The 53,861-nt window shown below is 72.4% G+C and carries 68 protein-coding genes (2 of these 68 running past the window's edge); 11 read left to right on the forward strand and 57 right to left on the reverse strand.

Annotated features, from left to right (window positions below):
• The 6 genes from CLV34_RS03475 to CLV34_RS03500 form a co-directional block, all read right to left on the reverse strand.
• On the reverse strand, positions 1-1,279 hold the 5' portion of the coding sequence (locus CLV34_RS03475; protein ID WP_100348805.1) for a PTS fructose transporter subunit IIC. 287 nt of this gene lie to the left of the window's left edge; only the first 1,279 of its 1,566 coding nucleotides appear in the window; its start codon is at positions 1,277-1,279; the stop codon falls past the left edge of the window.
• Positions 1,276-1,734, reverse strand: a complete 459-nt coding sequence (locus CLV34_RS03480; protein ID WP_100348806.1) for a PTS sugar transporter subunit IIA — start codon at positions 1,732-1,734, stop codon at positions 1,276-1,278. Before CLV34_RS03480 ends, CLV34_RS03475 begins: the two co-directional genes overlap by 4 nt.
• Before the next feature lies 1 nt (position 1,735).
• Positions 1,736-2,713, reverse strand: a complete 978-nt coding sequence (locus tag CLV34_RS03485; RefSeq protein WP_100348807.1) for a 1-phosphofructokinase family hexose kinase — start codon at positions 2,711-2,713, stop codon at positions 1,736-1,738.
• Entirely contained in the window at positions 2,710-3,471 is a 762-nt protein-coding gene (locus tag CLV34_RS03490) for a DeoR/GlpR family DNA-binding transcription regulator (RefSeq protein WP_100349203.1), read from the reverse strand. The genes CLV34_RS03485 and CLV34_RS03490 overlap by 4 nt, the downstream gene beginning before the upstream one ends.
• A gap of 240 nt (positions 3,472-3,711) precedes the next feature.
• On the reverse strand, positions 3,712-5,328 hold the full coding sequence (locus tag CLV34_RS03495; RefSeq protein WP_100348808.1) for a succinic semialdehyde dehydrogenase: 1,617 nt from the start codon (positions 5,326-5,328) through the stop codon (positions 3,712-3,714).
• Positions 5,329-5,408: 80 nt separating this feature from the next.
• Entirely contained in the window at positions 5,409-6,533 is a 1,125-nt protein-coding gene (locus CLV34_RS03500) for a GuaB3 family IMP dehydrogenase-related protein (RefSeq protein ID WP_100348809.1), read from the reverse strand.
• A 77-nt stretch (positions 6,534-6,610) separates the two neighbouring features.
• Here CLV34_RS03500 and CLV34_RS03505 point away from each other — a divergent pair, with 77 nt between their 5' ends.
• On the forward strand, positions 6,611-7,366 hold the full coding sequence (locus CLV34_RS03505; protein WP_100348810.1) for an exonuclease domain-containing protein: 756 nt from the start codon (positions 6,611-6,613) through the stop codon (positions 7,364-7,366).
• Positions 7,367-7,403: 37 nt separating this feature from the next.
• On the opposite strand, the gene guaB is transcribed toward CLV34_RS03505, so the two are convergent.
• Together guaB and CLV34_RS03515 are read right to left on the reverse strand one after the other, a co-directional pair.
• Positions 7,404-8,873: an IMP dehydrogenase gene (gene guaB / locus CLV34_RS03510; RefSeq protein WP_245859003.1), complete on the reverse strand. Its 1,470-nt coding sequence runs from the start codon at positions 8,871-8,873 to the stop codon at positions 7,404-7,406.
• A 109-nt stretch (positions 8,874-8,982) separates the two neighbouring features.
• Positions 8,983-10,140, reverse strand: coding sequence for a MerR family transcriptional regulator (locus tag CLV34_RS03515; protein WP_100348811.1), 1,158 nt, complete (start codon positions 10,138-10,140; stop codon positions 8,983-8,985).
• A gap of 301 nt (positions 10,141-10,441) precedes the next feature.
• Here CLV34_RS03515 and CLV34_RS03520 point away from each other — a divergent pair, with 301 nt between their 5' ends.
• Complete coding sequence (locus CLV34_RS03520) at positions 10,442-10,744, forward strand: WhiB family transcriptional regulator (protein ID WP_100348812.1); 303 nt, start codon at positions 10,442-10,444, stop codon at positions 10,742-10,744.
• A gap of 96 nt (positions 10,745-10,840) precedes the next feature.
• On the opposite strand, the gene groES is transcribed toward CLV34_RS03520, so the two are convergent.
• Complete coding sequence (gene groES, locus CLV34_RS03525) at positions 10,841-11,137, reverse strand: co-chaperone GroES (protein ID WP_100348813.1); 297 nt, start codon at positions 11,135-11,137, stop codon at positions 10,841-10,843.
• Between the two features lie 188 nt (positions 11,138-11,325).
• Here groES and CLV34_RS03530 point away from each other — a divergent pair, with 188 nt between their 5' ends.
• The 3 genes from CLV34_RS03530 (at position 11,326) to CLV34_RS03540 (ending at position 14,298) form a co-directional block, all read left to right on the forward strand.
• A complete protein-coding gene (locus tag CLV34_RS03530) occupies positions 11,326-12,591 on the forward strand; it encodes a class I SAM-dependent methyltransferase (RefSeq protein ID WP_100348814.1) in 1,266 nt (421 codons plus the stop codon).
• Positions 12,592-12,663: 72 nt separating this feature from the next.
• Positions 12,664-13,800 (forward strand): glutamate--cysteine ligase, encoded by a 1,137-nt coding sequence (locus CLV34_RS03535; protein WP_245858950.1) that lies wholly within the window; start codon positions 12,664-12,666, stop codon positions 13,798-13,800.
• 60 nt (positions 13,801-13,860) lie between these two features.
• Positions 13,861-14,298, forward strand: a complete 438-nt coding sequence (locus CLV34_RS03540) for a YdeI/OmpD-associated family protein (RefSeq protein WP_100348816.1) — start codon at positions 13,861-13,863, stop codon at positions 14,296-14,298.
• Between the two features lie 25 nt (positions 14,299-14,323).
• Here CLV34_RS03540 and tsaD read toward each other — a convergent pair whose 3' ends face one another.
• Both tsaD and CLV34_RS03550 read right to left on the reverse strand, forming a co-directional pair.
• Positions 14,324-15,379 (reverse strand): tRNA (adenosine(37)-N6)-threonylcarbamoyltransferase complex transferase subunit TsaD, encoded by a 1,056-nt coding sequence (gene tsaD / locus CLV34_RS03545; RefSeq protein WP_100348817.1) that lies wholly within the window; start codon positions 15,377-15,379, stop codon positions 14,324-14,326.
• Positions 15,380-15,409: 30 nt separating this feature from the next.
• Positions 15,410-16,276: a nucleotidyltransferase domain-containing protein gene (locus CLV34_RS03550; protein ID WP_100348818.1), complete on the reverse strand. Its 867-nt coding sequence runs from the start codon at positions 16,274-16,276 to the stop codon at positions 15,410-15,412.
• 90 nt (positions 16,277-16,366) lie between these two features.
• On the opposite strand from CLV34_RS03550, the gene CLV34_RS03555 reads away from it, so the two are divergent.
• A complete protein-coding gene (locus CLV34_RS03555) occupies positions 16,367-17,017 on the forward strand; it encodes a malonic semialdehyde reductase (RefSeq protein WP_100348819.1) in 651 nt (216 codons plus the stop codon).
• A gap of 99 nt (positions 17,018-17,116) precedes the next feature.
• Here CLV34_RS03555 and rimI read toward each other — a convergent pair whose 3' ends face one another.
• From rimI to CLV34_RS03590, 7 genes are all read right to left on the reverse strand, one after another.
• Positions 17,117-17,623 carry a ribosomal protein S18-alanine N-acetyltransferase gene (rimI, locus tag CLV34_RS03560; RefSeq protein ID WP_245858951.1) on the reverse strand — a complete coding sequence of 169 codons (507 nt, stop codon included), beginning with the start codon at positions 17,621-17,623 and terminating at the stop codon, positions 17,117-17,119.
• Between the two features lie 12 nt (positions 17,624-17,635).
• Complete coding sequence (gene tsaB / locus CLV34_RS03565) at positions 17,636-18,364, reverse strand: tRNA (adenosine(37)-N6)-threonylcarbamoyltransferase complex dimerization subunit type 1 TsaB (protein WP_100349205.1); 729 nt, start codon at positions 18,362-18,364, stop codon at positions 17,636-17,638.
• A 2-nt stretch (positions 18,365-18,366) separates the two neighbouring features.
• Entirely contained in the window at positions 18,367-18,915 is a 549-nt protein-coding gene (tsaE, locus tag CLV34_RS03570; RefSeq protein WP_100348821.1) for a tRNA (adenosine(37)-N6)-threonylcarbamoyltransferase complex ATPase subunit type 1 TsaE, read from the reverse strand.
• A complete protein-coding gene (alr, locus tag CLV34_RS03575) occupies positions 18,912-20,075 on the reverse strand; it encodes an alanine racemase (RefSeq protein ID WP_245859004.1) in 1,164 nt (387 codons plus the stop codon). Before alr ends, tsaE begins: the two co-directional genes overlap by 4 nt.
• An 80-nt stretch (positions 20,076-20,155) precedes the next feature.
• The gene (locus CLV34_RS03580) at positions 20,156-21,220 is read right to left on the reverse strand and encodes a pseudouridine synthase (RefSeq protein WP_100348823.1); all 1,065 of its coding nucleotides are present in this window, start codon (positions 21,218-21,220) and stop codon (positions 20,156-20,158) included.
• A 29-nt stretch (positions 21,221-21,249) separates the two neighbouring features.
• Entirely contained in the window at positions 21,250-22,851 is a 1,602-nt protein-coding gene (locus tag CLV34_RS03585; protein WP_100348824.1) for an NAD(P)H-hydrate epimerase, read from the reverse strand.
• A gap of 35 nt (positions 22,852-22,886) precedes the next feature.
• The gene (locus CLV34_RS03590) at positions 22,887-23,762 is read right to left on the reverse strand and encodes a hypothetical protein (RefSeq protein WP_157803680.1); all 876 of its coding nucleotides are present in this window, start codon (positions 23,760-23,762) and stop codon (positions 22,887-22,889) included.
• A gap of 125 nt (positions 23,763-23,887) precedes the next feature.
• Between CLV34_RS03590 and CLV34_RS03595 the strand changes: the two genes are divergently transcribed.
• Positions 23,888-24,928 carry a TIGR03560 family F420-dependent LLM class oxidoreductase gene (locus CLV34_RS03595; RefSeq protein WP_100349206.1) on the forward strand — a complete coding sequence of 347 codons (1,041 nt, stop codon included), beginning with the start codon at positions 23,888-23,890 and terminating at the stop codon, positions 24,926-24,928.
• A 94-nt stretch (positions 24,929-25,022) separates the two neighbouring features.
• Here the strand turns inward: CLV34_RS03595 and CLV34_RS03600 are convergent, their stop codons facing one another.
• A complete protein-coding gene (locus CLV34_RS03600) occupies positions 25,023-25,373 on the reverse strand; it encodes a holo-ACP synthase (protein WP_100348826.1) in 351 nt (116 codons plus the stop codon).
• Positions 25,374-25,429: 56 nt separating this feature from the next.
• Positions 25,430-27,298 carry a glutamine--fructose-6-phosphate transaminase (isomerizing) gene (gene glmS / locus CLV34_RS03605; RefSeq protein ID WP_100348827.1) on the reverse strand — a complete coding sequence of 623 codons (1,869 nt, stop codon included), beginning with the start codon at positions 27,296-27,298 and terminating at the stop codon, positions 25,430-25,432.
• Positions 27,299-27,450: 152 nt separating this feature from the next.
• Between glmS and coaA the strand changes: the two genes are divergently transcribed.
• Positions 27,451-28,452, forward strand: a complete 1,002-nt coding sequence (gene coaA, locus CLV34_RS03610; RefSeq protein WP_100348828.1) for a type I pantothenate kinase — start codon at positions 27,451-27,453, stop codon at positions 28,450-28,452.
• A 34-nt stretch (positions 28,453-28,486) separates the two neighbouring features.
• On the opposite strand, the gene CLV34_RS03615 is transcribed toward coaA, so the two are convergent.
• The 7 genes from CLV34_RS03615 to trhO form a co-directional block, all read right to left on the reverse strand.
• Positions 28,487-29,350 carry a siderophore-interacting protein gene (locus tag CLV34_RS03615; RefSeq protein ID WP_100348829.1) on the reverse strand — a complete coding sequence of 288 codons (864 nt, stop codon included), beginning with the start codon at positions 29,348-29,350 and terminating at the stop codon, positions 28,487-28,489.
• On the reverse strand, positions 29,347-30,024 hold the full coding sequence (locus CLV34_RS03620) for a DedA family protein (protein WP_170044557.1): 678 nt from the start codon (positions 30,022-30,024) through the stop codon (positions 29,347-29,349). The genes CLV34_RS03615 and CLV34_RS03620 overlap by 4 nt, the downstream gene beginning before the upstream one ends.
• Positions 30,025-30,200: 176 nt before the next feature.
• Entirely contained in the window at positions 30,201-30,899 is a 699-nt protein-coding gene (locus CLV34_RS03625; RefSeq protein WP_100348831.1) for a peptide deformylase, read from the reverse strand.
• Between the two features lie 35 nt (positions 30,900-30,934).
• Positions 30,935-32,284, reverse strand: a complete 1,350-nt coding sequence (glmM, locus tag CLV34_RS03630) for a phosphoglucosamine mutase (protein WP_100348832.1) — start codon at positions 32,282-32,284, stop codon at positions 30,935-30,937.
• A gap of 143 nt (positions 32,285-32,427) precedes the next feature.
• A complete protein-coding gene (gene rpsI / locus CLV34_RS03635) occupies positions 32,428-32,916 on the reverse strand; it encodes a 30S ribosomal protein S9 (protein WP_100348833.1) in 489 nt (162 codons plus the stop codon).
• Between the two features lie 46 nt (positions 32,917-32,962).
• Complete coding sequence (gene rplM, locus CLV34_RS03640) at positions 32,963-33,406, reverse strand: 50S ribosomal protein L13 (RefSeq protein ID WP_100348834.1); 444 nt, start codon at positions 33,404-33,406, stop codon at positions 32,963-32,965.
• Between the two features lie 210 nt (positions 33,407-33,616).
• Positions 33,617-34,537, reverse strand: coding sequence for an oxygen-dependent tRNA uridine(34) hydroxylase TrhO (trhO, locus tag CLV34_RS03645; protein ID WP_100348835.1), 921 nt, complete (start codon positions 34,535-34,537; stop codon positions 33,617-33,619).
• A 55-nt stretch (positions 34,538-34,592) separates the two neighbouring features.
• On the opposite strand from trhO, the gene CLV34_RS03650 reads away from it, so the two are divergent.
• Positions 34,593-35,009: a DUF5709 domain-containing protein gene (locus tag CLV34_RS03650; RefSeq protein ID WP_100348836.1), complete on the forward strand. Its 417-nt coding sequence runs from the start codon at positions 34,593-34,595 to the stop codon at positions 35,007-35,009.
• Between the two features lie 21 nt (positions 35,010-35,030).
• Here CLV34_RS03650 and truA read toward each other — a convergent pair whose 3' ends face one another.
• On the reverse strand, positions 35,031-35,963 hold the full coding sequence (gene truA / locus CLV34_RS03655) for a tRNA pseudouridine(38-40) synthase TruA (protein WP_245858953.1): 933 nt from the start codon (positions 35,961-35,963) through the stop codon (positions 35,031-35,033).
• Between the two features lie 49 nt (positions 35,964-36,012).
• Here truA and CLV34_RS03660 point away from each other — a divergent pair, with 49 nt between their 5' ends.
• Both CLV34_RS03660 and lhgO read left to right on the forward strand, forming a co-directional pair.
• The gene (locus tag CLV34_RS03660) at positions 36,013-36,780 is read left to right on the forward strand and encodes an ROK family protein (protein ID WP_100348838.1); all 768 of its coding nucleotides are present in this window, start codon (positions 36,013-36,015) and stop codon (positions 36,778-36,780) included.
• Between the two features lie 67 nt (positions 36,781-36,847).
• Entirely contained in the window at positions 36,848-38,041 is a 1,194-nt protein-coding gene (gene lhgO, locus CLV34_RS03665) for an L-2-hydroxyglutarate oxidase (protein ID WP_100348839.1), read from the forward strand.
• A gap of 57 nt (positions 38,042-38,098) precedes the next feature.
• On the opposite strand, the gene rplQ is transcribed toward lhgO, so the two are convergent.
• The 29 genes from rplQ to rplC all read right to left on the reverse strand — a co-directional run.
• Positions 38,099-38,635 (reverse strand): 50S ribosomal protein L17, encoded by a 537-nt coding sequence (gene rplQ, locus CLV34_RS03670; RefSeq protein ID WP_100348840.1) that lies wholly within the window; start codon positions 38,633-38,635, stop codon positions 38,099-38,101.
• Between the two features lie 105 nt (positions 38,636-38,740).
• Positions 38,741-39,742, reverse strand: a complete 1,002-nt coding sequence (locus CLV34_RS03675; RefSeq protein WP_100348841.1) for a DNA-directed RNA polymerase subunit alpha — start codon at positions 39,740-39,742, stop codon at positions 38,741-38,743.
• A gap of 131 nt (positions 39,743-39,873) precedes the next feature.
• Positions 39,874-40,278, reverse strand: a complete 405-nt coding sequence (gene rpsK, locus CLV34_RS03680) for a 30S ribosomal protein S11 (RefSeq protein ID WP_100348842.1) — start codon at positions 40,276-40,278, stop codon at positions 39,874-39,876.
• 129 nt (positions 40,279-40,407) lie between these two features.
• A complete protein-coding gene (rpsM, locus tag CLV34_RS03685) occupies positions 40,408-40,782 on the reverse strand; it encodes a 30S ribosomal protein S13 (protein ID WP_100348843.1) in 375 nt (124 codons plus the stop codon).
• Between the two features lie 151 nt (positions 40,783-40,933).
• The gene (gene rpmJ / locus CLV34_RS03690) at positions 40,934-41,047 is read right to left on the reverse strand and encodes a 50S ribosomal protein L36 (protein ID WP_100348844.1); all 114 of its coding nucleotides are present in this window, start codon (positions 41,045-41,047) and stop codon (positions 40,934-40,936) included.
• Positions 41,048-41,121: 74 nt separating this feature from the next.
• Entirely contained in the window at positions 41,122-41,343 is a 222-nt protein-coding gene (gene infA, locus CLV34_RS03695) for a translation initiation factor IF-1 (RefSeq protein ID WP_012867920.1), read from the reverse strand.
• A 255-nt stretch (positions 41,344-41,598) separates the two neighbouring features.
• Positions 41,599-42,429, reverse strand: coding sequence for a type I methionyl aminopeptidase (gene map, locus CLV34_RS03700; protein WP_100348845.1), 831 nt, complete (start codon positions 42,427-42,429; stop codon positions 41,599-41,601).
• A gap of 39 nt (positions 42,430-42,468) precedes the next feature.
• Positions 42,469-43,047: an adenylate kinase gene (locus tag CLV34_RS03705; RefSeq protein ID WP_170044559.1), complete on the reverse strand. Its 579-nt coding sequence runs from the start codon at positions 43,045-43,047 to the stop codon at positions 42,469-42,471.
• Positions 43,044-44,342, reverse strand: coding sequence for a preprotein translocase subunit SecY (secY, locus tag CLV34_RS03710; RefSeq protein WP_100348846.1), 1,299 nt, complete (start codon positions 44,340-44,342; stop codon positions 43,044-43,046). Before secY ends, CLV34_RS03705 begins: the two co-directional genes overlap by 4 nt.
• Before the next feature lie 258 nt (positions 44,343-44,600).
• Positions 44,601-45,296, reverse strand: coding sequence for a 50S ribosomal protein L15 (gene rplO / locus CLV34_RS03715; protein ID WP_100348847.1), 696 nt, complete (start codon positions 45,294-45,296; stop codon positions 44,601-44,603).
• A 2-nt stretch (positions 45,297-45,298) separates the two neighbouring features.
• Positions 45,299-45,481 carry a 50S ribosomal protein L30 gene (gene rpmD, locus CLV34_RS03720; protein ID WP_100348848.1) on the reverse strand — a complete coding sequence of 61 codons (183 nt, stop codon included), beginning with the start codon at positions 45,479-45,481 and terminating at the stop codon, positions 45,299-45,301.
• Positions 45,481-46,152: a 30S ribosomal protein S5 gene (rpsE, locus tag CLV34_RS03725; protein WP_100348849.1), complete on the reverse strand. Its 672-nt coding sequence runs from the start codon at positions 46,150-46,152 to the stop codon at positions 45,481-45,483. Before rpsE ends, rpmD begins: the two co-directional genes overlap by 1 nt.
• A gap of 31 nt (positions 46,153-46,183) precedes the next feature.
• Positions 46,184-46,555 (reverse strand): 50S ribosomal protein L18, encoded by a 372-nt coding sequence (rplR, locus tag CLV34_RS03730; protein WP_100348850.1) that lies wholly within the window; start codon positions 46,553-46,555, stop codon positions 46,184-46,186.
• 2 nt (positions 46,556-46,557) lie between these two features.
• Positions 46,558-47,094: a 50S ribosomal protein L6 gene (gene rplF / locus CLV34_RS03735; protein WP_100348851.1), complete on the reverse strand. Its 537-nt coding sequence runs from the start codon at positions 47,092-47,094 to the stop codon at positions 46,558-46,560.
• A gap of 20 nt (positions 47,095-47,114) precedes the next feature.
• Positions 47,115-47,513: a 30S ribosomal protein S8 gene (gene rpsH, locus CLV34_RS03740; protein ID WP_100348852.1), complete on the reverse strand. Its 399-nt coding sequence runs from the start codon at positions 47,511-47,513 to the stop codon at positions 47,115-47,117.
• Between the two features lie 84 nt (positions 47,514-47,597).
• Complete coding sequence (locus CLV34_RS03745) at positions 47,598-47,783, reverse strand: type Z 30S ribosomal protein S14 (RefSeq protein WP_019146759.1); 186 nt, start codon at positions 47,781-47,783, stop codon at positions 47,598-47,600.
• Between the two features lies 1 nt (position 47,784).
• A complete protein-coding gene (rplE, locus tag CLV34_RS03750) occupies positions 47,785-48,357 on the reverse strand; it encodes a 50S ribosomal protein L5 (RefSeq protein ID WP_100348853.1) in 573 nt (190 codons plus the stop codon).
• A complete protein-coding gene (gene rplX, locus CLV34_RS03755) occupies positions 48,357-48,698 on the reverse strand; it encodes a 50S ribosomal protein L24 (protein ID WP_100348854.1) in 342 nt (113 codons plus the stop codon). The genes rplE and rplX overlap by 1 nt, the downstream gene beginning before the upstream one ends.
• Before the next feature lie 2 nt (positions 48,699-48,700).
• Positions 48,701-49,069, reverse strand: a complete 369-nt coding sequence (gene rplN / locus CLV34_RS03760) for a 50S ribosomal protein L14 (RefSeq protein WP_100348855.1) — start codon at positions 49,067-49,069, stop codon at positions 48,701-48,703.
• Between the two features lie 163 nt (positions 49,070-49,232).
• Complete coding sequence (rpsQ, locus tag CLV34_RS03765) at positions 49,233-49,535, reverse strand: 30S ribosomal protein S17 (protein WP_100348856.1); 303 nt, start codon at positions 49,533-49,535, stop codon at positions 49,233-49,235.
• Positions 49,536-49,542: 7 nt separating this feature from the next.
• A complete protein-coding gene (rpmC, locus tag CLV34_RS03770) occupies positions 49,543-49,782 on the reverse strand; it encodes a 50S ribosomal protein L29 (RefSeq protein ID WP_100348857.1) in 240 nt (79 codons plus the stop codon).
• Positions 49,782-50,201, reverse strand: a complete 420-nt coding sequence (gene rplP / locus CLV34_RS03775) for a 50S ribosomal protein L16 (RefSeq protein ID WP_100348858.1) — start codon at positions 50,199-50,201, stop codon at positions 49,782-49,784. Before rplP ends, rpmC begins: the two co-directional genes overlap by 1 nt.
• Positions 50,202-50,204: 3 nt before the next feature.
• On the reverse strand, positions 50,205-51,050 hold the full coding sequence (gene rpsC, locus CLV34_RS03780) for a 30S ribosomal protein S3 (protein ID WP_100348859.1): 846 nt from the start codon (positions 51,048-51,050) through the stop codon (positions 50,205-50,207).
• Positions 51,050-51,421, reverse strand: coding sequence for a 50S ribosomal protein L22 (gene rplV, locus CLV34_RS03785; protein WP_100348860.1), 372 nt, complete (start codon positions 51,419-51,421; stop codon positions 51,050-51,052). The genes rpsC and rplV overlap by 1 nt, the downstream gene beginning before the upstream one ends.
• Positions 51,422-51,510: 89 nt before the next feature.
• On the reverse strand, positions 51,511-51,792 hold the full coding sequence (rpsS, locus tag CLV34_RS03790) for a 30S ribosomal protein S19 (RefSeq protein WP_100348861.1): 282 nt from the start codon (positions 51,790-51,792) through the stop codon (positions 51,511-51,513).
• 14 nt (positions 51,793-51,806) lie between these two features.
• Complete coding sequence (rplB, locus tag CLV34_RS03795; protein ID WP_100348862.1) at positions 51,807-52,643, reverse strand: 50S ribosomal protein L2; 837 nt, start codon at positions 52,641-52,643, stop codon at positions 51,807-51,809.
• Positions 52,644-52,676: 33 nt separating this feature from the next.
• Positions 52,677-52,979, reverse strand: coding sequence for a 50S ribosomal protein L23 (gene rplW, locus CLV34_RS03800; RefSeq protein ID WP_100348863.1), 303 nt, complete (start codon positions 52,977-52,979; stop codon positions 52,677-52,679).
• Positions 52,976-53,677 (reverse strand): 50S ribosomal protein L4, encoded by a 702-nt coding sequence (rplD, locus tag CLV34_RS03805; RefSeq protein WP_100348864.1) that lies wholly within the window; start codon positions 53,675-53,677, stop codon positions 52,976-52,978. The genes rplW and rplD overlap by 4 nt, the downstream gene beginning before the upstream one ends.
• Before the next feature lie 5 nt (positions 53,678-53,682).
• Positions 53,683-53,861, reverse strand: partial view of a 50S ribosomal protein L3 gene (rplC, locus tag CLV34_RS03810; protein WP_100348865.1) — the end only. 481 nt of this gene lie beyond the right edge of the window; 179 of the gene's 660 nt are visible here — the last part of the coding sequence; its start codon lies off the right edge, out of view; it ends in the stop codon at positions 53,683-53,685.

Consider the following 53,861-nt stretch of genomic DNA (forward strand, 5'->3'; position numbering starts at 1 on the left):
CGAACGGGATGGCGCCCTCCGAGATGAACGACGCACCGAGCAGCCAGCACGACTTGCCGGCGTCGCGCTCCTGCGGCGTCCACAGGTGGCGGCGCATGACGGTCGACAGCGCGATCGCGAGCGGCGGGACCATCCCGGCGACCATCACGGCCGTCATGATCTTCGCCGGTCCGTCGGCGTTGGACGTCGCGTTGACCAGGCCCGTCGTCGCGAACACGTACGCGACCTTGTTGACCGGGCCGCCGAGGTCGAAGCACATCATCAGACCCAGGACGGCGCCCAGGAGGATCGCGCTGCCACCGTTCAGCGAGTTCAGCCAGTCCGTGAGCCCGTCGTTGATCCACCGCATCGGCGGGCCGATGATCAACGTCGTCACGACGCCCACGACGCCCACCGACAACAGCGGGATCACGACCACCGGCATGATGCCTCGGACCCCCTTCGGGACCTTCCACCGCGAGATCCACAGTGCCGTGAAGCCCGCGAGGAAGCCGGTGAGGATGCCGCCGAGGAACCCGGCGCCCACGAGGACGGCCGCGAAACCGCCCACGAAGCCGGGGGCGATGCCGGGGCGGTCCGCGATGCCGTACGCGATGTACCCGGACAGTGCCGGGACGAGGAACGCGAACGCCCACTTGCCGATCCAGAACAGCAGCACCGCCCAGTCCTGGCCGGACACCCACGAGAAGCTGTGCGTGATCCAGTCGAGGAACGCGGTCGGGTCGTTGCCGTCGACGACCTTGGTGACCTCGATGGCGCCGTTGGTCTTCCACGCCACGGTCGAGATGAGGAAGCCGATGGCGATGAGGATGCCGCCCGCGGAGACGAACGGCAGCATGTGCGACACGCCCGTCATGAGGTACTGGCGGATGCGCGCCCCGACACCCACCTGGCGCGGCGCGGGCGTCGCGGGGCCGGTCGTGAGCGGCTGGCCCGGTCCGGCCACGGTACCTGCGCCGCCCGCCACCGGACCCGCCTCGACGGCGGCGACCGCCTGTGCGATGACCGTCGGCGCGTCGTGCACCGCGGCCTTCACTCCGACGTCGACGAACGGCTTGCCCGCGAACCGGGCCTTGTCCTTGACCTCGAGGTCGGCGGCGAAGATCACGCCGTCGGCGTCGGCGATGAGCTGCGGGTCGAGCGGGTCGGTACCGATCGACCCCTGTGTCTCGACGGTGACCTCGTGCCCGGCGTCGGCGCCGGCCTGCTCGAGGGCCTCCGCGGCCATGTACGTGTGGGCGATGCCCGTGGGGCACGAGGTGACAGCGACGAACTTCATGAGACGACCACCTCTCGGGTGACGATGTCGGCGACGGACGCGGCGTCCGGCGCCTCGCGGAGCGATTCGCGGAACGCCGGGCGGATGATGCGACGCGCGAGCGCCGCGAGGATCTTCAGGTGGTCGGCGTCGCCGCCGGCCGGGGCTGCGATGAGGAACACGAGGGTGGCGGGCCCGTCGGGACCGCCCCAGTCGGCACCGTCGCCCGCGATCCGGCCGACGGCCAGGCTCGGGACGGTCACGTGCTCGGACCGGGCGTGCGGCAGGCCCACCTGGCCGGGCATGCCGGTCGCCATCTGGGCCTCGCGCGCCTTGACGTCCGCGAGGAAGCCCTCGGCGTCGGTCACGCGCCCGGCGGCGGCGAGCAGGTCCACGAGCGCTCGCGTGGCGGTCTCGCGGTCGGTCGTGGCCAGGTCGAGCGCCACGAGGTCGGGGGTGATCAGCGGGTCGGACATGTCACAGCTCCTTCAGTGCGAGGGTCCGGTCGGGCTCCTCGACGACACGGACGTCGTCGAGCGAGATCTGGTGGGGTGCGGGGACGGCCGAGCCGGGCAGGCGCACGGCGGCGCGCCCCCACGCGACGGCCGTCGCGACGTCGTCGGCGCCGCGCCGCCCGGCGGGCCGCCCGCCGGAGAGGTACCCGGCGAGCGTCGTGTCGCCCGCGCCGACGGTCGACAGCGGGACGAGGGCAGGGCCGCCGGCCCAGTGCACGGCGTCCGCGGTGACGAGCAGCGCGCCGTGGGCGCCGAGCGAGACGAGCACCTCGTGGGTGCCGGCCCGGACGAGTCCGCGGGCGGCGTCGACGACGTCGCCGACCGTGCGCAGCTCGGCCCCGACGAGCTCGGCGAGCTCGTCGTCGTTCGGCTTGAGGACGGCGGCGCAGCCGGACGCGGCGACCCGGGCGAACGGCTCGCCCGAGGTGTCGACGACCATCTCGGCGCCGTGCCGTCGTGCGACGTCGGCGAGCCGCTGGTAGAAGTCGTCCGCGAGGCCGGCGGGCAGGCTGCCCGCCCCGACGACGACGTGCGGGACCGCGGACGACGCGCGGCTCGCGTCGAGCGTCGCGGCGACGGCGCCGAGCAGGTGCTCGGCGTCCCGGGTGTCGAGGGTCGGGCCGACCGCGTTGATCTTGGTGGTGGTCCCGTCCACCTCGGCGAGGGTGATGTTGCTCCGGGTCTCCCCGAGGACGGGCACCGCCTGCGCGGGGACGCCCAGCTCCGACAGCGCCGTGACGATCCGGCCGCCGTCGGCGCCCCCGGCAGGGAAGACCGCGGTCGAGGCGATGCCACCGGCGACGAGCGCGCGGCTCACGTTGATGCCCTTGCCGCCCGCGTCGACGCGGGTCCCGGTCGCGCGGTTGACCTCGCCGCGCGCGAGGTCCGCGAGCTCGTAGGTGCGGTCGACGCTCGGGTTGGGGGTGACGGTGACGATCATGCGCGCACCACCAGCGGGCCGGCCTCGCCGAGTCGGTCGGCGAGCTCGGGGTCGACGCCCGAGTCCGTGATGACGACGTCGACCTCGTCGAGGCCGACGACGCGAGCGAAGTCGTCGCGCCCGACCTTGGTGTGGTCGGCGAGGACGACGACCTTGCGGCCGGCGTGCACCAGCGCGCGCTTGACGGCGGCCTCGGCGAGGTCGGGCGTGGTCAGGCCGCGCTCGACGCTGAGCCCGTTGGTCCCGACGAACGCGACGTCGACCTGCACGTCGTGCAGCTCGCGCAGCGCCCACGGGCCGACGGCCGCGAGGGTGCGTCCGCGGACGGTGCCGCCGACGAGGTGGACGGTGGTGGCGGGCCGTGCGGCGAGCAGGGACGCGACAGGGAGCGAGTGCGTGACGACCGACAGCGGCCGGTCGGCGGGGAGCATCTCGGCGAGCCGGACGGTGGTCGTGCCCGCGTCGAGGAGGATCGAGCCGTCCTCGGGGACCTCCTCGAGGGCGAGCTTGGCGATGCGCGCCTTCTCGGCCGACAGCAGGCCCTCGCGGACGGCCACCCCGGGCTCGAGGCCGAGCCGCTCGACGGGGATCGCGCCACCGTGGACGCGGCGCACGAGACCCTGACGCTCGAGGACCGAGAGGTCTCGGCGCACGGTCTCGGGGGTGACCTGGAGGTCGGTGGCGAGCCCTGCGACCTCGACGCGTCCGTCGGCGCGGGCGCGGTCGAGGATCTCCTGGTGTCTCTCCGGCGCATACACGGCGGCGGCTCCCTCGTCGTCTTCGGCGTGGGCATCGGGGTCGGTCGACGGTGCGTCTCGACCTCGGTGCATCTTTGCTTCTCTTTGTATAGACCCGTTTGAGTCCGTCCGCAAGGGTTCAGTCGCAGAAAGTGGGCAGTAGAGCAGATATTCAAATCGAAACGGAAGGACAAACACCCCGGAAACGACGAAACCCCCTCGCCCGTCAGGGCGAAGGGGTTCCGTTCTCGAGGCACGGGATCAGGGCAGCCGCAACCGCCGCATCAGCTGGAACGTCCGCGTCATCAGCGCGGTCCACTGCTCCCCCGGACGCTCGTACAGCACGTCCAGGCTCACACCGCGGTCCACACCCCGCTGCACCGCGACCGTCTGGACCTCGGTCACCGCCTCGATGCCCTCGCGGCCGTGCCGGCGCCCCAGCCCTGACGCCTTGAACCCGCCCAGCGGGGCGCCGACCGAGCCCCACGCCGCCGTGTACCCGTCGTTGACGTTCACCGTTCCCGCCCGCACGCGCCGCGCGATCCCGCGCGCCCGCACGAGGTCCGTCGACCACACGCTCGCGTTGAGGCCGAACTCGGTGTCGTTCATGACGTCGACGGCCTCGTCGTCCGACGCGACCCGCCGCACCGACACGACGGGACCGAAGGTCTCCTCGCGGGCGCACAGCGCGTCGTCCGGGACGCCGTCCAGGACCGTCGGCGCGTAGAAGAACGGGCCGAGGTCGGCCCGGTGGACGCCACCCGCCAGCACGACCGCGCCGCGCGCGATCGCGTCGTCGACGTGCGCCTGCACGCGCGCGAGCTGCGCCGCCGAGGTCAGCGTGCCGACCTGGTGCCGGTAGTCCAGTCCCGCCCCGATCGTCAGCTCGCGCACCAGCGGCACGAACTCGTCGAGGAACGCGTCGGCGACGTCCTCGTGCAGGACGAGCCGCTCGATCGACATGCAGAGCTGCCCGGTGTTCGCGAAGCACGCCCGCGCGACGCCCACCGCGGCGGACCGGACGTCCGCGTCCGCCGCCACGTACAGCGGGTTCTTGCCGCCCAGCTCCAGGGTCGCGCCGATGAGCCGCTCCCCTGCCTGCGCCGCGACCTGACGGCCGACCGACGTCGAGCCCGTGAACAGCACGTGGTCGACCGAGCCGGTGAGCGTCCGCCCGATCTCCGGCCCCCCGTACACGACCTCCACGACGCCGGCCGGCAGGCCGGCCTCCTCGAGCGCCTCCGCGACCCACAGCATCGTCAGCGGGGTCTGCAGGTCGGGCTTGACCACGACCGCGTTCCCGGCGAGCAGCGACGGCACGAGGTCGGATGCCGTGAGCGTCAGCGGGTAGTTCCACGGCGCGATGACGCCGACCACGCCGACCGGGTGCCGGACCACGCGCGTGCTCGTCAGGAGCGGCAGCATGCCGGGCACGCGGCGCTCGCGGAGGTAACGCTCCCCGCGGACCGCGTAGTGCCGGGCCGTCTGCGCGACGTCCATGACCTCTTCGAACGCGCTCGCGCGCGCCTTGCCGTTCTCGAGCTGGACGAGGTCGAGGACCTCGCTCTGCCGGGCGAGCACGATGTCGTGGAACCGCAGCAGGACGTCGGCCCGCGCCGCGAGCGGGCGGGCGGCCCACCCCTCCTGGGCGTCGCGCGCACGCGTCACGGCGGCCTGGACGTCGTCCTCGCTGGAGAGCGGTACGGCGACGAGCGGCGCGCCCGTGAAGGGCGCGACCGTCCGGTGCGACCCCACGGCCTGCGAGGTCGCGAGCCGTGCGAGCAGCGGAGCGACCACCTCCGGCTCGAGCGCGTAGGTGGAGTCGGGGCGGTCCGGGTCCAGCAGGTCGATGGTGACGTCGTCGGTGCTGTCTGCCATGCCCGACACCCTACGTGCCCCCGCCCACGGGTTCGGCCGAGCGCCGAGCGGCCTTCGGTCGACCCGTGCGGCGCCGGAGGTCAGCGCGGCTGGTAGGGCGACACGACGACCTCGACGCGCTGGAACTCCTTGAGGTCCGAGTACCCCGTGGTGGCCATCGCGCGGCGCAGGGCGCCCACGAGGTTGAGCGTGCCGTCGGCCTGGCGGCCCGGGCCGAACAGGATCTCCTCGAGCGAGCCCGACGTACCGACGCGCACGCGCTCCCCGCGCGGGAGCTGCCGGTGGTGCGCCTCCGGACCCCAGTGCCAGCCCTGGCCGGGCGCCTCGGACGCCCGCGCGAGCGCGGCACCGATCATCACCGCGTCGGCGCCGCACGCGACGGCCTTCACGAGGTCGCCGGACCGGCCCACGCCGCCGTCGGCGATGACGTGCACGTACCGGCCGCCCGACTCGTCGAGGTAGTCGCGACGCGCCGCCGCGACGTCCGCGACCGCGCTCGCCATGGGCGCGTGGATGCCGAGCGAGACCCGCGTCGTGTGCGCCGCGCCGCCGCCGAACCCGACGAGGACGCCCGCGGCACCCGTGCGCATGAGGTGCAGCGCCGCGGTGTAGGTCGAGGCGCCGCCGACGATGACCGGCACGTCGAGCTCGTAGATGAACCGCTTGAGGTTCAGCGGCTCGGCGTTGGACGACACGTGCTCGGCCGAGACCGTCGTCCCACGGATGACGAACAGGTCGACGCCCGCGTCCACGACCGTCTTGTAGAACTCCTGCGTGCGCTGCGGCGACAGCGCGCCGGCGACGGTGACACCGGCCGCGCGGACCTCCTTGATGCGCTCGGTGATCAGGCCCGGCACGATCGGCGCGTCGTAGATCTCCTGCATGCGGGACGTCGCGCGCTCCGGCTCGAGCGTCGCGATCTCCTCGAGCAGGGGGCGCGGGTCCTCGTAGCGCGTCCACAGGCCCTCGAGGTCGAGCACCCCGAGGCCGCCGTGGCGCCCGAGCTGCACCGCGGTCTCCGGGCTCATCACCGAGTCCATCGGCGCGGCCACGATCGGCAGGTCGAAGTGGTAGGCGTCGATCTGCCAGCCGGTCGACACGTCCTCGGGGTCACGGGTGCGCCGCGAGGGCACGACCGCGATGTCGTCGAAGGAGTACGCGCGCCTGCCCCGCTTGCCGCGGCCGATCTCGATCTCGTTGCTCACGTGCCCAGGGTATCGGTGCCACGCGATGGGTCGCCCGGCACGTCCGTCGTGTGGGAGGCGGCTGCGACGCTTGCCCCATGAGCACGCCGCACGCGCACGTACCCGGTCCGAGCTGGACGACCTCCCCGCTGCTCGGCGTCGACACCGAGACCACGGGCGTCGACCCGCGCACGGACCGCGTCGTCAGCGCGGCGCTCGTGCACCGCGACGGCGTCGTCACCGAGGTACGCACCTGGCTGGTCGACCCGGGCGTCGAGATCCCCGAGGCGGCGACCGCGGTCCACGGCATCACCACGGCGCACGCGCGCGAGCGCGGGCAGGATCCGGTGACCGCTCTCGAGCAGGTCGCCGCCCAGCTCCACGAGGCGTCCGCGGAGGGCGTCCCGGTGGTGGCCTTCAACGCGTCGTACGACCTCGACATCCTCGAGGCGGAGCTCGCGCGGAACGGTCTGAGGACGCTGCGCGAGCGCCTCGGGCACGACGTCGGCCCGGTGATCGACCCGTTCGTGCTCGACCGTGCGCTCGACCCCGAGCGGCCCGGCCCGCGCACCCTCGGCGCGACGTGCGCGGTCTACGGCGTGCTCGACCCGGACGGCGAGCGCGCGGCGTCGCTGCACGCGGCCGACGTCGACGTCATCGCGACGCTCGACCTGCTCGCGGCGATGGCGGCGCGCTTCCCGCACCTGGCCGCACTGGACGTGCCGGCGCTCGAGCGCCTCCAGGACGAGACCCGGCGGGCCTGGGCGCAGCGCCGGGCCGAGGCAGCCGCCGAGCGCGCCCAAGCCGCTCGGACGAGCGGCGGAACGTCCGCGAGCGCCGACCCGACGGTCTGAACCGGCGGGGCGACGCTCGCGGGGCGGAGCGGTCGGGTCAGCGCGACTGGTAGTTCGGCGCCTCGACCGTCATCTGGATGTCGTGCGGGTGCGACTCCTTGAGGCTCGCCTGCGTGATCCGCACGAACTGTCCGCGCCGCTGGAGCTCCGGCACGTTCCGGGCGCCGACGTAGAACATCGACTGCCGCAGGCCGCCGACGAGCTGGTGCGCCACGGCGGACAGCGGACCGCGGTAGGCGACCCGGCCCTCGATGCCCTCGGGGATCAGCTTGTCGTCGCTCGTGACCTCGGCCTGGAAGTAGCGGTCCTTCGAGTACGACTTCTTGCCGCGCGAGCTCATCGCACCGAGCGACCCCATGCCGCGGTACGCCTTGAACTGCTTGCCGTTGACGAAGATCAGGTCGCCGGGCGCCTCGTCGCAGCCCGCGAGCAGCGAGCCGAGCATCACGGTCTCGGCGCCCGCGACGATCGCCTTCGCGATCTCGCCCGAGTACTGCAGGCCGCCGTCCGCGATGACCGGCACGCCGGCGCGGCGGGCGGCCAGCGACGCCTCCCACACGGCCGTGATCTGCGGGGCCCCGACACCCGTGACGATGCGGGTCGTGCAGATCGAGCCCGGGCCGACCCCGACCTTGATCGCGTCCGCGCCCGCGTCGACGAACGCCTGCGCGCCGTCCCGCGTCGCGACGTTGCCGCCGATGACCTGGACGTGGCGGGTCGCCGGGTCGGACTTGAGCCGCGCGACCATGTCGAGCAGGAGGCGCACGTGACCGTGCGCGGTGTCCGCGACCAGCACGTCCACGCCGGCCTCGACGAGCGTCGTGGCGCGCTCCCACGAGTCGCCGAAGTAACCGATCGCGGCGCCCACGCGGAGGCGACCCTCGTCGTCCTTCGTGGCGTTCGGGTACTGCTCGGACTTCACGAAGTCCTTGACCGTGATGAGACCCTGCAGGTGCCCCGCGCCGTCGACGAGCGGCAGCTTCTCGATCTTGTGCTTCGCGAGGAGCGCGGCGGCCTCGTCGCGCTCGATGCCCACGGGCGCGGTGATCAGCGGCATCGGGGTCATGACCTCGCGCACGCGCCGCGTCTCGTAGTCGGCCGACGGGACGAACCGCAGGTCGCGGTTGGTGATGATCCCGACGAGGACGCCCGCAGCGTCGACGACGGGCAGGCCGGAGACGCGGTACTGCCCGCACAGGGCGTCGAGCTCGGCGAGCGTGACGTCGGGGCTCACGGTGACCGGGTCGGTGATCATGCCCGACTCGGAGCGCTTCACGACGTCGACCTGGTGCGCCTGGTCGGCGATCGACAGGTTGCGGTGCAGCACGCCGATGCCGCCCTGGCGGGCCATGGCGATCGCCATGCGCGACTCCGTCACGGTGTCCATCGCGGCGCTCACCAGCGGGATCGACAGGCTGATCTCACGCGTGAGGCGCGAGGTCGTGTCGACCTCGTCCGGCACGACGTCCGTCTCGCCGGGCAGCAGCAGGACGTCGTCGTACGTCAGCCCGACCCGCTGGAACGGGTCCGGGGGGTCGCCGACGAGGTCGGGGGTGGTGTCCGAAACGAGGGGGGAGGGCGCGTCCGTCACCACCCCAGTCTACGGCTCCCGCGCGTCACTCCCCCGCGACCGCGAGCACCTCGTGCAGGAGACCGGTGAAGCTCCGCACGCGGTGCACCTCGCGCGCCACCGGCACCTGGGCGTCGTCCTGGTCGCGCCCCAGGCCGACGAAGACCGACAGCTCCGGGAAGGCGTCGTGGATCGCGTCGACGAGCTGCCACGGCGGCTGCGTGAGCGACGAGACCGTCACGACGGCCACCGGCCGCACCATCGTGACGAGCTCGATGGACCGGTGCGCACCGGCCGGGCCCATGACGACGCGCGCCGTGACCCCGTGCGCGACGAGCGCGGCGGCGAGCACGTGCGCGACCACGGGCACAGGCTCCCCGATCGCGGAGAACACGAGCACGATCCGGCGCAGGCGGCTCGGGTGCGAGACGGGCGGGTTGCCGGCGTGGCCCTCGATGTCGCTCCGCTCCTGGAGGTAGAGCCGGATGGCGTGGAGGGTCGCGTTGTTCAGCACCACCTCGGGCGCCTCACCGGGGCCCGCGAGCACGACGCGCGACTGGAGGCGCTGACGGGCGGGCTCGACGATGCCGGTCCACCACGCCGCCGGGTCCTGCTCCGCGTCGATGCGCAGGAGGTCGTCGCACCGCTGCTCGTCGTAGGCGATGGCCGCGTCCACGACGTCGGTCACGAGCGTCCCCGGGTCGCGCACGGCCGCCGCACGCCGGTCGCGGTCACCGGTCGGGCGCTCGTCGCGACCGCCGTCGATCGCGCGCAGGACGGGACGCTGCGGCGCGTCCGTCCCGGCATCGTCCCGGTCGGCCGCGTCGTCGGTGTCGGGGTCGTCGTCCGTGTCGTCGGCCTCGCGCAGCGCCGCCTCCGTGAACCCGGACTGCCGGGCCCGCTCACGGACGTCCTCGGCGGGCGCCTCGAGCGCCGCGCGCGCCGCGTCGCCGGGAGCCACGCCGTCGAGCGTGAGCTCGCGCATCAGCAGGAGCCGGTCGACGTCCTCGACCGTGTAGCGACGGTGCCGTCCGGCGACGTGCGAGGAGGGTCCGAGGCCGTAGCGGCGGTCCCAGGTGCGCAGCGTGGGGGTGGCGACCCCGAGGCGCCGGGCGACGCTCGCGACCGTGTAGCCGTGGAGGCGACCGTCCTCGCCCAGGAGCGCTGCGCGCTGATCGTCGTCGGCCGTGTCGGGGGGTGTCATGCCCTGCTGGTCTCCCGTCACGTCGTCATGGTCGGTGCCTTGGTGTGCCACCCCTTGATTGTCGCGAGACGCGGACCCCGCCGCCACCGCCGGATCGCGCCAGGACCGATCCAGAACCGATTCAGAACCGATTCAGCGGGGACTTGAACAACTTGTGAAACGGTTGCTAGGTTGTTCACCAGTTGCTCACGACATCGCGGGTCAAACCAGCCGAAGTCACCGACGATCGACGGACCACCCGCAGCACCACCGAGCCCTCCGGGCCACGGAAGAACGTCCCGGCACCGCGAAAGGAACCACGATGACCGAGATCTCTCGCCTCCCCGGCCCCGTGATGGACCTCTGGGAGTGGCAGTACCAGGGCTCCTGCCGCCAGACGGGGGACGAGGTCTTCTTCCACCCCGAGGGCGAGCGCGGCTCCAACCGCCGCCGCCGCGACCAGGCCGCCAAGACGGTCTGCCAGAGCTGCCCCGTCATCCAGCAGTGCCGCGAGCACGCCCTCCGGGTCCGCGAGCCCTACGGCGTCTGGGGCGGCCTCACCGAGGACGAGCGCACCGCGATCCTCACCGCGCAGGAGGCCGGCGGCCTCAGTAACGCGGTCTGAGCACGGCGGACCGGGCACGGCGGTCCGGACGCGGCGCAGAGACGACAAAGGTCCCGCACCCCGAGGGGTGCGGGACCTTCGTCGTACCGGGTGTCGTCAGGCGACGACGACGGCGAGGACGTCGCGCGCCGAGAGCACGAGGTACTCCCCGCCCGCGTACTTGACCTCGGTGCCGCCGTACTTGCTGTAGATGACCTTGTCACCCACGGCCACGTCCAGCGGCACGCGGTTCCCGTTGTCGTCGATGCGGCCCGGGCCCACGGCCAGGACCTCGCCCTCCTGGGGCTTCTCCTTGGCGGTGTCCGGGATGACGAGGCCGGAAGCGGTCGTGGTCTCGGCCTCGATGGCCTTGACGACGATCCGGTCCTCGAGCGGCTTGATGGGGACCGACACGGCGGACCTCCCCTTTCGCTGTGAACTGCTGCGGATGTTCGGGGTGCGCGCTGCGGCCGACCGTCGTCGCGGGTGCCGGAACAGCCTGGCGCGCGTGCCCCCGCCACGAGGACGGGGACACGCCCAAGTTAGCACTCGGCATGATCGAGTGCCAGCCACCCGGTGCGGCGCCGTGCGAGGATCGAGTCATGGACCTCGCGACGGCCGACGCCCTCCTCACCCCGGCCGGAGAGGCGCTCCTCGCGAGCCTCCCCCCGTACGACGAGGACCGTGCCATGGCGCTCGCCCAGCGGCTGCGCGACGACGGCGTCGACCCCGCGCTCGCCGCCGCAGCGCTCACCCAGTCGCGGCTCCGCGCTCGGGCGCGCGGCAAGCTCGGGCCCTTCGCCGACGACCTCTATCTCACCGTCGACGGCCTCGAGCAGGCCACCCGGCTCGTCGTCGCGGTGCGGCACGCCCGCCGCTACCTCGCCGCCGGGGTCGAACGGGTCGCCGACCTCACCTGCGGCATCGGCGCCGACTCCCTCGCGTTCGCCGGCGTCGGGCTGCGCGTGCTCGCCACCGACCTCGACCCCGTCACCGCGCGGCTCGCCACCGCCAACCTGCGGGCCTTCCCCGAGGCGCAGGTGCGGTGCGCCGACGGCCTCTCCCTCGACCTCGTGGCCGAAGGTGTCGACGGCGTCTACGCGGACCCCGCGCGCCGCCGCGGCGGCAGCCGCGTGCTCGACCCCCGCGCCTACGCGCCGCCCCTGGACGCCGTGTGGGACGTCCGCGGGACCGTCCCCGCCGTCGGGATCAAGGTCGGTCCGGGGATCGCGCACGCCGGCCTGCCCGACGACGCCGAGACGCAGTGGGTGTCCGTCGACGGCGACGTCGTGGAGGCCGCGCTCTGGTTCGGGCCGCTCGCGCCCGACGGCCCCGGCCGGACCGCGCTCGTACTCCGGTCGACGGGCGACGGGCGGGTCCTCGCGCGGGACGTCCGCGCCGATCCCGGCGACGACCCCGCGGAGGTCGGGCCGCTCGGCGCATACCTCCACGAGCCGGACGGTGCCGTGATCCGCGCGGGCCTGGTCGCCCCCGTCGCGCACGCCCTGGGCGGGCGCCTGCTCGACCCGACGATCGCGTACGTCACCGCCGACTCCCCCGCGCCGCCCGGCCTCGCGGTGCCACCCGCCTGGACCCCGGCCGGGGAGCTGCCCGCGGGGGCACCCGTCGCGACCTCGTACCGCGTCCTCGACGTGATGCCGTTCGGCCTCAAGCCCCTCAAGGCATACCTCCGCGCCCGCGGGGTCGGCCGGCTCACCATCAAGAAGCGCGGCACCGCCGTCGTCCCCGAGGAGCTGCGGCGCCGCCTCGACCTGCGCGGCGACGCCGAGGCCACCGTCGTGCTCACCCGGGTCGCCGGGAGGCAGAGCGTCGTCGTCGTCGAGCCGGCGACGCCCGACGCCGGCTGAGCCGCGCCCGGCGGGCACCGGGAAGGGCCTTGGCTGCGCGTCAGGGGCCGCGTCCGTGGAAGCATGTGCGCCATGGAACTGCCGTTCGCCCGGTCGGACCGCTCGACGGTCGGCATCGAGTGGGAGCTCGCGCTCGTCGACAAGGACTCCGGCGACCTGCGCCAGGTCGCCCAGACCGTGCTCGACGCCGTGCGCCCCGACGGTGCCGAGAAGCACCCCAGCATCGTCCAGGAGCTGCTGCTCAACACGGTCGAGGTGGTCTCCGGCGTCGGGCGGACCGTCGGCGAGGCGGCGGACGACCTCGAGCGAGCCGTCGCCGAGATCCGCGAGGTCACCGACCCGCTGCGCGTCGAGCTGATGTGCGCCGGCACGCACCCCTTCGCACGCTGGGACCACCAGAAGGTCACCGACAAGGAGCGGTACAACACCCTCATCGACCGCACGCAGTGGTGGGGACGCCAGATGCTCATCTACGGCGTGCACGTGCACGTCGGGATCGAGGACCGCGCCAAGGTGCTGCCGATCCAGCGCGCCATGCTCACGCGGTTCGCGCACCTGCAGTCGCTGTCTGCGTCGTCGCCGTTCTGGGGCGGCAAGGACACCGCGTACGCGTCCAACCGCGCGCTGATGTTCCAGCAGCTCCCCACGGCCGGCCTGCCCTACCAGTTCGACGAGTGGTCCCAGCTCGAGCAGTACGTCGCCGACATGATCCACACCGGCGTGATCGACGCCTTCGACGAGGTCCGGTGGGACCTGCGCCCGTCACCGCGCTTCGGCACCCTCGAGTCGCGCATCTGCGACGGCATCACGAACATCACCGAGCTGCGCTCGATCGCCGCGCTCACCCACTGCCTCGTCGAGCACTTCTCGACGATGCTCGACGAGGGCCGCGACCTGCCCGTCCTGCCCACCTGGTTCGTCCAGGAGAACAAGTGGCGGTCGGCCCGCTACGGCATGGACGCGATCATCATCCTCGACGAGCAGGGCAACGAGGAGCTCGTGACCGACTCGGTCGCGAGGCTGCTGCGCGACCTCGAGCCCACGGCCGAGCGTCTCGGCTGCTCCGACGACCTCGACGGCGTCCGGACGATCCTGCGCAAGGGCGCGTCCTACCAGCGGCAGCGGGCCGTGGCGCGGCGGGCGGGCGGCGAGCTCGACGCCGTCGTCGCGTCGCTCGTCGCCGAGATGCGGGAGGGTCGCCCGCTCTGAGGCGCCGCCGGACGCCCGCGAGGCCGCGCGCGAGCCTCCGGTCGTGGTTACCGTGACGGCATGCCGACGTTCCGCACCACCCTGCTGCTCGACGGTCGCAACGTCGGCATCGAGGTACCCGACGAGGTAGTCCAGGCGCTCGGCGCCGGCGGACGGCCACCGGTCTCCGTCACCCTCAACGGGTTCACGTACCGCTCCACGGTCGCCCGGATGAAGGGCCGCTACCTGGTGCCGGTCTCGGCGGCGATCCGTGCCGAGGCGCACGTCGAGGGCGGCGAGGAGCACGACGTCACGGTCGAGCTCGACGCGCAGCCCCGCACGGTCGAGGTGCCGGACGACCTCGCGGCGGCGCTCGCGACCGGGGGCGTGCGCGACGCCTTCGACGCCCTCTCCTTCTCCGCCCGCAAGGAGCACGTCCGGTCCGTCACCGAGGCGAAGGCCGCCGCGACCCGGGAGCGGCGGATCGGCAAGGTCGTCGGGTCGCTCGGCGACTCGTGACCGCAGCGTCGAGGAGTCCGTCCGGTCAGACCGTGACGGTCGTGAGCGGCATCGACGAGTCGACGCCGATGTCGAGGCGCGACGGTGCGACACCGGCCGCCACGACCGCCGACCCGAGCGCCGCGATCATGGCGCCGTTGTCCGTGCAGTAGCGGATCGGGGGGATGCGGACGGTGATGCCCTCGGCCGCGCAGCGCGCCGCAGCCATCTCGCGCAGCTGGGAGTTCGCGGAGAACCCGCCCCCGACGACGAGGGTGTCCACGCCGTGGCGGTGGCACGCCGCGATCGTCTTGGCGGTCAGGACGTCCGCGACCGCCTCGGCGAACGACGCCGCGACGTCGTTCAGCGGGATCTCCTCGCCGGCGTCACGACGCGTCTCGACCCACCGCGCGACCGCCGTCTTGAGGCCCGAGAACGAGAAGTCGTACGCGTGCTTCTCCTGGTCCTTCGCGGCCGTCAGTCCGCGGGGGAAGCGGATGGCTCTCGGGTCGCCCTCGCGGGCGAGCCGGTCGATGTGCGGACCGCCCGGGTACGGCAGGCCGAGCAGCCGGCCGACCTTGTCGAACGCCTCGCCCGCCGCGTCGTCGAGCGTCGAGCCCAGCTCGGTGACGTCGGTCGCGATGTCGTCGACGAGCAGGAGCGAGCTGTGCCCGCCCGAGACCACGAGCGCCATGAAGCGCTCCGGGAAGGGACCGTCGACGAGAGCGTCGACGGCCGCGTGGCCCACCACGTGGTTCACCCCGTACAGCGGCTTGTTCAGCGCGAGGGCGAGCGACTTGGCTGCGGACGCGCCGATGGTCAGCGGACCGACCAGGCCGGGACCCGCCGTGACGGCGATCGCGTCGACCTCGGACAGGTCCACGTCGGCCGTGCCGAGCGCCCGCTCGATCGTGGGGACCATGGCCTCCAGGTGGGCGCGGCTCGCGACCTCGGGGATGATGCCGCCGAAGCGTGCGTGCTCGTCCATCGAGCTCGCGACCGCGTCGACGAGGAGCTGGTCGCCGCGCACCAGCGCGACGCCCGTCTCGTCGCAGGACGTCTCGATGCCGAGGACAAGGGGGGCGGTGGACGCGTCAGGCATGGTGTCCAGGGTAGCGGCGGCGGGCGCCCGTCAACCCCGACCGACGGCCTCGCGCGCGGCGTCGACGAGCGCACGCGCTCGTGTGAGCGTGGCGGCCAGGTCGTCCGGCGTCGACCCGGGCCGTGCGAGGAGCGTGTGGACCTCGGCGGCCCAGCCGTCGGGCGCGGTCGCGGCCGAGCCCGCGCGGGCGACCAGGCCCTTGTCGTTCGTCGCCCACTGGCCGGCACGGCCGAGCAGCGCGTGCGCGCAGACGCCGAAGGCGCGGAAGAGGCAGCCTGCGACGTACGCGCTGTCGCCACGTCGCGCCCCCTTGAGCGCTCCCTCGACGAGGAAGGACGCCTCCCACGTCCCGTCGGCGAGCGTCTCCGCCAGCGCCGCGGGGAAGGGGTCGAGTGCGGATCGCAGGGCGCCGAGCACCCCGGACGGGTCCGCGAGCACCCCCCCGGACGCCAGCTCGCCCGCGTAGGCGACGTCGAGGAACCCCAGCGGGTGCCCGGGCTGCACGTGCCAGGCCGCGCGGCCGTCGACGGCGTCCGACACGGCCTGCCGCACGCGTCCGACGTCCCGGTAGATCCAGTCGACGGCGACACCGTCCACGGACAGCCAGGCACCGCCGTCGACCCACGGCCCCCAGCCGCCGCGCGCGCCGACCACCGCGTCGGGACCGGCGACGTCGCGAGCCAGGTCTTCGAGCCGCCGCAGGTCCAGGGACTCGTCGACGTACAGACCCAGGTCGACGTCCGACGACGGCAGGGCGTCGCCCCGGGCGCGGCTGCCGCCCAGCACCACCCCGACGACTCCGGGGATGACGGTCAGCCGGGCGGACAGCGCGCGCCACGTGTCGTCGGCCTCACCGGGAAGGGGCGCCGGGGCGTGGGGCGGGGCGTCGGGCGGCATGGCCGGACCCTACGCGACCGCTCGCGCCGTGTGGTGGACGTCACGGTCGCGCCGGGAAGGATGATTGACGATGTGACTGTTGACCGAGGTATGAGCCTTGAGACCCCCGACATCGACGCCACCCTCGACGAGATCGAGCTGGAGAGCGCGCTCGCGATCGACCCTGCCGCCGCGGACCTCCTGTTCCGCGAGGCGCACACCACCAACGCCTTCGCCGACCAGCCCGTCAGCGACGAGCAGCTCCGTGCCGTCTGGGACCTCGTCCGCTGGGCCCCCACCGCGATGAACTCGCTGCCGCTGCGCCTGCTGGTGGTGCGCACGCCCGAGGCCAAGCAGCGCCTCGCCGCGCACATGGCCGAGGGCAACCGCGACCGCGTGCTCGCGGCACCCGTCACGATCGTCGCGGCGGCCGACCCCGGCTTCCACCGCCACCTCGGCACGCTCGCACCGTTCGTCGCCGACGCGGAGGCCAACTTCGAGCCGCTCACCGAGATGCGTGACGGCATGGCCCGCACCTCGGGCCTCATCCAGATCGGCTACCTCCTCGTCGGTCTGCGCGCCGCCGGGCTCGGTGTCGGCCCGATGACCGGCTTCGACGCCGCAGGTGTCGACGGCGAGTTCTTCGACGAGAGCGGCTGGAAGTCGCTCGTCGTCGTCAACGTCGGCGTCCCCGCCGCCGAGGGTGCGCACCGCCCCCGCCAGGCGCGCCTCGGCTACGACGTCGTGAGCGCCACGGTCTGATCCCGACCAGCAGCGCTCCCGGGTCACACACCCGGACCTCGGAGGGCCCCGCCCCGACGTCAACCGTCGGGACGGGGCCCTCCGCCGTGGCTCAGCGGCTCATGGCCTCGCCGTGGTGGTGCCTCCGCCGGCGACCGGGGCCCCGAGGTCGAGGCGCATCGTGTACGCGTCGACGTTCTCGGGCTGGTAGTACCGCTTGCGGATCCCGAGCTGCTCGAAGCCGTACTTCGCGTACAGCCGCAACGCCGGGTCGTTGTCCACGCGCACCTCGAGCAGCACGGCCGACGCCCGCAGCGCCCGCGACCTCTCGACCAGCGCCTCGAGGAGCTGCGAGCCGACACCCTGGTGCTGGACGGCCGGGTCGACCCCGATCGTCATGATCTGCGTGACGTCCCCGTCGAACCAGAGCCCCGCGTAACCCACGAGGGGCTGCGGCCCCGCAGCGCCCAGCACCTTCGGCTCCGCGGCCACGTACCAACGACCGAGCGCACCGAGCTCCTCGGCGACCATGCCGTAGGTCCACGCACCCCGGCCGAACAGCTCGACCTCGAGCTCGACGACCCGCGGGAGGTCGGCCGCCCGCAGCGGTCGGATCCCGGTGCTCACCACGGCCGGTCCTCAGGCCGTCACGCGCTTGGCGCCCGCGGGCACCTGGGCGTCCGGACGGCGCAGGTACAGCGGCTCGCCCGGCTGGTCGACTCCCGCGGCACGGCGCGCGAGCGCGAGGCGGGCGAGGACGACAGCGTCGGGGACGACGGGCGCGTCACCCGACCCGTCGTCACCGACGGGCAGGCCGGCGGCGGCCAGCTCCGGGTACAGCGCCGCGCCCCTGCCGACGACGACCGCTCCGGCCGCGTGGCCCGCCTCGACGACCGCCGCGGCGGCGCCCACCTCCGGCCCGGCGACCGTCTCGAGCACGGGCACCGCGTGCGGGCCCTCGTGCGCGACGACGCGGTAGCGCGCCCAGTACACCTCGCGGCGGCGCGCGTCCGCGGTGACGAGCACCTCGGCGTCGGGTGCGAGACCCAGCGCCGACACCGCCTCCGCGGCGATCGCGTCGAGGCTCGGCACGCCCAGCACCGGGACGCCGAGCGCGAGTGCGAACGTCCGGGCCGTGACGAGCCCGACCCGCAGGCCGGTGAAGGGCGCGGGGCCGGTCCCGGCGACGACCGCGGTGAGGTCCGACCGGTCGGTCCCGGACTCGGCGAGCACCTCCTCGATCATCGGTGCGAGGAGCTCGGCGTGCCGGCGCTGCTCGTCGACGCTGCGCGCCGCGAGCCGCTCACCACCCTCGCCCACCAGGGCGACGGTCACCGCCGCGGACGTGTCGACTGCCAGGACTGCCACGGTCACCAGCCTAGGCCGTCGCCGGGCAGCGCGACGCCGTCCCAGCGTTCGCCGACTGCGACGACCGTCACGTGCCGGACGCCGACCTCCGCGCCCGGCGCGTCCTCGTCCGCCCCTGCGCTGTCACCGTCCACCGCAGGCAGCCCGCCGTGCGGGCGCTCCAGGCGCACCTCGAGGCGGTCGTCCGCGAGCTGTTCGACGAGCCCCTCGCCCCACTCGACCACGGTGACGGCCTCGTCGAGGCTCGTGTCGAGGTCGAGCGCGTCGACCTCGTCGAGCGACCCGAGGCGGTAGGCGTCCACGTGGACGAGGTGCGGGCCGTCCACCTCGGACGGGTGCTCCCGCGCGATGATGAACGTCGGCGACGCCACCTGCCCCCGGACGCCGAGCCCGGCGCCCAGGCCCTGGGTGAGCGTCGTCTTGCCCGCCCCGAGGTCGCCGGTCAGGACGACGAGGTCGCCCGCCCGCAGGACGCCCGCGAGGGCGCGCCCGAACGCCCGGGTGGCGTCGGCGTCGGTCAGGTCGACGGTGAAGCTGCGGGTGGCGGTCATGCCGGGTCGGTCCCTCCGGTCGGTGCGCCCACGTGGACCCGCGGGACGCGGGCGCCGAGGCGCGTGGTGATCTCATAGCTGATGGTTCCGGCGGCGTCGGCCCAGTCCTGCGCGGTCGGGCCAGCGGCGTCGGGCCCGAAGAGCCGCACGACGTCGCCCGCACGCTCGCTCGCGTCCGGGCCGAGGTCGACGACGACCTGGTCCATGCACACCCGTCCCGCGACCCGCAGCAGGCGCGCCCCGTCGCCGGTGCCGACGAGCAACGGCCCGCCCGGGCCCGCCGACCCGCCCGACGCGTGCCGCGGGATCCCGTCGCCGTACCCGAGCGGCACGACGCCGAGCCGGGTGGCGCGCTCCGTCGTGTACAGGTGGCCGTAGGACACGCCCTGGCCCGCCGCGACGGGCTTCACGAGGGCGAGCCGCGCCTCGAGGGTCATCGCGGGGACGAGACCGAGGTCGTGGGCGGACGCGAGCTCGGGCACGGGCGAGAGCCCGTAGACCGCGATGCCCGGACGGACCAGGTCGTAGTGCAGGCCGGGAGCGGTGACCGTGGCGGCCGAGTTCGCGAGGTGCCGGACCTCGAGCACGCACCCGGCGCGCTCCACACGCGCGACGGCCTCGTCGAAGCTGCGGCGCTGCAGGTCGTTCACCGGATCCCCGGGGACGTCCGCCAGCGCGAGGTGCGACCACACGCCGACGACCCGCAGCGCACCCTCGGCCTCCGCGCTCCGCAGCGCCGCCAGGAGCCCGTCCAGGTCCGCGGGCACGACGCCGCCCCGGCCCAGCCCCGTCTCGACCTCGACGTGCACCCGCGCCGTGCGACCCGTCGTCCGCGCGGCCGCGACGACCTCGTCGACAGCCCACGACGCGGCGAGCGACACGTCCACGTCGGCCGCCACGAGGTCCGCGAAGGGGGACCCGGGGACGAGCAGCCAGGCCAGCACCCGGGCGTCGTCCGGGCCGACGCCGGCGGCGCGCAGCGCCAGGGCCTCCGACGCCTGCGCGACCCCGAGCCACGTCGCACCGCCCGCGAGCGCCGCCCGCGCCGACGGGACGAGACCGTGCCCGTACGCGTCAGCCTTGACGACCGCCATGACCTCCGCCGACCCTGCACGGCGCGCGAGCTCGACGACGTTGGCGCGGATCGCGGCGAGGTCCACGACGGCCCGGGACGGGTACCCGTCGCCGGCGGGAGGCCCGGCGAGGGTTCCCGCGGCGGTCGCTGCCCGCTCGAAGTCGCTCACGACGGACCATCCTCCCACCCCGCCCCGGTGCGGCCGCTCCCGGCGGCGGGCTCGTGGAGGACCGCACCGGGTTCGGCGGCGGCGGCCTCGGACGCGTCCCGGTCCCAACCGTCCGGCCAGCGGCCCGGCCACGCCGCGAGGGTGCGCCGCGACACGAAGCGTCGCCGCTCCCCCGACAGCGGGTCCGTGAGCTCGACGGCCCGTGCGAGGAGCTGCAGCGGTGCGGAGTGGTCGTCCGGGTCGACGCCCCGGAGCTCGGGGTAGAAGGGGTCGTCGACGATCGGCACCCCGAGGCGCTGCATGTGGAGCCGGAGCTGGTGCGTCTTGCCCGTCCGCGGCGTGAGGCGGTAGAGCCCGAGCGGGCCGCGCCGGGGGTCGTCCGCGACGTCGAGGAGCTCGACCCGGGACTCCGCGTTGGGCTCCCCGGCGACCTCCTGCGCCCGCACCACGCCGCGCTCCTTGACGATGCGAGAACGGACCGTCGCCGGGAGGTCCAGGTCGTCCCGGACGGACGCGACGGCCGCGTACTCCTTGTGCAGGGCCCGGTCGTCGAGCAGCCGGTGGTACGGGCGGCGGACCTCCGCCCGGGTCGTGAAGATCACGACCCCGGCGGTGACGCGGTCGAGCCGGTGGATCGGGGTGAGCTCGGGCAGGTCGAGCTCACGGCGCAGCTGCACGAGCGCCGACCGCGCGATGTACGACCCCCGCGGGATCGTCGCGAGGAAGTGCGGCTTGTCGACGACGAGCAGGTCGTCGTCGTGGTGCAGCACCTCGCACCGCAGGTCCAGCGCGGGCTCGACCGGCGGGTCGCGGTACAGGTACACGAGCTCCTGGTGCCGGAACGGCGTCTCCGGCGTGACGGCCGACCCGTCGCCGAGGACGACCTCGCCACCGTCGACCTTCTCGCGCAGCCGCGCCGCGTCGTCGGGGAAGCGCCCGATCAGGTAGTCGAGGACGGTCGCCCACGTCGGCGCGCCGGGCACGTTGTCGGGGAGCCGCAGCCGGGTGGGGTTCAGCCCGTCGCGCACGGGCAGCGGGGCGGGGGTCTTGCTGCGGGGCACACCACACCGTAGCGCGGCAGCACCGCGCGTCAGCCGCGCAGCAGCCCCGCGACGACGCCCGGGACGGCGTGCGCGACGTCGAGCGCGGCCACCGGGCCGCCCGGGTTCGCGGCGTGCGCCGCCCGGCCGTGGACGCTCGCCGCGACGGCCGCGAGCCGCGCGGGCAGCGTGTCGTCCGCGAGCGCCTCCGCGGAGCGCGCGGCGAGCAGCGCGCCGAGCACGCCCGTCAGGACGTCCCCGGCACCGGCGGTCGCGAGCCACGCCGGGCCGTCCGCCTGCGACCACACGACGCCTCGCCCCACGACGATCGTCACCGCGCCCTTGAGCAGCACGGTCGCGCCCGTGAGCTCGTGCGCACGCGCCGCGTGGCGCAGCGGCTCCGCCTCGACGGCCGTCCGGTCGACGTCCTCGCCCCGGGCGCGCAGCAGCGCCGCCAGCTCGCCGGCGTGCGGGGTGAGCACCACGGTCGGCGGCACGCGCTCCGGGAGCAGCGTCAGCGCACCGGCGTCGACCACCACCGGCACCCGCCGCCCGCCGACGTCCGCCCCGAGCCGACCGGCCGCGGCGGCGAGGACCGCGCGCACGTGCCGGTGCTGCTCGACGACGTCGTCCGGCAGGTCGTCGTCCCCCGCACCGGGGAGTCCGGGGCCGACGGCCCACGCCTGCACGCGTCCCTCCGCCGGGACCACCTCGGGGCGTGCGGCGAGCACCTCACGGGCCACCGGCTCGGGGCCCACGTACCGGACCATCCCGACGCCCGCACGCACCGCGCCCGACGACGCGAGCACCGCCGCGCCCGGGAACCGCGTCGACCCCGCCACGATCCCCAGGACGCCACGCGAGTACTTCTGGTCGCTCGCCGTCGGAGACGGCCACGACGCGGCGACGTCCTCGCCGTCGAGACGACGGACCGCCCTCCCGTGCCCGCGGACGCGCCCGAGCCCGATGTCGGCGACGTGGACCTCACCCGCCCGCGACGCCGCGGGCGGCAGCAGCAGGCAGTGCTTCGCGACGCCGAACGTCACGGTGACGTCCGCGGCGAGCGACGGGCCGGGGAGCGTGCCGTCGTCGACCCCCACGCCGGACGGCACGTCGACTGCGACCACCACGGGCCGCTCCCGAGCCGACCGAGCGTGCAGCAGGTCGTCGAGCCGGGCCACGAACCCCGCAGCGGGCTCGCGCAGCCCCCCGCGCGCACCGGTCCCGACGAGCGCGTCGACCACCACGTCGTAGGTCACCGCGTGCTCCGCCGCCCGTGCCGCGCCGTCGGTGGCGTCGGTCGGCGCCGTGCCGTCACGGAGGTCCGCACCGGTGGCGCCGTCCAGGCGCCCGCCCGCGCGCTCGAACGCCGTGCGGCCCGGCTCGTGCACCCGTGCGGCGAGCGCGAGCGCGTCGACCGCCACCCCGCGTCGACGCAGCGCGGCGCCCGCGAACAGGGCGTCACCACCGTTGCTCCCGGAGCCGACGAGCAGCAGCACCCGCGCGCCGCCGAGACTCCCGCGTCGCGCGCGCACGAGCGACACGACCCGGAGCGCGAGCGCGAAGGCCGCCCGCTCCATGAGCGGGCGGCCTTCGGCCAGCAGCGGCTCCTCGGCGGCACGGACATCTGCGGCGGCGAACGACTCGGTCATGACGTCAACCTCACCGCAGCCGGCCGCGTCCCGCACTACGGCAGCGAAGGAATCGACCCGTGGTGCACGCTCCGGATGATGTAGTCGGCCGCGTTGCCGTCGGCCGTCCCGTTGTACGCGTCCGACGACGACTCGTACACGACCTGGAGCTGCCCGCCCGCGATGACCATGCCCTCGGCCATGTTCGGGGCGGTCACCCAGTTGCCGATCTTCGACGACCCGTTGTACGTCGTCGAGCGCGGCCACGCGACGAGGTGGCTGTCGTTGTCACGGCCGTACGACGTCGCCCACACGATCCGGCTGCTCGTCACGACGACGCCCTGGACCTGCGACGGCGTGTACTTCTTCTGCACGTACGTCAGGCCGCCCGTGCTGCCGACCCGGTACTCGTACATCCAGTCGCGGTGCTCGGCGTTGAACGTCCCCACCCACACGTACTCGCCCTCCGCGAACGCGTACGACGCCTTGCCGGCGACCGCGATGCGGGCCTGCGTGGTCAGCGTCCTGCCGCTCGTGCCCGACAGGGCCGAACGCAGGTACCGGCGCAGGTGGCCGTCCTCGCTGACCCACAGGTACTTCGACGTCATGGCGAGGCCGCCGACGTGCGCCGTCGTGTCGAGGTGGAACATCTTGACGTACCTGCCGGAGGCCCGGTCGATGATCGAGATGATGCTCTTCTGCGTGTGATAGCGGTCGTAGTAGGCGATGACGAGGTCGTTCTCGCCCCACTTCGTCATCCCTTGCGGCACCCAGCGGGTGTCGTGGTACGGGATCGCAGCCTTCCCCGTGTCCATGTAGTGGTAGTACTCGTCGTACCGGCTCGGTGCGGCCTGGGCCGCTGCCGGGACGACGGCGGCGAGCGCCGAGAAGGCCGCCACTGCGGCGACCGTGCGACGAACGAACCTCTTCATGCTGCTCCCCCCGTGCCGCGGAGGGTCCGCGGCGCCGGCAGTCTATGCACCGACCGTGCCCGGAGGCACCCCCTCGACCAGCACGCGGACGGCACGTGCACGGGGACGGCGGTACCGTCGGGAGCATGCGATTCGGACTCTTCGTACCTCAGGGCTGGCGGCAGGACCTCACCGGGATCGATCCCGCGGACCAGTGGGAGGTGATGCGGTCGATCGCGCGCCATGCCGACACGGCGTTCGCGGGCGAGGGCCTGCCCGGTGCGGCGCACGCGTGGGAGTCGATCTGGGTCTACGACCACTTCCACACCGTGCCGGAGCCCGTCCACGAGGCCACCCACGAGGCGTGGTCGCTCGTCAACGCGTTCGCCGCCTCGACGGACCGGGTCCGTCTCGGCCAGATGTGCACCTGCATGGCCTACCGCAACCCCGCCTACCTCGCGAAGGTCGCCACGACCGCCGACATCGTGTCCGGCGGGCGCGTGGAGATGGGGATCGGCGCCGGCTGGTACGAGCACGAGTGGCGCGCCTACGGCTACGGGTTCCCGTCCGCGGGCGAGCGCCTGAAGGCCCTCGAGGAGGGCGTCGACATCATGGCGCAGATGTGGCGCACGGGCGCCGCGACGCTCGACGGCTCCGTCTATCAGGTCGACGGAGCGCTCTGTTACCCGCAGCCGCTCCAGCACGCGGCCGGGGACGACACCGGGCCGAGCATCCCCCTGTGGATCGCGGGCGGTGGCGAGAAGAAGACCCTGCGGATCGCCGCGCAGTGGGCCCAGTACACGAACTTCGGCGGCGACGCGGAGACCTTCAAGCACAAGTCCGAGGTGCTGGCACGGCACTGCACCGACCTCGGCCGCGACTTCGGCACCATCACCCGGTCCGGGAACTTCAACGTCGTGATCGGCGAGACGCAGGCCGACGTCGAGGACCGGCTGCGGTGGGTCGGCGAGCACTACCGCAAGACGGTCTCCGAGGACGCCGCCGAGCGCGAGGTCGCGGACCTGCGCGGCGCACCTCTGACCGGCACGGTCGAGCAGGTCTCGGAGCGCATCGCCGAGCTCAGGGGCCTGGGGCTCGAGTACCTCATCGCGTACTTCCCCGGCATCGCCTACGACCGCAGCGGCGTGGAGCTCTTCGAGCGCGAGGTCGTCCCGGCGTTCCTCTGACGGCGACGTCGCACCCGCCCCGACTCACCCGCCCTCGGCTCGTCCCGCCCCACCCTGGGGCGGGGCGGGCGGGGCGGGGCGAGGACCGCCGGAGTCAGGACTCCGCGACGCACACCGCCGACGCGATCCCGGCGTCGTGCGAGATCGACAGGTGGAAGGTCGCCACACCCAGCTCCTCGGCGCGTGCGGCGACGGTCCCCCGGATCTCGACCTGGGGCGCACCCCCGGGCACGCGGTGCACGGTCGCGTCCTGCCAGCTCATGCCGCCGGGGGCGCCGAGCGCCTTCGCGATGGCCTCCTTCGCGGCGAACCGTGCCGCGATGGACGCGGGCGGGAGGTCCCGCTCGTCCGGGGTGAAGAGGCGTTCGCGGAGGCCGGGGGTCCGTTCCAGCGTGGCCATGAACCGCGCCACGTCCACCACGTCGATGCCCACGCCGATGATCACGGCACGAGCCTAGGCCCGCCCGGACCTCGCGCCGAACCCGCCGGGCGCGACAGGCCTCACTCCACGGTGACGGACTTCGCGAGGTTGCGCGGCTGGTCGACGTCGAGGCCACGCGCGGTCGCGAGCTCGCACGCGAAGATCTGCAGCGGGACGACGCTGAGCAGCGGCGACAGCAGGGTGGGCGCCTCGGGGACGCGGAACACCTCGTCGGCGTACGGGGTGACGGCGTCGTCCCCGTCCTCGGCGATGACGAGCGTGCGGGCGCCGCGCGCGCGGATCTCCTGGATGTTGGAGATGACCTTGGAGTGCAGGGAGTGGCGTCCGCGCGGCGACGGCACGATGACGAACACCGGCTGCCCTGCCTCGACGAGCGCGATCGGTCCGTGCTTGAGCTCGCCGGCCGCGAAGCCCTCCGCGTGGATGTAGGCGAGCTCCTTGAGCTTGAGGGCACCCTCGAGCGCGACGGGGAACCCGACGTGCCGACCGAGGAACAGCACCGACTTGGAGTCCATCCAGCGCGCGATCATGCGCACCCGGTCACCGCGGTCGATCACGGTCTGGATCTTTGCCGGCATGGCCCGCAGGTCCGTGAGGACCTCGGCGATCTCGTCGGGGAACTTGTTGCCGCGGACCTGCGCGAGGTAGAGCCCGAGCAGGTAGGTCGCCGTGATCTGGGCGAGGAACGCCTTGGTGGACGCGACCGCGATCTCGGGCCCGGCGTGCGTGTAGAGCACGGCGTCGGACTCGCGCGGGATCGTCGACCCGTGCGTGTTGACGATCGACAGGACCTTGGCGCCCTGCTCGCGGGCGTGCCGGACCGCCATGAGGGTGTCCATGGTCTCGCCGGACTGGGTGATGGCGACGACGAGGGTCTTCTCGGTGACGACGGGGTCGCGGTAGCGGAACTCGTGGGCGAGCTCGACCTCGACGGGGATGCGGCACCAGTGCTCGATGGCGTACTTGGCCACGTGCCCGGCGTAGGCGGCAGTGCCGCACGCGATGACCACGATCTTGTCGATGGTGCGCAGCACGGACTCGTCGATGCGCAGCTCGTCGAGCTGCAGGCGTCCCGCGGCGTCGGTCCGTCCGAGGAGGGTGTCCGCGACGGCCTGCGGCTGGTCGTGGATCTCCTTGTCCATGAAGGTCTTGAAGCCGCCCTTCTCGGCGGACGACGCGTCCCAGTCGACGGTGAAGGCGCGCGGCTCGACGACGGTGCCCGCGAAGTCGGTCACGGTGACGGTGTCGGGGGTGATGACGACGACCTCGTCCTGCCCGAGCTCGAGCGCGGACCGGGTGTGCGAGACGAACGCGGCGACGTCGGAGCCGAGGAAGTTCTCGCCGTCGCCCAGGCCGACGACGAGGGGCGAGTCGTGCCGGGCGCCCACGACGACGCCCGGGTGGTCGGCGTGCACGGCGAGCAGCGTGAACGTGCCCTCGAGGCGCTGGGCGGTGGCGCGGACGGCGGCGGCGAGGTCGCCCTCCGCGCGCCGGTACTCCTTCGCGAGGAGCTGGCCCGCGACTTCGGTGTCCGTCTCGGAGAGGAAGGCGACGCCGTCGGCGAGGAGCTCGTCGCGCAGCGCCGCGAAGTTCTCGACGATGCCGTTGTGGATGACGGCGAGGCGTCCCTCGTCGGAGACGTGGGGGTGGGCGTTGACGTCGGTCGGACCGCCGTGCGTGGCCCACCGGGTGTGACCGATGCCGGCGGTCGCGTCGGGGAGCCGGCGCGACTGGGTCTCCTCGACGAGGTTGGCGAGCTTGCCGGCCTTCTTCGCGAGCGCCACGGTGTCGAGACCGGGCGCCACGAGGGCGACGCCGGCCGAGTCGTACCCGCGGTACTCCAGGCGGCGCAGCCCTTCGAGCACCACCTCGAGGGGTCGCTCGGAGGGGGACTGGAGGGGGCCTGCGTAGCCGACGATTCCGCACATGCGATCGAGTGTAAGCGCGAGATTCCGCGGTTCCGGACCTCTCGACGGTGGCGGGAGTTTGTGAGGGACGCGCCCGTTTCCCGGTGGCGCACGCCGGACGGGCGCCGGCGACGGAGCCGCTGAGACCGGCGACACCTGGCACAATCGCCGGGGTGACCGACACCCCGGAGCTCGCGCGCGGCGTCCTCGGCGGCGACCCGCGTGCGGCGTCCCTGTACGTCGACCTGGACCGTGCGTCCTGGGCGCGCCTGTCGGAGTCGACACCGCTCCCCCTGACGGACGCGGACGTGGCCCGGCTGCGCGGTCTGGGCGACCCGATCGACCTCGCGGAGGTCGACGTGGTCTACCGGCCGTTGTCGCGGCTGCTGAACCTGCACATCGCGGCGACGGCGCAGCTGCACGAGGCGTCGAGCACGTTCCTGCGCGAGGACACGGGGTCGACGCCGTTCGTCGTCGGCGTCGCGGGGTCGGTGGCGGTCGGCAAGTCCACGACGGCGCGCGTGCTGCGCGAGATGATGGCCCGCTGGCCCGAGACGCCGCGCGTCGAGCTCGTCACGACGGACGGCTTCCTGTACCCGAACGCCGAGCTGGCACGCCGCGGGCTCATGGAGCGCAAGGGCTTCCCGGAGTCGTACGACCGGCGGGCGCTGATCCGCTTCCTGACGCGCGTGAAGGCGGGCTGGGACGAGGTCTCGGCGCCCGTGTACGACCACCTGACATACGACATCGTGCCCGGGGCCGAGAAGGTCGTGCGGCGCCCCGACGTCCTGATCGTCGAGGGGCTCAACGTGCTGCAGCCGGCGCGCCCGTCACCGACGACGGACGCGACGGAGGCGAGCGGCAGCACGGTCGCGGTGAGCGACTTCTTCGACTTCTCGATCTACGTCGACGCCCGGACGCGCAACATCCGGCAGTGGTACGTCGAACGGTTCCTCAAGCTGCGTCGGACGGCGTTCGCCCAGCCGGAGTCGTACTTCCGCCGGTACGCGGACCTCACGGACGACCAGGCGGTGGAGCGCGCACGGCAGATCTGGGACGCGATCAACGCCCCGAACCTCGAGGAGAACATCCTGCCGACGCGCAGCCGCGCGACGCTGGTGCTGACGAAGGGCTCGGACCACTCCGTCCAGCGCGCACGTCTCCGCAAGCTCTGACGGTCCGCTCCGACCACGACAGGGGCAGTCCGTCTCAGTCCGGGTCGCTCGGGTCGAGCGGCTCGTGGTGGTCGCGGTTGACGACGCCGCGCTTCCAGTAGCCGTCGACGATCGCCTGCTCCGCGGGCAGCCCGAGCTCGCGCCGCAGGTACCGCCGCACGGGGACGAGCGCCGTGGCCTCGCCCGCCGCCCACACGATCTCGTCGTCATCGGGCCGGCCGAGCGAGCGCACCGCCTCGAGGACCTGCCCGGGCCCGTCGACCCGGTAGAGCCGTTCGACGGACGCGCGCGCGAACGCCGACGGTCCGCCGTCGGGCCCGGGGGTGTCGACGTACGCGTCGACGGACTCGTCCTCCAGGTCGAGGATCGCGGTCACGACGACGCCTGCGGGGAGCTGCTCGCACCAGCGCGCCGCAGCGGGCAGCGCCGTCTCGTCGGCGACGAGCACGACCCGCGAGACGCCGGCGGGGACGTCCCGGGATCCGCGCGGTCCGGCGACGACGACCTCCGTCCCCTCGGCGGCGGTCGCGGCGAAGACCGAAGCGGGTCCACCGGTGGCAGGGTCGGTACCGGTCCCGTGCAGGACGACGTCGACGTCGACCTCGGTGGTCGGACCGTCTCCGCGACGCGCCCGGGCCGTGTAGTCCCGCGAGATGCTGACCCCGTCGGGCGACCGCTGCAGGGCACCTCCGACGAGCGTCGGCGCGTGCAGGACGCCGGTGGCGGGGTCGGGAAGGAACAGCTTCACGTGGTCGTCGGGGCCGGGGGCGTCGAACCCGGCGAGGCCGGCGCCACCGAGGGTGAGCCGGACGACGGTCGGGGCGAGACGCACACGGCGCACGACGGCGGCGCGGCGCACGGCGAGCGCGTGCCGCGTCAGCGTGCGGGGAGGGATCATCCGGCGAGTCTGTCACCGACGGGGACGCGGGGCGCGTGGCCCGCGTCGCGCTGGCCGCGCGGGCCCGCCGTGCGGCCCGCGACGCGGTCGACGACGAGACCGAGGAGCAGCCCGACGACGACCCCGGCGGCCACGGCGACGAGCGGCCGGTCGCCGAGCCACGCCGCGCTGAGCACGCCGATCGCGAGCGCGCAGCCGGACCACGCGACGGCTGCCACGCCGGAGAACAGCAGGAACCGGCGGCGCGGGTAGCCGACGGCGCCGGCGCTCATGTTCACGGCGACCCGTCCCACCGGGACGTACCGCGCCGCGACGACGAGCGTGGCGCCGCGGCGGGCCAGGCCGCGCCGTGCGAGGTCGACGGCGCGTCGGCCGGCGGCACTGCGCAGGACGCGGAAGCGCTCCGTCCCGACCACCCCGCCGACCCGGTAGGCGACCTGGTCGCCCGACCACGCGCCGACGGCCGCTGCGGCCCCCAGCGCCGCGAGGCCCGGATCGCCACCGGTCCACGCGGTGACCGCGAGCGCGATGACGACGGACTCCGACGGGAGCGGGGGGAAGAAGCCGTCGACGAGGCACAGGACCCCGACGACCACGTAGACCCAGGGCGAGCCCGCGAGCGCGAGCGTCCATGCTTCGAGGCCGTGCAGCAGCGCGCCGAGCGTGTCGAGCACGTGGTCCCCCGTCCGCGCGACCGACGGGCCGCGGCTCGGACGCCGGCGGTCGGTGCGCGACGTCCTGCTCCCAGCCTGTGGGGCGGCCGGGACGTCCGCCATGGGGTGTTCCCCCCACCCGACCCCGGTCGCCGAAGGTTCACCCGCGGGACACCCGGACGGTGCGCGCCCGTCCGTCAGGCGACGTCGAAGCCGAGGACGCGCCCGACGTCGGCCGTGGCGACGCCGCCCCAGAGGCTCGCGAACGTGCTGTTCGACGCGAGCGACCGCAGCTCGGCCCGGTCGACGTACAGCGTCCCGTCGAGGTGGTCGGTCTCGTGCTGCACGATCCGTGCGGTCCAGCCCGTGAGCACCTCGTCGACGGGCCGGCCGTGCTCGTCCTGCGCGACGAGCCGCACGGACCGGTGGCGCGCGGTGACGGCCTGGTACCCGGCGACGGACAGGCAGCCCTCGTAGAAGGAGCGCCGTTCGACGTCCGGTCCCTCGCCCGGGGTGGGGACGGCCTCGTAGCGCGGGTTGACGATCGTGCGGTGCGCCAGCGGCAGCCGCTCACGCTCCGCGGCGGCGTCCTCGTACCCGGGCGGGAACCCGGGGTCGTGGAGGACGGCGATCCGCAGACCGATCCCGACCTGCGGCGCGGCGAGCCCGACCCCGGGGGCCGCGAGCATCGTCGCCCGCATCACGTCGAGCAGCTCGGGCAGGAGGTCGCCGAGCTGGCCGGTGTACGGCTGGGCGGGCCGGCGCAGGACGGGGTGGCCCGCCTGGACGACGGGCAGGACGCCGTCCTGCGCCGTCGCGAGCAGCGCCGCGACGTGGTCGCGCACGCGGGGGTCGACGGTCTCCCAGGCGGTCGGGCGGGGGGCTGGCTCGCTCATCGGGCCAGCCTAGCGACGGCCGCCGGGACCGCGGGTCACAGGGCCGTGCGTTCCAGGACGACACCGGCGAGCCGCTCGGCGACCCCGTCGGCCTCCCCCTGGGTGGCGGCCTCCACCATGACGCGCACGACGGGCTCGGTACCGGACGGCCGCAGCAGCACGCGACCGGTCTCCCCCAGCAGCTCCTCGGCCTCGGCCACCGCCGCCTGGACGGCGGGGTCGTGGTCCACGGCCGACTTGTCGACGCCGCGCACGTTCACGAGGGCCTGGGGCAGGCGCGGCACCTGCGCGGCGAGCTCGGCGAGGGTCTTGCCGCTGCGCCGCACGAGCGCCGCGAGGTGCAGCGCCGTGAGCACCCCGTCGCCCGTCGTGGCGTGCTCGGCGATGATGATGTGGCCGGACTGCTCGCCGCCCAGGTCGTAGGCGTGCTCGCGCATCGCCTCGAGGACGTACCGGTCGCCCACCCCGGTCTGCACCGTCCGGATGCCCGCCGCCTGCATCGCGAGGACCAGGCCCAGGTTGCTCATGACGGTGACGACGAGCGTGTGGTCCGCGAGCCGTCCGTCGGCGTCGCGCGCGAGCGCGAGCATCCCGAGGATCTGGTCCCCGTCCACGACGTTCCCGTCCGCGTCCACGGCGAGGCACCGGTCTGCGTCGCCGTCGAACGCCACCCCGAAGTCCGCCCCGGACGCCACGACGACGGCCTGGAGCTGCTCCGGGTGGGTCGAGCCGCACTTCTCGTTGATGTTCCGGCCGTCGGGGCTGGCGTTGATCGCCACGACGTCGGCGCCGGCCTCCCGCAGCGCGGCGGGTCCGATCTCGCTCGCCGCGCCGTTGGCGCAGTCCACCGCGACGCGCAGCCCGTCGAGGGGCACGTCGATCGACGTCACGAGGTGCTCGACGTAGAGCTTGCCGGCGCTGCCCCGGTCGGCGGAGATCCGGCCGACGCCCGCCCCGGTGGGGCGGTCCCACACCTCCTCGAGACGCTCCTCGATGGCGTCCTCGACGGAGTCGTCGAGCTTGTGGCCACCCCGGGTGAAGAACTTGATGCCGTTGTCCGGCATGGGGTTGTGCGACGCGGAGATCATGACGCCGATGTCGGTGCCGAGGGCGGCCGTCAGGTGTGCCAGCCCGGGGGTGGTCAGCACGCCGACGTCGAGGACGTCCACGCCCGCGGACGCGAGCCCGGCCGACACGGCCGCACCGAGGAACTCGCCGGAGGCGCGCGGGTCACGGGCCACGACGGCGCGCGGGCGGTGCCCCGCGAACTCGCCGGCGGAGCCGAGCACGTGCGCGGCCGCTACCCCCAGGTCGAGCGCGAGCTCGGCCGTCACGTCCCTGTTGGCGAGACCTCGCACACCGTCCGTGCCGAACAACCGCGTCATGTCTCTCCTCGTCAAGGTCAGTGAGGTGTCACTGAGGTGCTGGGGTCGTACCCGCGGCGCTGGAAGTGGTGCTCACAAACCCCCGGGTACGCCGAAGGCCCCGACGGAAGCATCCGTCGGGGCCTTCGAACGTGCGCGCTGGATCAGCGCTTGGAGTACTGCGGAGCCTTGCGGGCCTTCTTGAGACCGGCCTTCTTGCGCTCCACGACGCGGGCGTCGCGGGTGAGGAAGCCGGCCTTCTTGAGCGCCGGGCGGTTGCTCTCCTCGTCGATCTCGTTGAGCGCGCGGGCGATGCCGAGACGCAGCGCGCCGGCCTGGCCCGTGATGCCGCCACCCGTGATGCGGGCGATGACGTCGAAGCGGCCCTCGAGGTCGAGGAGGGTGAACGGCGAGCCCACGAGCTGCTGGTTCACCTTGTTCGGGAAGTAGTCCTCGAGCGTGCGGCCGTTGATCTTCCACTGGCCGGTGCCGGGGACGAGGCGAACGCGAGCGATCGCCTCCTTGCGGCGACCCAGGGCCTGCCCGGGTGCCGTGACGGACTGGCCGCGACCCTGCTGGGGGGCGGCAGTCTCGGTGGTGTAAGTGCTGGGGGTCTCGTCCAGCTGGTCGTTCTCGACGGTGGTCTCAGCCACTGGGATGTCCTCGCGTCCTTCGGTTCGTCAGCTCAGGAGCCGGAGCTCACTGGGCGACCTGAGTGATCTCGAACGGCTTCGGCTGCTGAGCGGTGTGCGGGTGCGTGGCACCCGCGTACACCTTCAGCTTGCCGAACTGAGCGCGGCCGAGGCTGGTCTTGGGGAGCATGCCCTTGACGGCCTTCTCGACGGCCCGCTCGGGGTGCTTGTCGAGGAGGTCGGCGTAGCTGGTCGCCCGCAGGCCACCCGGGTAACCCGAGTGGCTGTAGGCCATCTTCTGCTCGCGCTTGTTGCCGCTGAGGGCGACCTTGTCAGCGTTGATCACGATGACGAAGTCGCCGCCGTCGACGTGCGGCGCGAAGGTGGCCTTGTGCTTGCCACGCAGCAGCGTGGCGACGTGGCTCGCGAGACGGCCCAGGACGACGTCGGTCGCGTCGATGACGTACCAGTCGCGCTGGACGTCGCCGGGCTTCGGGGTGTACGTACGCACTGTCGTAGCCTTCGTTTCGGTTCGGTCTTCTTCGGCGCAGAGAACTGCGTCCGACGAGTGTTCGTCTGAGCGCTCCAGAAGCCTGCCTCCGACCGTTTCCCGGACGTGACGGGCCAGCGAGTGGGCGCACGGTTCCGTCAGCGGTTCGAGCAGGGGGTCGGGCAAGGAAGCACAACGACTATCCAGGGTAGCCCGGGACACCGAGCGAGGTCAAAGCCGGGCCCCGTGACGTGCCTCATGCCCGGGTCGCTCCGCGACGCACGCGGCGCACCGGCCCACACGGGCGAGCGGCTCGCAGCCCGCGCAGAACAGCCGCAGCGTGCGGCACGACGGGTCCGCACAGTTCTCGTAGCGGGCCGCCTCGCCGCCGCACACGGTGCACCGGCCGAGCGACCGGGCCGCGTGCGAGAACTCCACGTGCCGGCGCTCGTCGAAGACGTACAGCGAGCCGTCCCACAGGCCGTCGTCGCCGAACTGCTCGCCGTAGCGCACCACCCCGCCGTCCAGCTGGTACACCTCGGTGAAGCCGCGGTCCACCAGCAGCGCCGACAGGACCTCGCAGCGCACACCACCCGTGCAGTAGGTCACGACGGGCCGGTCGCGCAGGCCGTCCAGACCCCCGCTGTCCAACAGGTCCACGAAGTCCCGGGTCGTCGCCACCGGCGGGACGACGGCGCCGCGGAACCGGCCGATCTCGGCCTCCATCGCGTTGCGGCCGTCGAGCATCACGACGTCGTCGCCGCGCGCCGCCACGAGGTCGTGCAGCGCCTGGGGTGTCAGCCGCGCGCCGCCGCCGACCACCCCGTCCGCGTCGACCCGCACCCGCTCGGGCACACCGAACGCGACGAGCTCCGGCCGCACCTTGACCGAGAGGCGGGGGAAGTCGGCGCCCGTGCCCGCCGACCACTTGACGTCGAGGTCGCGCAGACCCGGGTGCTCGCGCGTCGACTTGAGGTACTGCTTGAGGTCCTCGACCGTCCCACCGAGCGTGACGTTCATGCCGTGGGGCGCCACGATCACCCGACCCGTCAGCGACCACCGCTCGCCCAGGGCACGCTGCCACAGCCGGACCGCCTCGGGGTCGGGCAGCGGCGTGAAGGCGTAGAAGAGCACGATCTTGTGGACGGCCATGCCTCCAGGATACGAAGCGCGTGCATGCGCCCCGAGCCGGTGCGAGTGTGGAGGGATGAGCCAGGACACCACCGGCACCAGCCCGGAGCCCGAGTACACCGCCGAGGGCGACAACGACCAGCTCGACGCGCAGGACACGCTCGTCGACCGAGGGGTCGACGACCCGCTCGACGAGGGCTACGTCGTGCCCGAGCGCGACCGGAAGAACCACTGGGGCGAGACCGCCTACGAGGAGGCGAGCGGCGAGCCGCTCGACCTGCGCCTCTCCGAGGAGGAGCCGGACACCACCCTCGAGGACGACGACGAGGAGGACGAGGAGGAGGGTGTCGACACCACCCGCGCCGGCCGCCTGGCGGAGGACCCCGACGCCATCGGACGCGGCAACGACGTCTTCGCGACGGACGAAGGCATCTCCGGTGCCGCCGCGAGCGCCGAGGAGGCCGCCGTCCACGTCGTCGACGACGAGACCTGATCCCCTCGGGCGCCGAGGGGATCAGCCCCGGGCGACGGCACCGCCCCCGGGGGCGTCCTCCCACACGTCCTCGTCCATGCGGACCGCCCGCACCCGCTCGGCCCGCGCCGCGAGCTCGGCGTCGGGCGGGTACACGACCTCCTCCAGGGTGAGGCCGTGCGGGGGCACCACGCCGCCCGCGGCGCTGCGCTCGCGAGACGCCAGCACCTGAGCCGGCCAGGCCGTGCTCCGTCGCCCCTCGCCGACCGCGAGGCTCGTCCCGACGAGGGCCCGCACCATGTTGTGGCAGAACGCGTCGGCACGGACCGTCGCCACGACGAGACCCGCGTCCGGGCCACCCGTCGGGCGCGCCCACGTGAGCTCGACGAGCTCACGGATCGTCGTCGCCCCCGGGCGGGGCTTGCAGAACGCCGCGAAGTCCCGCACGCCGAGCAGCGGCAGCGCCGCCTCGTGCATCGCGTCGACGTCCAGCGGCCGGCGCGTCCACAGCACCTCGGCCCGCCGCAGCGGGTCGCGGAGGTCCGGTCGGTCCGCGACGCGGTACGCGTAGCGACGCTGCAACGCCGAGAACCGCGCGTCGAAACCCGCGGGTGCGACGGACGCCGCCCGGACGACCACGTCACGCGGCAGGACGCCGCCCAGCCGCGTCACGAGGCACTCCCCCGCCGGCCGACCCGCACGGTCCGGCAGCGCGGCCCACTGCCGCGGCGTGAGGTCGACGTGGGCCACCTGACCCCGGGCGTGCACCCCCGAGTCCGTGCGACCGGCCACCTGGACCCGGGGCGTCGGCTCGTCGCGCTGCGCGGACCGCAGCACCGTGGTGAGCGCGTCCTCGAGGCTGCCCTGCACGGTCCGGAGCGCAGGCTGGCGCGCCCAGCCGGCGAAGTCGGTGCCGTCATAGGCGATGTCGAGGCGCACGCGCACGGGTGTCGTCCCGTCGGTTCGTTCGGTCACAGGTCCATCGTCCCCCGAAACCCGCGCACCCACGCCTACGCTGGACGGCATGCGCAGCGACGACGCCACGACGACCCTGTCCGTCGACTGCGGCGGCGGCCACCTCAAGGCCGCCGTGCTCGACGTCTCCGGCACCCAGCGGGCCGAGCCCGTCCGCGTCCCGACGCCCTACCCGCTGCCGCCCGAGAAGCTCGTCGAGACGATCGCCGGGATCGCCGGGAGCCTCCCCGACGCCGACCGCGTCACCGTCGGCATGCCCGGCATGATCCGCCGCGGCGTCGTCGTCCACACCCCCCACTACGTGTGCCCGCGCGGGCCGCGCACCCCGGTGTCCGCGGACCTCGTCGCGCAGTGGCGCAGCTTCGACATGCAGGGCGCCGTCGCGGCCCGCCTCGGGCTCCCCGCGCTCGTCCTCAACGATGCCGAGGTCCACGGGGCGGGCGTCATCGCCGCGTCCGGCCTCGAGCTCGTCCTCACGCTCGGGACCGGGCTCGGGTCGTCCCTGTTCCTCGGCGGCAGCCTGTCCCCGCACCTCGAGTGGTCGCACCTCCCGCGCGGGCGCTCCACCTACGACGAGTACATCGGCGAGCCGGAGCGCCGACGCCTCGGCAGCGCCCTGTGGTCCCGCCGCGTCGTGCGGGTCGTCGACGGGCTCCGACCCGTCGTGTGGTGGGACCGGCTCTACCTGGGCGGCGGGAACTCCCGGCGGATCACTCCGAACGCGCTCACGCGCCTCGGTGACGACGTCGTCGTCGTCCCGAACTCGGCCGCCCTCGTCGGCGGGGCGCGCGCCTGGTCCCTCCCCCGGCACGAGTGACGACCCCCGGCCGGCGCCCCCGCAGCGCCGGCCCCCCGCACGCACCCCGAGGTGTGAGACTGCTCGCATGACCAGGAAGATCGCCGTCGTGGGCGGCGGCATCGTCGGCACCGCCCTCGCCCGCGAGCTCGTCCGCCGCGACCTCGGGGACGTCACCGTCCTCGAGAAGGAGGACCGCCTCGCCGCCCACCAGACGGGCCACAACTCCGGTGTCGTGCACGCCGGGCTCTACTACGCCCCCGGGTCGCTCAAAGCACGGCTCTGCGCCACCGGCCGGGCCCTCCTGCAGGACTTCTGCGCCGAGAAGGGGCTGCCGTTCCGCGAGCTCGGCAAGCTCGTCGTCGCCGTCGACGAGTCCGAGCTGCGGGCGCTCGCGGAGATCGAGCGACGGTCGCGCGCGAACGGCGTCCCGGACCTGGAGCGGATCGACGACGTGGGCCGGCTGCGCGAGATCGAGCCGCACGCGGCGGGCGTCGCCGCCGTGCACTCCCCGCGCACCGCTGCGGTCGACTACCCGGCCGTGACCGAGGCCATGGCCGACGACGTGCGCCGTGCAGGCGGTCGCATCGTTCTCCGTGAGGAGGTCACTGGTCTCCGGATCGTGGGGCCGAGGGTCCGTGTCACCACGGCGGGCACCGACGACGTGTACGACCGGGTCGTGGTCTGCGCCGGGCTCCAGTCCGACGTCGTCGCGCGCCTCGTCGGGGCGGACCCGTCGCCGCGCATCCTGCCGTTCCGCGGCGAGTACTGGAGCCTCGCGCCCGACCGGTCGGACCTGGTGCACGGCATGATCTACCCCGTCCCCGATCCGCGCTTCCCGTTCCTCGGCGTCCACTTCACGCGCGGCGTCGACGACCTCGTGCACGTGGGACCCAACGCGGTCCCCGCCCTCGCGCGGGAGGGCTACGGCTGGTCTGCGGTGTCGCTGCGGGACACGTGGGGGTCTCTCACCTGGCCGGGCGCCCTGCCGCTCGCGCGCCAGCACTGGAGGATGGGCCTCGACGAGATCTCCGCCTCGCTCGTGAAGTCCCGCTACTACCGCAAGGCGCGCCGCTTCGTCCCCGAGCTCCGGCCCGACGACCTCGTGGCCCGCGCGGGTGCGGGGGTCCGCGCCCAGGCGTGGGGACGCGACGGCGCCCTCCTCGACGACTTCGCCGTCGACACCGTGGGGCCCGTCACTCTGGTGCGCAACGCGCCCTCGCCCGCGGCGACGTCGTCGATGGCCATCGCCCAGCACCTCGTGCGCGAGCACCTGCGCTGACGCGGAAGGGCCCGGCCCGCACGACGCGGACCGGGCCCCTCCAGGCGGTGCAGAGGCTCAGGCCTCGGACTTCTCCTCGGCGGCAGCCTCGGTGGCGGTCTCCTCGGCCGGAGCCTCGGTCGCCTCGGCGGCCGGGGTCTCCTCGGCCTTCTCCGCCTTCTTGGCCGGAGCGGACTTCTTCGCCGACCGCGCGGTGGCCTTCTCGGCCTCCTTGACGACGGCCTGCTTCGGGCTCACCGGCTCGAGCACGAGCTCGATGACCGCCATGGGCGCGTTGTCACCCTTGCGGTTGCCGACCTTCGTGATGCGCGTGTAGCCGCCCTGGCGCTCGGCCATCGTGGGGGCGATCTCCGTGAAGAGCGTGTGGACGACGCTCTTGTCGCGCACGACGGTCAGGACGCGACGGCGTGCCGCGAGGTCGCCGCGCTTCGCGAACGTGATGAGACGCTCCGCGAGGGGACGCAGGCGCTTCGCCTTCGTCTCGGTCGTGGTGATGCGGCCGTGCTCGAAGAGGGCCGTCGCGAGGTTCGCGAGGATGAGGCGCTCGTGAGCCGGGCCACCGCCGAGACGCGGACCCTTGGTGGGGGTAGGCATGGATCTTGCTCCTTCGTGGGCTGAGGCCCGGGCCGGACCCGTTCCTCAGTGCGTGGGATGACGGCGGGCGACCTGGGCCGCCCGCCCGTTCAGTGCTCTAGCGCGTCAGTAGCTCTGCTCGTCGTCCGAATAGTCCTCGTCGCCGTAGTAGGCGGTCGAGGGGTCGAAGTCCAGCGGCGAGTCCTTGAGCGAGAGGCCCAGCTTCTGGAGCTTCTCGGTGACCTCGCCGATCGACTTCGCACCGAAGTTGCGGATGTCGAGCAGGTCCGCCTCGCTGCGCGCGACAAGCTCACCCACGGTGTGGATGCCCTCACGCTTGAGGCAGTTGTACGAACGGATCGAGAGGTTGAGCTCCTCGATCGGCAGCGCGAGGTCAGCGGCGAGCGCGGCGTCGGTCGGCGACGGGCCGATCTCGATGCCCTCGGCCTCGACGTTGAGCTCACGGGCCAGGCCGAACAGCTCGGTCAGCGTGCGACCGGCCGACGCGAGGGCGTCGCGCGGCGAGATCGCCGGCTTCGTCTCGACGTCCACGATCAGCTTGTCGAAGTCCGTGCGCTGCTCGACACGCGTCGCCTCGACCTTGTAGGTCACCTTGAGGACCGGCGAGTAGATCGAGTCGACCGGGATGCGACCGATCTCGGCGTCGTAGGACTTGTTCTGGTTGGCCGACACGTAGCCGCGGCCGCGCTCGACCGTCAGCTCGATCTCGAGCTTGGCCGAGTCGTCGAGCGTCGCGACGTGCAGGTCGGGGTTGTGCACCTCGATGCCCGCCGGCGGGATGATGTCGGCCGCCGTGACGACTCCACCCTGCTTGCGCAGGTACATGACCACCGGCTCGTCGTTGTCCGAGGACACGACAAGGTTCTTGAGGTTGAGGATGATCTCGGTGACATCCTCCTTCACGCCGGGGATCGTCGAGAACTCGTGCAGGACGCCCTCGATGCGGACCGACGTCACCGCCGCGCCCGGGATGGACGACAGCAGCGTGCGGCGCAGCGAGTTACCGAGCGTGTAGCCGAAGCCCGGCTCGAGCGGCTCAATGGAGAAGCGCGAGCGGTACTCGGAGATGACCTCTTCGGTCAGGGTGGGGCGCTGTGCGATGAGCACTGGTGGGTTCCTTTCGGTGTGCGTCCGCCATATGACGCATCACGGGGGGAGGGTGGCCGTGCGGCAGGTATCGGTCTGCCTGACGCACGAGCGCTGCGGGACGTGCTGGGCACGTCCCGCAGCGAAGGTGGTCAGACGCGGCGACGCTTGGGCGGGCGGCAGCCGTTGTGCGCCTGGGGCGTCACGTCCTGGATCGAACCGACCTCGAGGCCGGCCGACTGGAGCGAACGGATCGCGGTCTCGCGGCCCGAGCCCGGGCCCTTGACGAAGACGTCGACCTTCTTGACGCCGTGCTCGGCGGCCTTGCGGGCAGCGGCCTCGGCGGCCATGCCGGCGGCGTACGGGGTCGACTTGCGCGAGCCCTTGAAGCCGACGTCGCCGCCGGAGGCCCACGAGATCACGGCGCCCGACGGGTCGGTGATCGAGACGATCGTGTTGTTGAAGGTGCTCTTGATGTGCGCCTGGCCGAGCGGGACGTTCTTCTTGTCCTTGCGGCGGGGCTTGCGGCCGGCGGCCGCGCGGGTCTTGGGAGGCATGTCCTGGGTTTCTCCTGGGTGAGGTCTTCGGACCGGGCGGGCTGCCCCGGCGCTCGGACGACCCGGACGCACCGCGAGAGCGGTGGGTGGGGAGGTCGGCGCTCGGTGCGGCCCGGCGCGGACTGCTGGTTAGCGGGCCTTCTTCTTGCCGGCCACGGTGCGCTTCGGACCCTTGCGGGTGCGCGCGTTGGTCTTGGTGCGCTGACCGCGGACGGGCAGACCACGACGGTGGCGAAGACCCTCGTAGCAGCCGATCTCGACCTTGCGGCGGATGTCGGCGGCCACCTCACGGCGGAGGTCACCCTCGAGCTTGTAGTTGCCCTCGAGGTAGTCACGCAGCGCGACGAGCTCGGCGTCGCCGAGGTCCTTCACGCGAACGTCCGGGCTGATCCCGGTAGCGGCCAGGGTCGCCTGGGCGCGGGTACGGCCGACGCCGTAGATGTAGGTGAGCGCAACCTCGAGTCGCTTGTCGCGAGGGAGGTCTACGCCGACGAGACGTGCCATGTGCCTGACGGCTCCTTGTACTGCTGGTCGGAGGTCTTCCGCACCACCCTCCCGCTGATCCTGCGGGCCCCGGCCTCCGACCGGGGGTTCCCCTGCGCGAGCGCAGGTTCGTGATGGTGCGTGTGAGCAGGTCGCTCGGTGTGCCGGGGCCTCAGCCCTGGCGCTGCTTGTGCCGTGCGTTCTCGCAGATGACCATGACGCGACCGTGCCGGCGGATCACCTTGCACTTGTCGCAGATCTTCTTGACGCTCGGGTTGACCTTCATGGTGAAGTCCCTTCGCTGCCGCGCGCGCACCCCGGGGCTCCGGGGCAGCGCCCGACGGCGCGCTCGAGTGGTGGTTACTTGTAGCGGTAGACGATGCGACCGCGGGACAGGTCGTACGGGCTCAGCTCGACGACCACACGGTCCTCCGGAAGGATCCGGATGTAGTGCTGCCGCATCTTGCCCGAGATGTGCGCGAGGACCTTGTGCCCGTTGGCCAGCTCCACGCGGAACATCGCGTTCGGCAGGGCCTCGACCACGCTGCCCTCGATCTCGATGACGCCGTCCTTCTTCGCCATGTCCTCCGCTAACTCTCGTCCGGTCGACCACGAGGACATGCCGTGCACCGTGGTGCAGGGAGGGATGGCCCCGTGGACGAGGTGCGAAGTGGTGTTGCCCCCGACCGCGCGCCCGTGCCCGTGAGCAGTGAGAGCGAGGTCCGTGGGCGGCGTCCGCCTTGCTGACCGATCGGCCGGCAAGGAGCTGAACGCACAGTCTCCACACCCGACAGACCATCCTACGCCATCGGGCGAGATGAAGGAAACGCGGCCGGCTCAGTCGAGAGGCGTCGGCGTGACGCCGTGAGCGGCGAGGCCCGCCGCTCCCCCGTCCCGCGCCGTCAGCACCCAGATCCCGCCGTCGAGGACGGCGACCGTGTGCTCCCAGTGCGCGGCACGTGAGCCGTCCTCCGTCACGACCGTCCAGTCGTCGTCCAGCACGCGCGTGCCCGCCTCGCCGGCCGTCAGCATCGGCTCCACGGCGACGCACAGGCCCGGGCGCACCTTCGCGCCCCGGCCACGTGCTCGGTAGTTCAGGACGTCGGGGTCCTGGTGCATCTCGGTGCCGATGCCGTGGCCCACGTACTCCTCGACGATCCCGTAACCGGGCCCGCCGTGCGCAGCGGCCGCGACGACGGTCTCGACCGCCTCGCCCACCCCGTCGAGGTGCGAGCACGCGGCCAGCGCGGCGATCCCCGCCCACATCGCCCGCTCGGTCGTCGCCGCCAGCGCGACGTCGGCGGCGTCCGCGGCAGGCAGCACCGTCGTGAACGCGGCGTCACCGTGCCAGCCGTCCACGACCGCCCCGCAGTCCACGGACACCACGTCGCCCGGCTCGAGCACACGGTCACCCGGGATGCCGTGCACGACCTCGTCGTTCACCGACACGCAGATCGTGGCGGGATAGCCCTCGTACCCGAGGAACGACGGCGTGGCACCCGCGCGGGCGATCACCTCGGCCGCGACGGCGTCCAGGTCGGCGGTCGACGCGCCCACGACGGCCGCCGCACGGACCGCGTCGAGCGCGTCCGCGACGACCAGACCGGCCCGGCGCATCACCAGGACCTGGTCCGGGGACTTGTACTCGATACGGTCCATCCCGAACATCGCGTCCCCCTACGTCTGCGTGCGCGGCCCTCGGGCGGGTCAGACCGCCGAGGACTCCAGTGCGGACACGAGCCGCGCGGTGACCTCGTCGATGTCGCCCAGGCCGTCGACGCGGACCAGCAGGCCACGCTCGGCGTACGCGTCGGTCAGCGGCGCCGTCTGCTCCGCGTAGATGTCGAGGCGGCGCGCGATGGCCTCCTCGTTGTCGTCCTCGCGGCCCTCGATCTCCGCGCGGCGACGGATGCGGGTCAGCAGCTCGTCACGCTCGGCGACGAGCTCGATGACGCCGTCCAGCTCGGTGCCGGCGGCAGCGAGGATCGCGTCGAGCTCGACGACCTGGGCCGCGTTGCGCGGGTAGCCGTCGAGGATGAAGCCGTCCGCGGCGTCCGCCTCGGCGAGGCGCGCCCGCACCATGTCGTTCGTCACCGAGTCGGGCACGAGCTCGCCCTTGGCGCTGTACGACTGGGCGAGCCTGCCCAGCTCGGTGCCGCCCTTGATGTTCGACCGGAAGATGTCCCCGGTCGAGATCGCCGGGACGCCCAGCCGGTCGGCGAGGCGGGCAGCCTGCGTGCCCTTGCCCGCGCCCTGCGGACCCATGATCACGAGACGATTCGTCACCGGAGGAACCCTTCGTAGTGCCGCTGCTGGAGCTGCGAGTCGATCTGCTTGACGGTCTCGAGGCCCACACCGACGACGATGAGGATCGAGGAGCCGCCGAACGGGATGTTCGTCGACACGTTCAGGGCCAGGAACGCGAACGTCGGGATGAGCGCGACCAGCATCAGGTAGAGCGAGCCCGCCGACGTGATGCGCGTGATCACGTAGTCGAGGTACTCGGCCGTCGGCCGGCCCGCCCGGATACCCGGGATGAACCCGCCGTACGTCTTCATGTTGTCGGCGACCTCGTCCGGGTTGAACGTGATGGCCGTGTAGAAGAAGCAGAAGAACAGGATCAGCAGCGCGTACAGCGCGATGTGCCAGGACGACTCCTGGCTCGCGAGGTTCTGGCTGATCCACTGCACCCAGCCCTTCGACTGGTCGGCGAACTGGGCGATCAGGCCCGGGATCGCGAGCAGCGACGAGGCGAAGATGATCGGGATCACGCCGGCCATGTTGATCTTGATCGGGATGTACGTGGACGAGCCCCCGTACATGCGCCGACCGACCATGCGCTTGGCGTACTGCACCGGCACGCGGCGCTGCGACTGCTCGACGAACACGACGAGCCCGATGACCAGGATGCAGACCGCGATCACGACGATGAACTTGCCGACGCCGCCGTTGCCGCCCGCGATCGACCACAGGGCCGTCGGGAAGCTCGCCGCGATCGACGTGAAGATGAGGAGCGACATGCCGTTGCCGACGCCGCGCTCGGTGATGAGCTCGCCCAGCCACATGATCAGGCCGGTGCCCGCGGTCATCGTGACGACCATGATCGACAGGTTCACGAACGACTCGTCCGGGATGACCGGCACCGAGCAGTTCTGGAACAGCAGGCCGGAGCGCGCGGTCGTGATGATCGTCGTCGACTGCAGGATCGCGAGGGCGATGGTCAGGTAGCGGGTGTACTGCGTGAGCTTCGCCGTACCCGACTGGCCCTCCTTGTGGAGCGCCTCGAAACGAGGGATCACCACACGGAGCAGCTGGATGATGATGCTCGCCGTGATGTACGGCATGATCCCCAGCGCGAACACGGACAGCTTGAGCATCGCGCCACCGCTGAACAGGTTCACGAGCCCCAGGAGGTCGCTGCTGCCCGCGGTCTCGTCGATACAGGTCTGCACGTTCGTGTAGCTGACCCCGGGCGTGGGGATGAACGAGCCGATCCGGAAGATCACCATGATCCCGATCGTGAACAGCAGCTTGCGCCGCAGATCAGGTGTCCGGAAAGCCCGGCCGAATGCGCCTAGCACCAAGTCCTCCTGGTCCGCCGAGGCGGTAGTTCGTGCGGCCGGCGCGGTCGCCGGTCGTCTTCGACGCGTGTCTGGCACGCCTCGCGCACCGCAGGCACCATAGCCGCTACGGCGCCAGATCCTGCAATCCGCAGGTCAGGGCAGGTCTCGAGCCTAACCCGCCACGTCACCGGAGCGGGTGCCCCTGTCCGCACCCTGATACGGACGACGGCAGGGCCGACGGCGTCTGCACGCCGCCGGCCCTGCCGACATGATGAATCAGTCCTCGGAGACCGAGCCACCGGCGGCGAGGATCTTGTCCTTCGCCGAACCGGACAGCTTGTCCACCTGGACGTCGAGCTTGACGCTGAGCTCACCGGTGCCGAGCACCTTGACGAGCTGGCCCTTGCGGACCGCACCCTTGTCGACGAGGTCGGCGACCGTGACGGAGCCGCCCTCGGGGTAGAGCGCCGCGAGCTTGTCCAGGTTCACGACCTGGTACTCGACGCGGAACGGGTTCTTGAAGCCGCGCAGCTTCGGGAGACGCATGTGGAGGGGCATCTGCCCACCCTCGAAGCGCTCCGGAATCTGGTAACGCGCCTTCTGACCCTTGGTACCACGGCCTGCCGTCTTACCCTTCGACGCCTCACCACGACCCACACGGGTCTTGGCGGTCTTGGCGCCGGGGGCCGGACGCAGGTGGTGCACCTTGAGGGTGCCACCGGCACCGAGGTCGGCCTGCGGGGCCTTCTCCGCCTTCGCGGGGGCAGCCTTCTTGGCCGGAGCCTTCTTCGCGGGAGCCTTCTTCTCAGCAGGCTCCGCAGCCGCCTTGGCCTCGGCCTTCGCCGGGGCCTCAGCCTTCGCCGGAGCGTCGGCCTTCGCGGCAGTCTTCTTGGCCGGGGCCTTGCGGGCCGGCTTCTTCTCGGCCGGAGCCGCGGCGTCGGTCACGACGTCCTCGTTCTTCTTCTCGGCCATGCTCACTCGACCTCCTCGACGGTGACGAGGTGCGACACCGTCTTGACCATGCCACGGATCTCCGGACGGTCCTCCTTCACGGCGGTGTCGCCGATCCGCTTGAGGCCCAGGGTCCGCAGCGTGTCACGCTGGTTCTGCTTGCCGCCGATGGCGGACTTGGTCTGGGTGACCTTGAGACGTGCCATCACGCACCTGCCTTCGCGGTGTCCGCGCGACCGGCGGCCTGAGCACGCAGCAGCGCGGCCGGAGCCACGTGCTCGAGCGGCAGGCCACGACGGGCGGCCACGGAGGCGGGCTCCTCGAGAGCGCGCAGCGCCGCGACCGTCGCGTGGACGATGTTGATCGAGTTCGAGGACCCGAGCGACTTGCTGAGCACGTCGTGGATACCCGCGCACTCGAGCACGGCGCGGACCGGACCACCGGCGATCACACCGGTACCCGGAGCAGCCGGACGCAGGAAGACCACGCCGGCCGCCGCCTCACCCTGGACGGGGTGCGGGATGGTGCCCTGGATGCGGGGGACGCGGAAGAAGCTCTTCTTCGCCTCCTCGACACCCTTGGCGATCGCCGCGGGCACCTCCTTGGCCTTGCCGTAGCCGACGCCGACGGTACCGTCGCCGTCACCCACCACGACGAGCGCGGTGAAGCTGAAGCGACGACCGCCCTTGACGACCTTGGAGACGCGGTTGATCGTCACGACACGCTCGACGAACGCGTTCTTCTCGGCGTTGTCCTGACGACGGTTGTCCCGGCGGTCACCGCCGCCACGGCGGCCACCCCGGTCGTTCGAACGGTCGTTCGACCGCTCCTCGGTTGCGGCGCCCGGGGCGCCGGTGTTGCGCTGCCCTGCAGCCATCAGAAAATCCTCTGCTTCCGTGCGTTCGTGGTCACAGCGACAGACCGCCCTCGCGGGCGCCGTCAGCAACTGCCGCGACCCGGCCGTGGTACTTGTTGCCGCCGCGGTCGAAGACGACCGCGTCGACGCCGGCAGCCTTCGCACGCTCCGCGACCAGCTCGCCGACGCGACGGGCCTTGGCCGTCTTGTCGCCGTCCAGGGCGCGGAGGTCGGCCTCGAGGGTCGACGCGGACGCGAGGGTCCGACCGACGGTGTCGTCGACGACCTGCGCCACCATGTGACGCGCGGAACGCGTGACGACGAGACGCGGACGGGCCGGAGAGCCGGAGATCTTCTTGCGCAGGCGCAGGTGACGTCGCGTACGCGAGATCGACTTGCCCTTGCCCTTGATCGTGACAGCCATGATCACTTACCAGCCTTTCCGACCTTGCGGCGGACGACCTCGCCGGCGTAGCGCACGCCCTTGCCCTTGTACGGCTCGGGCTTGCGGATCTTGCGGATGTTCGCAGCGACCTCGCCGACCTGCTGCTTGTCGATGCCGCTCACCGAGAACTTCGTCGGGCTCTCGACGGCGAACGAGATGCCGGTCGGCGCCGAGACGACGACGGGGTGGCTGAAGCCGAGCGCGAACTCGAGGTCCGTGCCCTTCGCGGCGACGCGGTAACCCGTGCCGACGATCTCGAGCTTCTTCTCGTAGCCGTCGGTCACACCGGTGACGATGTTCGCGAGCAGCGTGCGGGTGAGGCCGTGCAGGGCGCGCGAGGCGCGCTCGTCGTCAGGACGCTTCACCACGAGGGTGCCGTCCTCCTGCGAGACCTGGATGGGCGCGGGGATCGTGTGCTCAAGGGTGCCCTTGGGCCCCTTGACCGTGACGAGCGCTCCGCTGATGGTGACATCCACGCCGGCGGGAACCGGAACGGGGATCTTGCCGATACGAGACATTGGCGTGACTCCTTTCCGGATTACCAGACGTAGGCGAGGACTTCCCCGCCGACGCCCTTCTCGTGTGCCTGGCGGTCGGTCAGGAGGCCGCTCGACGTGGACAGGATCGCCACGCCGAGGCCGCCGAGGACCGTGGGGAGGTTGGTGGACTTCGCGTACTTGCGCAGGCCCGGCTTCGAGACGCGGCGGATGCCCGAGAGGGCACGCTCGCGGCTGTTGCCGTACTTCAGCGTGATCGTGAGGTTCTTGCCCACGGGCGCGTCCTCGACGGTCCAGCCGGTGATGTAGCCCTCGGCCTCAAGGATCTCAGCGATGTGAGACTTGAGCTTCGAGAACGGCATCGTGACCGTGTCGTGGTGCGCCGAGTTCGCGTTCCGCAGACGCGTCAGCATGTCTGCGATCGGGTCGGTCATTGTCATCGGGCTTCAGCCCTTCCTCACCGGGGTATCCGGGCGTGCGCTGCGGGCGAACCGCCCGCGCACGCCGGACCTACGGTGTAGTGGTTACCAGCTGCTCTTGGTGACGCCGGGGAGCTCGCCGCGGTGCGCCATCTCACGAAGGCACACACGGCAGAGGCCGAACTTGCGGTACACCGAGTGCGGACGACCGCACTTCTGGCACCGGGTGTAGGCACGGACCGCGAACTTGGGCTTCGCAGCGGCCTTGTTGATCAGGGCCTTCTTCGCCATGTCAGTTCTCCTGCTTGAACGGGAAGCCGAGGCGACGAAGCAGGGATCGACCCTCGTCGTCCGTCGTGGCCGTCGTCACGATCGTGATGTCCATGCCCCGGACGCGGTCGATCTTGTCCTGGTCGATCTCGTGGAACATCGACTGCTCCGTGAGACCGAAGGTGTAGTTGCCGTGACCGTCGAACTGCTTGTCCGACAGGCCGCGGAAGTCGCGGATGCGCGGCAGCGCGAGCGACAGCAGACGGTCCAGGAACTCCCACATGCGGTCGCCGCGCAGCGTGGTGTGCGCGCCGATCGGCATGCCCTCGCGCAGCTTGAACTGCGCGATCGACTTGCGGGCCTTGGTGACCTGCGGCTTCTGTCCCGTGATCAGGGACAGGTCGCGGATCGCGCCCTCGATGAGCTTGGAGTCCTTCGCGGCGTCGCCGACGCCCATGTTCACGACGACCTTGGTCACGCGTGCGACCTGGTTGACGTTGTCGTGGCCGAACTCCTCGAGGAGGCCGGCGACGATCTCGGAGCGGTAGCGCTCCTTGAGACGCGGGATCGTGGTGATCTCGGTGGTGTCGGTCATCAGATGTCCTTACCGGAGCGCTTGGCGACGCGGACGCGCACCTGGCGCTTGCGACCGTCGCGCTCGACCTCTTCGATGCGGTACCCGACGCGGGTGCCCTTCTTCGTCTCCGGGTCGACCAGCATCACGTTGGACACGTGGATCGGCGCCTCGACGACCTCGATGCCACCCGTGCGGGTGCCACGGTCGTTCTGGCCGACCTTCGTGTGCTTCGTGACGCGCTGGACGCCCTCGACGATCAGGCGGTCGGAGTCCTTGAGGACCTCGAGCACGCGCCCGGTCTTGCCCTTGTCGCGACCCGAGATCACGAGGACCTGGTCGCCCTTCTTGATCTTCGCCATGTTCAGAGCACCTCCGGAGCCAGCGAGATGATCTTCATGAAGCGCTTGTCGCGCAGCTCGCGGCCCACCGGGCCGAAGATGCGCGTGCCACGCGGCTCGTTGTCGTTACGGAGGATCACGGCGGCGTTCTCGTCGAACTTGATGTACGAGCCGTCAGCGCGCCGGCGCTCCTTGGTGGTGCGGACGACGACGGCCTTGACCACGTCGCCCTTCTTCACGTTGCCACCGGGGATCGCGTCCTTGACGGTAGCGACGATCACGTCGCCGATTCCGGCGTAGCGACGACCGGAACCACCGAGAACACGGATGCAGAGAATCTCCTTGGCACCCGTGTTGTCGGCGACCCGAAGTCGCGACTCCTGCTGGATCATGTCAGTGAACTCCTGTTGTCGAGCCGGTTCTCGCGCTGTGCGCGAGCCTTGCCGAACGGATAGTTGTCTTCGGCCGCCGGGCGGGCGGCCGCGCGACGTGTCGCGCGGCCGACCTCCCAGCCGACCAGCCCGGACCGGTCACCCGGCCCGGGACGAGATCGGCTTACTTGGCCTTCTCGAGGATCTCGACCACGCGCCACCGCTTGGTGGCGGACAGCGGCCGGGTCTCCATGATGAGGACGAGGTCACCGACACCGGCAGCGTTCTGCTCGTCGTGCGCCTTGACCTTGCTCGTGCGACGCATGACCTTGCCGTAGAGGGGGTGCTTGACCCGGTCCTCGACGGCGATCACGACAGTCTTGTCCATCTTGTCGCTGACGACGTAGCCCCGGCGCGTCTTGCGGTTCGCGCGGGTCTCGGCGGCCTCGGCCACCGTGGTCTCAACGTTCTCGGTCTTCTCGGTCATTCCAGCCTCACTCACTCACGCTCGGGGCGGTCCGGATGCCGAGCTCACGCTCACGCAGGATCGTGTAGATCCGCGCGATGTCCCGGCGGACGGCCTTGAGCCGGCCGTTCGAGTCGAGCTGACCCGTGGCCGCCTGGAAGCGGAGGTTGAACAGCTCTTCCTTGGCCTTCTTCAGCTCGGCGACGAGCTTGTCGTCGTCGAACGTGTCCAGCTCGCTCGACACGAGCTCCTTGGTACCGACAGCCATCAGCTAGCACCACCCTCGCGCACCACGAAACGGCACTTCATCGGGAGCTTGTGGATCGCGCGGCGCATGGCCTCACGGGCCAGCTCCTCGTCCACGCCGGCCAGCTCGAACACGATGCGACCGGGCTTGACGTTGGCGACCCACCACTCGGGCGAACCCTTACCAGAACCCATTCGGGTCTCCGCCGGCTTCTTGGTCAGCGGACGGTCCGGGTAGATGTTGATCCAGACCTTGCCACCACGCTTGATGTGGCGGGTCATGGCGATACGAGCAGCCTCGATCTGACGGTTCGTGACGTAGGCGGGCTCGAGAGCCTGGATGCCGAAGTCGCCGAACGCGATCTGGTTGCCACCCTTCGAGGCGCCGGAGCGGCTCGGGTGGTGCTGCTTGCGGTGCTTGAGCCTGCGCGGGATCAGCATGACTCAGGCCTCCGTTCCGGTCTCGGGGGCCGACTCCGGCTGAGCGGACTCAGCCGGCGCGGCCGCAGCGGGAGCCTCAGCCGCGGGGGCCTGGCGCTCGTTGCGACGGCCACCACGGTCGCCACCACGGGGACCACGGTCGCCGCGGTCCGCACGAGGACCACGCGGGGGACGGCCGGCGGAGGTCGCCTGCTGAGCAGCGAACTCCTTCTCGGTCATGTCGCCCTTGTAGATCCACACCTTCACGCCGATGCGGCCGAAGGTCGTGCGGGCCTCGAAGAAGCCGTAGTCGATGTTCGCGCGGAGCGTGTGCAGCGGCACACGACCCTCGCGGTAGAACTCCGACCGGCTCATCTCGGCGCCGCCGAGACGACCCGCGCACTGCACGCGGATGCCCTTCGCGCCGGCGCGCTGCGCGGACTGCATGCCCTTGCGCATCGCACGACGGAACGAGACACGGCTCGCGAGCTGCTCGGCGATCCCCTGAGCGACGAGCTGAGCGTCGATCTCCGGGTTCTTGACCTCGAGGATGTTGAGCTGCACCTGCTTGCCCGTGAGCTTCTCCAGCTCGCCGCGCAGGCGGTCGGCCTCGGCGCCGCGGCGGCCGATGACGATGCCCGGACGTGCCGTGTGGATGTCCACGCGGACGCGGTCACGGGTGCGCTCGATCTCGACCTTCGCGATGCCCGCGCGCTCAAGACCGGTGCTCATGAGCTTCCGGATCTTGACGTCCTCCTGGACGTAGTCACGGTACCGCTGGCCGGGCTTCGTGCTGTCGGCGAACCAACGCGACCGGTGGTCGGTGGTGATGCCGAGTCGGTACCCCAGCGGGTGAACCTTCTGTCCCACTATCGGGCCCTTCCCTTCTCGTCGTCACGCGGGGCCACGACCACGGTGATGTGGCTGGTCCGCTTGAGGATCTGGCTCGCACGACCCTGCGCCCGCGGACGGAACCGCTTGAGCGTCGGCCCCTCGTCCACGAAGGCCGCGCTGACGACGAGCTGCTGCTCGTCGAACGCGACGCTCGCGCGATCGGCCTTCACCCGGGCGTTCGCGATCGCGGACTCCACGACCTTCAGGACCGGCTCGCTCGCCGCCTGCGGGGCGAACTTGAGCACCGCGACGGCCTCAGCGGCCTGCTTGCCACGGATGAGGTCCACGACGCGCCGGGCCTTCTGGGGCGTGACACGGACGAACCGCGCCTGCGCCTTGGCTTCCATTGCTGTCCTACCTTCTTGTCTCTTGACGACCGTCAGGTCCGTCGCTGCGCTGTCGCTGCGTCGAGGGGCCGGAGCCCTTCGCGCTGCGCTCAGCGGCGACGACCCTTCTTGTCGTCCTTCACGTGGCCGCGGAACGTCCGCGTGGGCGCGAACTCGCCGAGCTTGTGGCCGACCATCGACTCGGTCACGAAGACCGGGACGTGCTTGCGACCGTCGTGCACGGCAAACGTGTGACCGAGGAAGTCGGGCGTGATGACCGACCGACGGGACCAGGTCTTGATGACGTTCTTGGTCCCCTTCTCGTTCTGTACGTCCACCTTCTTCTGCAGGTGGCCGTCGACGAAGGGGCCCTTCTTCAGGCTACGAGGCATGTTCCAGGCTCCTATCAGCGCTTCTTGCCAGTACGACGGCGCCGCACGATCAGCTTGTCGCTCGGCTTGTTCGGACGGCGGGTGCGGCCCTCCGGCTGGCCCCAGGGGCTCACCGGGTGACGTCCACCGGACGTCTTGCCCTCACCACCACCGTGCGGGTGGTCGACCGGGTTCATGGCGACACCACGGACGGTCGGGCGCTTGCCCTTCCAGCGCATGCGGCCGGCCTTGCCCCAGTTGATGTTCGACTGCTCGGCGTTGCCGACCTCGCCGACCGTCGCGCGGCAGCGCAGGTCGACGTTGCGGATCTCGCCGGACGGCATGCGCAGCTGCGCATAGGGGCCGTCCTTCGCGACGAGCTGCACGGACGTCCCGGCCGAGCGAGCGATCTTCGCGCCGCCACCGGGCCGAAGCTCGATCGCGTGGATGACCGTACCGGTCGGGATGTTGCGCAGCGGCAGGTTGTTGCCGGGCTTGATGTCCGCGCCGGCGCCGTTCTCGATGACGTCGCCCTGACGGAGCTTGTTCGGCGCGATGATGTAGCGCTTCTCGCCGTCCGCGTAGTGCAGGAGCGCGATGCGCGCCGTGCGGTTGGGGTCGTACTCGATGTGCGCGACCTTGGCCGGCACCCCGTCCTTGTCGTGCCGACGGAAGTCGATCACACGGTACTGGCGCTTGTGGCCACCACCCTTGTGACGGGTCGTGATACGCCCCGAGCTGTTGCGTCCACCGCTCTTGGACAGCGGGCGGACGAGCGACTTCTCCGGCGTCGAGCGAGTGATCTCGGCGAAGTCGGCAACGCTCGAGCCACGACGGCCCGGCGTAGTCGGCTTGTACTTACGGATTCCCATGGAAGGTCAGTCCTCTATCTGCTCTCGACCGGCTCAGCCGACCGGACCGCCGAAGATGTCGATCGAACCCTCGCGGAGGGTGACGATCGCACGCTTCGTGTCCTTGCGCTTGCCGATGCCGTTCCGCGTCCGACGGGCCTTGCCCTTGCGGTTGATCGTGTTCACGGACTCGACCTTGACCGAGAAGACCTGCTCGACGGCGATCTTGATCTCGGTCTTGTTGGCCCGCGGGTCGACGAGGAACGTGTACTTGCCCTCGTCCAGCAGCCCGTAGCTCTTCTCAGAGACGACCGGCGCGAGCAGGATGTCGCGCGGGTCCTTCTGCACGGTGGTCACTTCGCGTCCTCCTCGGTGTCCACCGCAGCCTCGGACTCGGTGGCGACGGCCTTCGCGGCGTGACCCGTGGTCGGGCCCGCGAGGAACGCGTCGAGCGCGCCCTGCGTGAAGACCACGTCGTCGGAGACGAGGACGTCGTAGGTGTTGAGCTGGTCGGCGCTCAGGAGGTGCACCGTCTCCGCGTTGCGCAGCGACTTGATCGCCAGCTCGTCACCGCGCTCGTGGACAACCAGCACGTGCTTGCGCGACGAGAGGTTGGCGAGGGCCGTGAGAGCCGCCTGCGTCGACGGCGCCTCGCCGGTGACGAAACCCGTCACGACGTGGACGCGGCCGGCACGGGCGCGGTCGGAGAGGGCACCGCGAAGAGCGGCGGCCTTCATCTTCTTGGGGGTGCGCTGCGAGTAGTCGCGCGGCGTCGGTCCGTGGACCACGCCACCGCCGGCGAACTGCGGCGCACGGGTCGAGCCCTGACGGGCGCGGCCGGTGCCCTTCTGCTTGTAGGGCTTGCGACCGCCACCGGAGACCTCACCACGGCTCTTGGTGTCGTGCGTGCCCTGGCGCGCAGCGGCGAGCTGGGCGACGACGACCTGGTGGATCAGCGGGACGTTCGTCTGCACGTCGAAGACCTCGGCGGGAAGGTCGGCGGTGCCGGCCTTCTTGCCCTGCGGGTCCAGGACGTCGATCGTGAGAGCTGCCATCGTGATCAGGCTCCCTTCGCAGCGGTGCGCACGACGACGACGCCGCCCTTGGGGCCAGGAACGGCGCCCTTGACGAGCACCAGGCCCTTCTCGGCGTCGACCGCGTGCACGGTCAGGTTCTGGGTGGTCTGGCGGGCGTTGCCCATGCGACCGGCCATGCGCAGACCCTTGAAGACGCGCGACG

It is taken from the genome of Luteimicrobium subarcticum (assembly GCF_002798015.1).
Lineage (GTDB): Bacteria > Actinomycetota > Actinomycetes > Actinomycetales > Cellulomonadaceae > Luteimicrobium > Luteimicrobium subarcticum.

Coding starts and splice junctions, on each gene's coding strand:
- CLV34_RS03480 (WP_100348806.1), bottom strand. CDS start 1,734: ATGTCCGACCCGCTGATCACCCCCGACCTCGTGGCGCTCGACCTGGCC.
- CLV34_RS03485 (WP_100348807.1), bottom strand. CDS start 2,713: ATGATCGTCACCGTCACCCCCAACCCGAGCGTCGACCGCACCTACGAG.
- CLV34_RS03495 (WP_100348808.1), bottom strand. CDS start 5,328: ATGGCAGACAGCACCGACGACGTCACCATCGACCTGCTGGACCCGGAC.
- CLV34_RS03505 (WP_100348810.1), top strand. CDS start 6,611: ATGAGCACGCCGCACGCGCACGTACCCGGTCCGAGCTGGACGACCTCC.
- CLV34_RS03515 (WP_100348811.1), bottom strand. CDS start 10,140: ATGACACCCCCCGACACGGCCGACGACGATCAGCGCGCAGCGCTCCTG.
- CLV34_RS03520 (WP_100348812.1), top strand. CDS start 10,442: ATGACCGAGATCTCTCGCCTCCCCGGCCCCGTGATGGACCTCTGGGAG.
- CLV34_RS03530 (WP_100348814.1), top strand. CDS start 11,326: ATGGACCTCGCGACGGCCGACGCCCTCCTCACCCCGGCCGGAGAGGCG.
- CLV34_RS03535 (WP_245858950.1), top strand. CDS start 12,664: ATGGAACTGCCGTTCGCCCGGTCGGACCGCTCGACGGTCGGCATCGAG.
- CLV34_RS03540 (WP_100348816.1), top strand. CDS start 13,861: ATGCCGACGTTCCGCACCACCCTGCTGCTCGACGGTCGCAACGTCGGC.
- tsaD (WP_100348817.1), bottom strand. CDS start 15,379: ATGCCTGACGCGTCCACCGCCCCCCTTGTCCTCGGCATCGAGACGTCC.
- CLV34_RS03550 (WP_100348818.1), bottom strand. CDS start 16,276: ATGCCGCCCGACGCCCCGCCCCACGCCCCGGCGCCCCTTCCCGGTGAG.
- CLV34_RS03555 (WP_100348819.1), top strand. CDS start 16,367: ATGAGCCTTGAGACCCCCGACATCGACGCCACCCTCGACGAGATCGAG.
- tsaE (WP_100348821.1), bottom strand. CDS start 18,915: ATGACCGCCACCCGCAGCTTCACCGTCGACCTGACCGACGCCGACGCC.
- CLV34_RS03585 (WP_100348824.1), bottom strand. CDS start 22,851: ATGACCGAGTCGTTCGCCGCCGCAGATGTCCGTGCCGCCGAGGAGCCG.
- CLV34_RS03590 (WP_157803680.1), bottom strand. CDS start 23,762: ATGAAGAGGTTCGTTCGTCGCACGGTCGCCGCAGTGGCGGCCTTCTCG.
- CLV34_RS03595 (WP_100349206.1), top strand. CDS start 23,888: ATGCGATTCGGACTCTTCGTACCTCAGGGCTGGCGGCAGGACCTCACC.
- glmS (WP_100348827.1), bottom strand. CDS start 27,298: ATGTGCGGAATCGTCGGCTACGCAGGCCCCCTCCAGTCCCCCTCCGAG.
- CLV34_RS03615 (WP_100348829.1), bottom strand. CDS start 29,350: ATGATCCCTCCCCGCACGCTGACGCGGCACGCGCTCGCCGTGCGCCGC.
- CLV34_RS03625 (WP_100348831.1), bottom strand. CDS start 30,899: ATGAGCGAGCCAGCCCCCCGCCCGACCGCCTGGGAGACCGTCGACCCC.
- glmM (WP_100348832.1), bottom strand. CDS start 32,284: ATGACGCGGTTGTTCGGCACGGACGGTGTGCGAGGTCTCGCCAACAGG.
- trhO (WP_100348835.1), bottom strand. CDS start 34,537: ATGGCCGTCCACAAGATCGTGCTCTTCTACGCCTTCACGCCGCTGCCC.
- CLV34_RS03650 (WP_100348836.1), top strand. CDS start 34,593: ATGAGCCAGGACACCACCGGCACCAGCCCGGAGCCCGAGTACACCGCC.
- CLV34_RS03660 (WP_100348838.1), top strand. CDS start 36,013: ATGCGCAGCGACGACGCCACGACGACCCTGTCCGTCGACTGCGGCGGC.
- lhgO (WP_100348839.1), top strand. CDS start 36,848: ATGACCAGGAAGATCGCCGTCGTGGGCGGCGGCATCGTCGGCACCGCC.
- rplQ (WP_100348840.1), bottom strand. CDS start 38,635: ATGCCTACCCCCACCAAGGGTCCGCGTCTCGGCGGTGGCCCGGCTCAC.
- rpsK (WP_100348842.1), bottom strand. CDS start 40,278: ATGCCTCCCAAGACCCGCGCGGCCGCCGGCCGCAAGCCCCGCCGCAAG.
- rpsM (WP_100348843.1), bottom strand. CDS start 40,782: ATGGCACGTCTCGTCGGCGTAGACCTCCCTCGCGACAAGCGACTCGAG.
- rpmJ (WP_100348844.1), bottom strand. CDS start 41,047: ATGAAGGTCAACCCGAGCGTCAAGAAGATCTGCGACAAGTGCAAGGTG.
- infA (WP_012867920.1), bottom strand. CDS start 41,343: ATGGCGAAGAAGGACGGCGTCATCGAGATCGAGGGCAGCGTGGTCGAG.
- map (WP_100348845.1), bottom strand. CDS start 42,429: ATGTTCGGGATGGACCGTATCGAGTACAAGTCCCCGGACCAGGTCCTG.
- rplO (WP_100348847.1), bottom strand. CDS start 45,296: ATGGCCGAGAAGAAGAACGAGGACGTCGTGACCGACGCCGCGGCTCCG.
- rpmD (WP_100348848.1), bottom strand. CDS start 45,481: ATGGCACGTCTCAAGGTCACCCAGACCAAGTCCGCCATCGGCGGCAAG.
- rpsE (WP_100348849.1), bottom strand. CDS start 46,152: ATGGCTGCAGGGCAGCGCAACACCGGCGCCCCGGGCGCCGCAACCGAG.
- rplR (WP_100348850.1), bottom strand. CDS start 46,555: ATGGCTGTCACGATCAAGGGCAAGGGCAAGTCGATCTCGCGTACGCGA.
- rplF (WP_100348851.1), bottom strand. CDS start 47,094: ATGTCTCGTATCGGCAAGATCCCCGTTCCGGTTCCCGCCGGCGTGGAT.
- rpsH (WP_100348852.1), bottom strand. CDS start 47,513: ATGACAATGACCGACCCGATCGCAGACATGCTGACGCGTCTGCGGAAC.
- CLV34_RS03745 (WP_019146759.1), bottom strand. CDS start 47,783: ATGGCGAAGAAGGCCCTGATCAACAAGGCCGCTGCGAAGCCCAAGTTC.
- rplE (WP_100348853.1), bottom strand. CDS start 48,357: ATGACCGACACCACCGAGATCACCACGATCCCGCGTCTCAAGGAGCGC.
- rplX (WP_100348854.1), bottom strand. CDS start 48,698: ATGGCGAAGATCAAGAAGGGCGACCAGGTCCTCGTGATCTCGGGTCGC.
- rplN (WP_100348855.1), bottom strand. CDS start 49,069: ATGATCCAGCAGGAGTCGCGACTTCGGGTCGCCGACAACACGGGTGCC.
- rpsQ (WP_100348856.1), bottom strand. CDS start 49,535: ATGACCGAGAAGACCGAGAACGTTGAGACCACGGTGGCCGAGGCCGCC.
- rpmC (WP_100348857.1), bottom strand. CDS start 49,782: ATGGCTGTCGGTACCAAGGAGCTCGTGTCGAGCGAGCTGGACACGTTC.
- rplP (WP_100348858.1), bottom strand. CDS start 50,201: ATGCTGATCCCGCGCAGGCTCAAGCACCGCAAGCAGCACCACCCGAGC.
- rplV (WP_100348860.1), bottom strand. CDS start 51,421: ATGGAAGCCAAGGCGCAGGCGCGGTTCGTCCGTGTCACGCCCCAGAAG.
- rpsS (WP_100348861.1), bottom strand. CDS start 51,792: ATGCCTCGTAGCCTGAAGAAGGGCCCCTTCGTCGACGGCCACCTGCAG.
- rplB (WP_100348862.1), bottom strand. CDS start 52,643: ATGGGAATCCGTAAGTACAAGCCGACTACGCCGGGCCGTCGTGGCTCG.
- rplD (WP_100348864.1), bottom strand. CDS start 53,677: ATGGCAGCTCTCACGATCGACGTCCTGGACCCGCAGGGCAAGAAGGCC.